We start from the raw sequence: 57,671 nt of genomic DNA on the forward strand, positions 1-57,671 counted from the left end.
GGTGAAAGCATATCAGAAGCTACTATTCTTAATTGGCTGAAGAATGTCGGTGATACGGTATTAGAGGATGAAACCATTCTCGAAGTAGCTACAGATAAAGTAGATTCAGAAGTACCTTCTCCCTGCGATGGTGTGATTGCCGAGATACGTTGTCAGCCTAACGAAGTTATTGAAGTAGGAAAAGTAATTGCTGTAATTCATGCAGATAAAGAGGTGTCAACAAAAAGAACTGAACCTAAAAGTGTTCAATCAGAGATTGTTACTTCTTCTAATGAGGTTAAAGAGACTATCTATAATCAGGAAAGAGTTGTCAAGAAGCTAGTTTCCAATCCCGATGCATTTTTATCTCCCTTAGTAATTAGTATTGCACAAAAGGAAAACCTTACTATAGAAGAAGTACAAAGCATTCCCGGTACAGGAACAGATGGGCGTATTCGCAAGAGTGATGTTATGCTATACCTCAAAAATCGAAAATACCCATTACCAAGTAGGCCTCAACCTCAGGTTTCAAAATCTTCATACAATGCTCCACCAATTTCTTTTGTTGAAGGAAAAGACCGTATTGTAGAGATGGATCGTATGCGTGGGATGATTGCAGATCATATGGTGTACTCTAAACATACTTCTCCACATGTAACGAGTTACATTGAAGTGGATGTTACCAATATTGTAAACTGGCGAAACAAGGTAAAGTACGAGTTTCAGGAGTTGCATGGAGAAAAATTGACCTTTACTCCCATATTTGTTGAGGCAGTTGCTAAAGCAATTAAGGAATATCCTATGATTAATGTTTCGGTTGATGATAAAAAAATTGTGGTGCATAGTGATATTAATGTGGGCATGGCCACAGCATTACCAAGTGGCAACCTTATTGTTCCGGTAGTTAGAAATGCAGATGAAAAGAATCTTTTAGGGTTAGCAAAAAATGTAAACCATTTGGCTAATAGTGCTCGAAATAATGCATTGAAACCGGATGAAATAGGAGGAAGCACTTTCACTATTTCCAATGTGGGAACTTTTGGCAGTTTGATGGGAACACCGATTATTAATCAACCCGAAGTTGCCATTCTGGCTTTAGGAATTATAAAAAAGAGACCCGAAGTAATTACAACAGATAATGGTGATGAAATAGCAGTTAGAAGTATGATGTATCTGTCTTTGTCATTTGATCATCGAGTCGTAGACGGGTTTTTAGGAGGTTCATTTTTACGTAAGGTAGGTGATGAACTCGAAGCTTTTGATATAAATAGAAAAATATAATAAATACCTATGCGCAAGGGATAGAAGTTAGCTACCATGTAGCACGGATAGCCCGACCCGGAGGGATGCGCTCTAAATAACACAAAATGGAACCAGAAATCAAAATTACAAGAACTTCAAATTCAGGATTAAAGGATATTGATTTTTCTAGTATTCCTTTGGGAAGAACTTTTACGGATCATATGTTTATCTGTGAGTATAGAGATGGAGCATGGCAAAACCCCAGGATAGAGCCATTAGAATTAATTCCAACGCACCCAGCTGCTATGGCTTTGCATTATGGACAGGCAATTTTTGAAGGAATGAAAGCCACTGTCGGTCAAGATAAAACTCCATTATTATTTAGACCAGAAGAAAATGCAAAACGTTTTAATCACAGTGCCGCACGAATGGGAATGCCATTGGTGCCCGAAAGCCTTTTTGTAGAAGCGGTAAAACAAATTGTTGGAGTAGAGCATAATTGGATACCACCACAAGATGGAAGTGCTTTATATCTAAGGCCATTTATGTATGCCGATGAACCTTTTATAGGGATGCGTGCTGCAACGAGTTATAAATTTATAGTGATTTGTTCTCCCGCAGGGCCATTTTTTACTAAAAAAATCAGATTATATGCCGAAACTGAATACATAAGAGCGGCAGACGGGGGAACCGGAGAAGCAAAAGCAGCAGGAAATTATGCTGCTGCAATCTTACCTACCGAAAAAGCCAAGGCTAAAGGATATGATCAGGTATTATGGTTGGATGCTAATGAACATAAATATGTTCAGGAAGTGGGTACGATGAATATCTTTTTTAAGGTGGAAGGTAAATTTATTACTCCGAGTACGGGTGGATCAATTTTGAAGGGAATTACGAGAGATAGCGTAATAACATTACTAAAGGATAAAGGTTTTGAGGTTGAAGAACGTCGGATTACTATCGATGAAGTAATTCAATATTCTAAAGAAGGAAAACTTGAAGAAGCTTTTGGAACCGGTACAGCGGTGGCAATTGCTATGGTAGAGGCAATTGGATATAAGGAAGATGTGATCACATTGCCTGATGCAAATCCTGTTAGCCAAGATGTGAAAAATGCATTGGACGAAATTAAAGCCCAAAAACGAGAAGACATTCATGGGTGGATTGTTCCTGTTGATGTTGTAGCGAAAGTTGGGTAGTAAAAATTTTAGAATTACGAATTTGGATTTGCGAATAATGAAGTAACGAAGATTTTATGCAAGGGATAGAAGTGACATCCTTTTTATTTGCCTTACTGAGCTTGTCGAAGTGTGAAATAAATAAAAAGATATAACGGATAGCCTGACCCGTAGGGATGCACCTAAATCAAAAATCAAAAAGAAATGTTAGCTGAAAAAACAATAGCAAAAGAAATATTACAAGAAGCTTTTTTAACGCTTTGTAAGGCCAAATCAATGGCAGAGTTGTATGAAGATAATTTTAAAGTGGTTTCAAAATATGTACATGCAACATCTCGTGGACATGAAGCCATCCAAATCGCCACAGGAATGCAGTTATTACCACAAGATTATGCCTTTCCGTATTATCGTGACGATGCCATGTTATTAGGAATCGGGATGCAACCCTATGACTTGATGTTGCAATTGTTAGCTAAAAAAGATGATCCGTTTTCTGGAGGAAGAACGTATTATAGTCATCCAAGTTTGCGTGATGATGATAAGCCCAAAATTCCACATCAATCTTCGGCAACGGGGATGCAGGCGATTCCTGCAACTGGGGTTGCCCTTGGAATGCAATACAAGGAATTGGTTGGTATTGATCATATTTCAGGAATCAATTCAGGTCAGAGCGAGCTACTGGATGCACCTCTGGTGCTTTGTTCTTTGGGAGATGCATCAGTAACAGAAGGAGAGATTGCAGAAGCGTTCCAGATGGCCGCACTAAAACAGCTACCCATTTTATATCTGGTTCAAGATAATGGATGGGATATTTCGGCTAATGAAGCAGAAACGCGTGCTCAAAGTGCTTTTGAATATGCTGCAGGATTTAATGGACTAGATGCAATTTCTATTGATGGGGCCAATTTTACGGAAAGTTACTTGGCAATTCAGGAAGCGATTAAGACTATCCGTGAAGAGCGCAGGCCTATACTTGTACATGCTAAGGTTCCTTTGCTAAATCATCACACTTCCGGAGTACGTATGGAGTGGTATCGCGATGATCTTGAAGAAGCTCGTTCTCGAGATCCATATCCTGTGTTGCGAAATCAATTATTAGATTCGGGTTTTACCGAAGACGAGGTTATGGTAATTGAAGCAGATGCTAAAGTTGAAGTAGCAAAGGATTTAGAAGAAGCTCTAAAAGCTGAAGATCCTAAACCTGAAGATCTGTTTACTCATGATTTTGCTCCAACATCCATTACAGAAGAAATGGGAGAACGATCGCCAGCAGATAAAGAAGAAGTAGTGATGGTAGATTGTGCCTTGTTTGCTGTTGAAGAATTAATGAAAAAACATAAAGAATGCTTGCTGTATGGTCAAGATGTAGGTGGAAGACTAGGAGGTGTATTTAGAGAGGCCGCTACATTGGCTCAAAAATTTGGTGATGAGCGTGTCTTTAACACACCTATTCAGGAAGCTTTTATTGTGGGGTCCACCGTTGGGATGTCTGCAGTTGGACTAAAACCAATTGTTGAGGTGCAATTTGCGGATTATATATGGCCTGGATTAAACCAATTATTTACTGAAGTAAGTCGATCGTGCTATTTATCGAATGGAAAATGGCCTGTATCTATGATTTTACGTGTGCCAATTGGGGCATATGGTAGTGGTGGACCGTATCATTCATCGTCGGTAGAGTCCGTAGTTACAAATATCCGAGGAATAAAAATTGCGTATCCAAGTAATGGAGCTGACCTCAAAGGGCTAATGAAAGCTGCGTATTATGATCCAAATCCTGTGGTTATTTTAGAACATAAAGGGCTGTATTGGTCAAAAGTAAAAGGAACTGATGCCGCTAGAGCTATTGAACCATCTGAGGATTATATATTACCTTTTGGTAAAGCTAATATCGTGCAACAAATATGGCCACAAGATGAAAAGGAAACGCTTACAATAGTGACCTATGGTATGGGGGTACATTGGGCCTTAAATGCCTCTAAAGGAATGAAAGATGTAGTAGAAATTATTGATTTACGTACTCTATATCCTTTGGATGAAGAAACGATTATGGAATCAGTAAGAAAAACTAAAAAATGCCTTGTTGTTACCGAGGAGCCGAGCAATAATTCTTTCGCCAGGGCATTGGCAGGAAAAATTCAGGAAGAGTGTTTTAGATATTTAGATGCGCCGGTACTAACAATTGGATCTGAAAACATGCCAGCGATTCCTTTAAATAGTACATTAGAGCAAACGATGATTCCATCAACCGACAAAGTGAAAGCTAAGATTGATGAGTTGTTGAAGTATTAGAAAAAAGGCACATAGAAACTATACAGAGTTTCTATGTGCCTTTTGAGTATTTATAATTTCTTATACGTATACTTATTGCGCACAAAACGTTCTGTTGTGTTTTCAAAAAGGACCTCTTTAGTCATTGAGAAATGAGTATTGTCAAAGACGTAAGTAATGAATATGGTTGCTGGTTTATCGTTGTCTTTTCCATCATATTTAGTCACGATTTTTAGTGAGTTATTATCTAGTTTCGATTTTGTAATGATTTCTTCATTGTTAATAAATGTTCCATTTTCTTTAAGTTTTATTACAAATTTCCCATTGGCACTAGGTTCATCTGTATAACCTATTTTGCCTATAAGTTTATCTTTTTTAATTTCTATTTGTAGTGTAGACCGCAGCGTTACTTCGCGATTATCACTATAATTAATATACATTAATTCACCACTCCAATTTCCTTTTAGTAATTCAAGATCTGAGATTTGAACAGTGTTTTGGGCTATGCTAATTGTGGTAAAGAATAAGTAAATACTTACTAAAATTGCTTTCATATTTTTTAATTTATTTTGATAAATGATTTAGATGATTTCTTTAATAGGGGTATTAAAGTAACTGGATTTTTCAATTCTTTTTGTTAGTATGTAATCCAACCCAAAACGACCTGACCCCAATATTAGATTATAGATAGATACCCATAAGAAACCCAAGGCTGGGAGCATTCCCCATAATCCTTGATTCCATTTTTGGAAGAAAATAGCGACCAACATAGTGCATAGAATAAAAAATGATGCGATTCTTGTTTTTAGGCCAAGTGCAAGAAAAATACCACCGATAGCTTCGCTAGCGGCACCCATCCAGGCAAAAAATACCGGAGTGATAGCAAAAATGCCACCATATTCGGCTATATCTTTAGGAAACCATTCTACTACTTCAAAAAGCATTAAGTTTTTATCGGCTGGAGTCCATGGCATTCCGAATTTGCTACTGCCAAAATTAACAGCTAAAAAGAATCCACATAAAATACGTGGAATGGCAAATGATGCATCTGAAATCCATGAAGTTTGGACTGTTGGGGAAATTATTTTTAAGAATATAGTTGTCATCGTAATTGATTTTATGATTCGACATGTCAAAATTGCAAAACCATTACGATTCAATCGCCTCATACTGTACTATGGTGTCTCAAATACGATTTGAGCCGTCTCTTTTTATGTTTAAAAGTGGTATTATTATAGGAGGGTAGGATTAGTCATAGACTTTAAGTATTCAGTTGGTGAGGTTTGGGTAACCTTTTTAAACACACGATTAAAAGTAGCTTTGCTATTAAACCCACATTCATAGGCGATGCCCAACAATGATAATTGTTGATTTTTGCCATTGGTCAACATTTGTTTTACAGCATCTACACGATATTTGTTGATGAAATCATTAAAATTTAACCTAAACCCTTCATTAATTAATTCTGAAAGCTCTGCTCTGGTCATGTTCAATTTTTTTGAAAGTTCAACAAGATTAAGGTCGGGATCTAGATATGGTTTTTCGTTTTCAATAAAATTTTGCAATCGCTCCTTTTTAATTATGAAATCTGAGGATTGGGTTTTTGATTCTATTTTCTTTTCAGCTTGTAATACTTCAGGTTGTAAGATATAATTATGGAAAATAGCATTCATGTTTCCATAATTTAGATTTGTAAGTTTTATGGTTTCTGTAAAATATCCTTTTATTCCAATATATATAATGGCAAGGGCCGAGAAGAATTGTTCCCACCACTTTTGTTTCCAACTAAGTTCTGTAATAGAGAGGTTAATAACAATTTGCAAGACCTCATAAATAAAAAGAAAAGAATAAATGTATAGGAAATTTCGTATCCAATTCAGTTCTAACTTGTAAGTATTTGAAAAGAAATGTTGAATATTACGTCTGTATAAATAATATAATTGAAATGTGAAGGCTAAATACAGAAGCATCTGACATATGGTAAATATGGTAAGGATAGGCTCAATATATTTCCATTGCAAATTGACGACCAAATATCCATTTTGAACTTCATCAAACCCAGGTTGATTAGAATCATAAATGAGTACTACCATCTTAAAAAGGAAATAAAGTAGACCCGGTATGAAATGGTAATATCCTTTCTTTGTAAACTTGAAATCTGAAGTGGTCACTGATTTTACATAAAAATAAAGCAGAGGAGCCATGAAAAGCGCCAAATTCATCAAATAGTAGTTGATTTTTGTATTTCGAAACGTATCATACCATCCCATAAAACCAATCGTATAAGTCGTGCGATGATAACAAGTTATAAGCAATATAATACCTAACAATAAATCGGATATATTTCCTTTTTTATGATACCTCGAAAACAATAACCCAGAAAATAGTAATCCTTGTAATGCCAGGACCAATAATGGAGTACTATAGATGTTAAAATTTGGAAAAGAAAAGTATAGAATACTCATGTCTCAAAGATATAAGTTTTCTGATAATGATCTGTTTTTTTAGTGTCTCCCTTATTTTTTTCTAAAAATACCAAAGAGTTCATTTCCTTGTCTTGGAGGAATAGAATTATAGCATTTTTCAAAGATAACCGTATCAAAACCTCTTTCTAAATACGACAAATAGAGTTTTCTATCCCCGCCAAAAGGGCGTTTTTCCATGTCGCCCGTTAATGGGATATCAAACCATAAGCCTACTAATTTCCCTTTAGGTTTTAAGAGATTTGCCATTTGCGTTACATAGATTGATCTGTTTTCATCTGTTGGAATAAAAGAACAGAAAAATGTTTGTTCGAGAATCAAGTCATAATTTCCTTCAAGCATAAAAAAATCATCTAATAATAGCTGTGATTTTGGAAAGTTAGGAACTCGTTTTGCAAAAGCGTTTAATGGTTCTGGAGAGATGTCTAAAACAAAAACATTGTTAAACCCATGCTGAAACAGGTACTCAGCTTCATAAGCGTTTCCTGCTCCTGGAATAAGGATTTTGATTGTTTTATCATTTAATTGGTCAAAATACTCTTTGAGCGGAGTGGCTACATAACCAATATCCCAGCCGGTACGATTCTCCGCATATCGTTGGGTCCAATATTGACTTTCTTGAGATTGATTTTGATTCATTCCAACAAATTATCGAAAAATTGATAATATCAGACGTAAAGCTATTTATTTTTTGACCAGTTTCAAAAAATCATTAGCGCTTCCATTGAACAGGTCATAGTCTACTTTACCAGCACCTTCAATTTTTTCTCGGTCAGTACGCTGCCAGATGATCCAACTTTTATTGGCCCATGTTTTGGGCGTTTTAGGAGATTCTACTTTAGTGTATTCTGCTACCCAAAGGAAATATTTTGCAAATTCGGGGTGCTTTAAGTACTTATTTGCAAAAGAAGGATTGGTATAAATTATTGGACGAACACCAAGCTTTTCTTCAACAGTTTTTAGCCACATAAGGGTATTTGTTTCATAGCTCTCTATAGTTACTGGTGTTTTTATTCCTAACTCTTCTAAGTCCAAAACAGGTGGAAGATCTCCTGGAATTAGTTCGCCAACGGCCTCAACAAAATTGAGAGCTTGTTTTTGAGGATCTTTGCCAGTTTCATAAAAATGGTATGCTCCTCGATATAAACATTCACTTTTTGTAGCAGCATGATTTTCTTTAAATTTGGGATCTTTGAAATGCGAGCCTTGAGTGGCTTTCATATAGACAAAATTGACTCCGTCTGCCTTGATTTTATCCCATTTGACATTGGTTTGAAAATGAGAAATATCCATTCCTAATATCGTAGGTTCGGTTTCAATTCTTTTTTTCTCAATATCGCATGGATCCTGCTTTTGATTCTGCTCTTGTTTTTTTACGGGCTTTTTTATACTATGATCTTCTTTGCAGGAAATCATTAAAGAGAATGTTAATAGTACGGATAGTAAAATCTTTTTCATGTGATTGTCCGTAGTTAGGTAATAAAAGTATTTTATAAATTACTGGGTTGCGTTTTTTAGATCTTTTTGTAGTTGTTTTGTTTTTTGTGCAGATTAAAGTTAAGTTTTTTTTGTATAAAATTTATATATGCTTCTACGTAATTATTTTGAGAATGCATACAACCTTGGAGCAAGTAGAATAAAAATTTCTATCTTAGTTAAGAAATCAGAAAGCTCAATTTATGGATAATATTTCGACAATTATTTTAGCGTCATCTCTTATTATAATTATGCTCGGAATGGGATTGTCTTTAGTGGTAGATGATTTCAGAAGAATATTTGTATATCCTAAAGCCATACTTGTAGGCTTGGCCAATCAGATAGTACTCTTGCCTCTATTAGGGTTCGCCTTAGCTTCTTTATTTCCGTTACAACCAGATATTTCTGTAGGAATTATGATACTGGCAGCTTGTCCTGGAGGGCCTACATCTAATTTGATATCTCATTTAGCAAAGGGGGATATTGCTCTATCGGTTACATTAACTGCGATAAGTAGCTTTATCACTATTTTGACTATACCATTTATTGTAAATTTTGCACTATTGCATTTTCTTGAAGAAGGGCAGATGATAAAACTGGATGTATTTAATACAATTATTCAGATTTTGGTTATTACTGTTATCCCGGTAAGTATAGGAATGATGATTAGAAAGTACAGAGAATCATTTGCTTTAAAAATGGCAAAACCTGTTCGAATTGCTTCGGGTATTGTTATTGCTTTGGTAATTATAGGAATAACCATTAAAGAAAAGGATAATTTTATTTCCTATTTTCAGCAAGCGGGTATGGTAGCCTTAAGTCTAAATGTGATTACTATGATTATTGGGTATTATTCTGCCAAAGTATTTGGTATTCAAAATAAGAGCGCGATTTCTATTGCCATCGAGTCCGGGATCCAAAATGGTACCCTAGCAATCACAATTGCTGTTGTATTACTTCAAAACACATCATTAGCTATCGCCCCTGCAGTGTATAGCTTATTAATGTTTTTTACTGGTGGGTTTGCTGTCTATTTTGGAATCAAGAAGAGCAAGATTATTAATGCAAATTAGTACTTATATTAGTAATATGAAGCTGAATAAAAAACCAATAGACTTCTGAATCTATTGGTTGTTCTAATCAAATCGGACTCTTGATTTAATTCTTATCTATTCACTAAAAAAGATTTAACCATTTTATAATTGCCCGCAGTGATTTTGTAAAAATACACTCCTTGTTTTAACTGTAGTGTAATAGCATCAATGTTTAGGGTGTGCTCGCCTTTTTCAGCAGATACGTTTGATATTGTTTCAATTGTTTTGCCTGATTGATCATATATTACGATTTCTACGTTACTTGCCTTAGGTAAGGTATATTTGATAGTTGTGGTTGTAGAAAATGGATTAGGGTAATTACTTATATTAAATAAAGGATCTTCCGAATTAGTGTCGCATTTAGGAGTTCTACTGCTGGCAATAGTTATTTTTTTGTTGACCTTCCAGGCCATTCCAACAGTAAAAGTAGCTGCAAACGCATTTTGAACAGTACCAGGTAAAAAGATTACAGGTTGATCACTTGCAGCATCAACACGGTTTGGAATCAATTTGTTTCTTACGCTTTCAGGAATATATGCTGCAGTTTCATTTAAGTTTGAGTATCCAAACGTAGCGGTTAAAGTTCCATCTTCATTCTCTATAATGCAGGATACAAATGGTTCGATCTTATCAAATTGAGTTGGTGGAGTAATATCACGGAAATATAATTGCTCTTGCCCATCATTGGCATTTGATATCAGAATATCCTCGAGGCGATCGCCATTTACATCGGCAATTTCAATATCAAAGCTAATACCATTGTTTTCTGGTAAAAATTCTGAGGAGGCCTCTGTAAATATGCCTGTACCATCATTTAAGTATATAATGTTAGGAGCTGGAGCTAAAGGATGACCACCGCCAACAGGCCCTATCGGATTAGGTATAGAATTAGCAAAAATAATATCAGGGGATCTATCATAATTAAAATCAAACAACTTAACATCACTACTGGTATCATTAAGTAATGGTAAAGCATCAGCAGTATTTTCGGTAAAAAATCCTTTAGAATCGTTAATAAAAATCTGATTTTGTTCGAGGTTACTATTAGCCACTACCAAGTCAAGGTCGTTGTCATTGTCTATATCTGATAAAACTAAAGACCGACTTGCCGTAATTTCTTGAGTAATTCTGGTTTCGGTTTCACTACTAAAAAATCCATTTCCATCATTAATTAATACTTGATTTTGTCCAACATTGGCAACAATTAAATCCTGATCACCATCTCCATCAATATCTCCAAAAGCAAAACTTGCACTTTGATTTTTTATATTTGGTAATCGAATCAATGATTCATCGGCAAAAGTGTTGTTGGCATTTTGGATGTAAAGGAAATTTTGCGCTCCACCTGGTCCAATATCTGGTATTGGAGGAATTTCATTAGTAACAAAAATGTCTAATCTACCATCATTATTTATATCTATAAAACCGATTTCTGTAGAAATATCCTCAAGAATATCTATAGGTGGTGGTGGAAGTAAAGTACTACTTGCATCAGTAAAGACTCCATTTCCATTGTTAAGAAGTAGCTGTGTTGGGCCCAGGTTGGCTACAATAATATCTGTATCTCCATCCTCATCGAAATCTGCAAAATCTGCACTGGTGCTATTTAGTGGAAATGGAGAAAAAGGTAAATTACTTAATGAGGCATCTGTAAAATTACCAAAGCCATCGTTTAATAAAAGGCGATTAGAGCGTCCGGCAATACTGGCAGTTCCTTCTGCAAGGAAAATGTCTAAATCACGATCCCCATCAATATCTATAAGGTCTGCATCTACTGTATCACTTCCGTTAGGTGCAGCTTGTGGAATTTGATTAGAAACATCTTTGAAAATAGTTTGGCCAGACATAGTTGCGCAAGCAAACAAAGTGAAAAACACTAGAAATAATGCTTTTAGAGAGTAAATTTTAAAAGATTTCATGTGGTAAGGTTTTAAGTTCTTACTAAGGTACTTGAAAAGAGAATTTAAACCTTGTTATGAAAATCTACTTTAATAATAATTTAACATAAAAAACTGATATTCAAATAATTATGCATGTTTAAAAATACCCCAAAACTTCTTTAACAGTATCTTTATAATTACGTCCTACAGGAATCTTAACTCCTTTAATATCAATCTCACTAGGAGAAAAGGAATCAATAAAATCCATACCCACAATAAACGATCGGTGTACTCTTAAAAATTTCTTACCAGGTAAGGTTTCTTCAATATTTGAAATACTTTTAAGTGCTACAATTTCTCTATCTATAGTTTTAATTTTTATATAATTTCTAATACTTTCGATATAATGAATTTCCCTTAGAAATACTTTTTGCATCTTTTTTTCAACTTTTAGATATATAAAAGCATCCTGATAAGATGATGCATCCTCATCAAAGTTTACCAAAGGTGCATTAACAGGTGTTAACTCTTTTAAAATTTTATGTATTGATTTTAAAAATCGTGGAAATTCAATAGGTTTTAAAAGATAATCAGAAGCTTCTAAACTAAACGCATCAACTGCATAATTACTATAGGCTGTAGTAAAGATTACTTTTGGGGGATTATTTAATTGTTTTAAAAAATCGGTTCCGGTTATCTCTGGCATCTCAATATCCAAAAAAAGTAGATCTATATTTTTTTTAGCAATCAAATTGAACGCCTCCAAAGCATTAGCGCAACAGGCGATCAGTTGTAGATGATCTACTCTTGATATATAATTAACCAGGATATCTCTGGCCAATGGCTCGTCATCGATCACTAAACACGTTATTTTATCTTTAGTTGTCATTGGTTTCGAGATTTAGTTTTAAAATTGATTCATAAGAAAGCCCTGTATCCTCTGTTTGTAAAGTGTATTTATTCTTATACAACAATTCTAATCGCTTTTTTACATTCGAGAACCCTATTCCTCCTTCAGAATTTTCATTTTGTAATGTATTTGGAGACTTTGCATTTTCAACCTTCATAATTAGATTATTTTTCTTTACAAAAATACTAATGACAATCCATGAACCATCTTGAAGGTTAGATCCATGCTTGAAGGCATTTTCTACAAAAGGAATCAATAGAAAAGGAGAGATTATATACTCTTTATCAGTTTCTGTATTAAAACTGATATCCATTTGATCATCAAACCTTAATTTTTCTAAATCCACATAGTTTTTCAGGTATTCAATTTCTTTCGATATTGGAACTTTGGGCACATTAGCTTCATATAACATATAGCGCATGAGCCCCGAGAGTTTAAGTACGGCAGCCTCAGCATTACTAGATTTCTGGATAATTAAGGAGTATAAGTTGTTTAAAGTATTAAACAAAAAATGAGGATGAACTTGATTGCGAAGTTGATTTAATTCGGCTTCCAGTTTTTCTTTTTCTAAAGTCAGTGTCTTTTGTTGCGAATTGTAATAAAATTTAAAAAATATATAGGCCATAGGCAGTATAGCAGCATTGTTTACATCAAGTGCAGTTTTCATAATTTCATTGATTGCAAAAAAACCTTTGCTGCTCCATCCTGGGAGATAGTTAGGTTCTACATGGTATAGCATTATGGGCCTTTGAACAATAATGGTAGTAAGTACCAAAGTGAGAAAATAAAAAATAGCAAACAGTGTAAATTTTCGGGTAACAAAGAATTTAGGAATTAAGAACAGTAATGTAATGTATACCAAGACAATTTTACCAGGAAGCCCAAAGAACTGAATAAGAAAGGATCTTTGGTAATCATGATCATAAGTACCCCAAGTAATACCAAAAAAAACGACCATACCTATCCAATAAAGGATATGCTTTATTATCTTTTTAGAAAAGAAATTATTTGAGGATACCGTATTTATTATTTGTTCTGACTTCATAGCGATCACTAAAATCTGAAAAATTATTGGTAAAAAACAAAATCAAGGACAAATGACATGCAATCTCTTACAAAATGCTACTTGCACACATTTTTTTCAAACTGAGAGTGATTTTTTCCAAAATTGAAATATTACTTGCTTTTGGTCCTTTAAAAATTGGCATATGTACAATCAATTTGTCGACAAGAGTTATCTATTGTAATTATGGGGAAAACAATACTCATACATGCAAAAAAGAACATTACCTCTGATCATCATTTGTGTCATTTTTTTAGGATTATTTGTAAATGCACAACAGAACAATGCCACAATCCTTAAACACATCGAACCTCCTTTTTGGTGGGTAGGGATGAAAAATTCCAAACTACAATTACTTATTCATGGAGATAAGATTAATGATTTTAAGATTGAGATCAATTATCCGGGAATTAAAATAGAAAGTATACATCAGGTAGAAAATCCTAATTATTTGTTTGTAAACCTTGAGGTTTCTAAAAACACAAAACCAGGTACTGTTTCGATACTTTTTGCTAAGGGAAATAAAAGTATGAAGTACGAATATTCTCTAAAGCCCAGAATAAAAAGAGAAAATGTTGGTCAAGGAATTGATGGTTCTGATGTTATCTATCTTATCACACCAGATCGATTTGCAAATGGAGATCCATCTAATGACTCCACAGATGATACTATAGAAAAAGTAAACAGGAATGATGAAAACGGAAGGCACGGGGGAGATATTAAAGGAATTCTGGATCATTTTGATTATATAAAAGACTACGGAGTGACTACACTGTGGTTAAACCCTTTTCAAGAAAATGATCAACCTGCCTATTCTTATCATGGGTATGGGATTTCAGATTTTTATAAAACTGATTCCAGATTTGGTACTAATGAAGATTTTAAAGCATTGGTTGATAAGAGTCATCAAAATGGAATGAAAGTTATTATGGACCAGGTATTTAATCATTGCGGATCTGGACATTGGTGGATGAATGATTTACCATCAAAAGACTGGTTAAATCAATGGGAAGAGTTTACCTATAGCAATTTTTCAACAATAATAGCATCTGACCCATACGCTTCTAAGAAGGATTTTGATCTATTAACCAAAGGATGGTTTGATACTAATTTACCAGATTTAAACTTAGAAAATAAGTTTTTAGAAGCTTATATGATCCAAAACTCAATTTGGTGGGTAGAATATGCCGATTTAGATGGTATACGAATGGATACGTATCCCTATCCAAATCAAGGAGCTATGTCAAATTGGATGCAGGCCTTAACCAAAGAATATCCAGATTTTTATATGGTAGCAGAAACCTGGGCAAGTAGAGCATCTTATTTATCGTATTGGAATAACGAGAAGACCAACAGAAATGGATATACTTCGTATGTTAATAGTGTAAGCGATTACCCCTTGTATTATGCAATGATTGAAGCATTTGGGAAGGATGGAGACATTTATAAATTATATGAAACCCTTGCAGAAGATTTCATTTATGGAAACGCATCTAACAATAAAGTTTTTAATGGAAACCATGATCAGGGGCGTACCTTAGGGTTATTAGGTGGTAATGTAGATAAATTTAAATTAAGTATGGTATTTACACTTACTACTCGAGGTATTCCACAACTATATTACGGCGACGAAATTTTAATGAAAAAGGATAAGCCCGATGGGCAGTTACGAGAGGATTTCCCCGGCGGATGGAAGGGGGATACTAGAAATGCATTTGTAGCAAGTGGTAGAACAGATCAAGAAAATGAAATGTTCAACTATCTCCAAAAGATACTTAATTGGAGAAAAAAAGCAGAATCAATTCACAAAGGAAAACTAAAACATTATCAACCCGATAATAATGTGTACGTATACTTTAGGTCTACCGAGACCCAAAACACCATGATAATCATCAATAATAGTAACAAAGATATTGCCGCATTTGACTTAAATCGATATCAAGAATCACTTATGGGGTACTCTAATGGGATTGATATCATTTCAGGTAAAAATTATACTACTCTGGATACTATTAAATTGATTAAAAACACAGCACTGATTTTAGATTTGAAAAAGTAGTTTAATCCTAAAAAGAAATAGAAATATGAAACTTAGTTACATCTCGGTCCTCGTTATTTTGATATTCTTTTCATGTACAAATTCGAGTACTAAAGAACCTGATATAAAAACATCTGAAGACAGGGCTATAAAAAAGCAATTACAGCAATATAATATAAGAATCATTGATGCAGCAAAGACAAAATCATTTACCAAGATAAGTGATCTTTATGCGGATGATGTTATGCTAATGGCCGAGTATCATCCTTTAATAAAAAACAAGAAAAACATCAAAAGATACTATGATGAAATTTTTGATAGAGAAACCCTAAAGAAATATTCGAGAGAAATAATAGAGATTACAGTTTTTGAGAAGAGGGTTATCGAAATTGGGTTGTTTACCAAAATACTTGATAATGCAAAAGAGTATCGGGGTAAATATTTAAATGTTTGGAAATTGAGTAATGATACCCAGCTTACACTGAAAGCTCAGGCTTTTGGATATTTACATCCAATAGAAGATCCCAATGCACTAATTGTTGAAGGTATAAATGCAGTTAAATATAATGCAATCGGTATTCCATGGGAAATGGAAGCTTATAGTGCTTTGAATAAAACAAATGTAATGGATAGAATTCCCGAAAGATCTGCAAATGGATATACGAAGGATGCAATGTATCTTCCTTTTGCAGACACAATCAAAACCGGAAAAGCTACTCTAATCAAACATTATAAAGAATATTATAAATATCCTGTCAAAATAGACTCTATACAGGGATGGACCTATGATTATGATGTTGTAGAGGATGGGTACATTCGGTATACAGGTTTTTATGTAGACTGGTCTGTGCCTGAGTTTTCTGGAAATACACAAGGATCAGGGATTTCTTATTGGAGAAGAGTTGAAGATAATTCACTAAGAATACATCGACAGATTGGTACACATATACATAAAAAAGAAGAATAGTAACGGTTTAAAATAGAAAAAATGAATAAAGATAGTCGCAAAGTAAAAGAGTGGGTAGTACAACCTAAACTAATTTTTTCAATATTTATAGGAGCATTTATGGTTGTTTTTCCGAAGCATTGTTTTGCCCAGCATAAGAAACAACTTACGTTTAATGTTGATATAAATTCTCAGGAAGAAGCACTTGATGTTGAGGTACGGGGAGATCTTGCCCCATTGTCCTGGTATGACGGAATAAAACTATCTGATCCTGATAATGATGGTGTGTATTCTACAACTGTTACTTTTGAAACTCCTGAAGGAATCGAGTTTTTAAATTATAAATACACATTAAATGCTGATGAATGGGAAGGTGGTGAGAATAGAAAAATATCATTAAAAAATGAATCAGCTACTTTTAAAGACACATTTAGATATGCTAAAAAACTTGAAAATCCATTTAAAAAATTTATCGGAGAGTGGAAATTAAAAGATGATAATTGGGAGTATACCGATGAAAACCTAAGGAAAAGGTCTATAAAAATACCCGGTCATCATACCATTTGCAAAGAAATAAATACAAATAATAGTGTGCTTTTAATTGTAGATACAGGAGCATCACATGGTAGTGCATTTTGGAATTATGACTCTGACAAAAAGGAAACAAATTCGCTTTCTAGTTTTTCGGGTAACCGAACAAGTGCAGGACGGGGTACAATTAATGCTAATGGAGATATAAAAAGTAAAGTTAGGTTTCAGGGAGTAGATGATGGTCGGTATAGAATATATACATACAATTGGGTTTCAAAGGATGAGTATATTTTAAAGTCTGTAGAGTATGACAAAAATGATAAACCTACTGGAAGTTATTATAGGGCAACTTTTGTAAGGATTAATAAATGAAAAAAGTGTTTAATATAGGTGGAGTTTCTTATAATTCGGTTATACATCTAGATCAATTTCCAAAACCTGTACCTACCACAATTCATCATTGTAATTTTAAAGAGACTGTAGGTAATACCGGTGCGGGAAAAGCCGTAACGCTTTCAAAACTGGATTTTGATGTCACTTTCCACTCCATGATAGGAAATGATGTTTACGGAGAAAAGATCCGAACATATCTCAACAAACCTAATCTGAAATTTATTCATGATATCGATCCACAAGGTACCGAACGACATCTAAACCTTATGAATAGCGGAGGAGAACGCATTTCTATATTTATGAACCCTATAACAGATGAACCTAATATCGATTATAACAGATTCAATAAAGAAATTAGGAAATCCGATTTTGTTGTTGTGAATATTTCTAACTATTGCAGAAATATACTTCCGTTATGTAAAGCCAATAAAATAGAAGTATGGACAGATCTTCATGATTATGACGGAAAAAGTAGCTATCATCAAGATTTTATTGATTCATCTGATTACGTTTTTCTGAGCTCAGATAACCTCAAAGACTATAAGCCTTTTATGGAAAAGATGATAGATCAAGGCAAAAAGTTAGTTGTTTGTACGCATGGGAAAGCAGGAGCCTGTGCTTTAACTAAAGAAGGATGGGTAGAGGTTGAAGCTATAACTGAATATAGAATCAAGGACACCAATGGAGCAGGAGATGCCTTTTTTTCTGGGTTTCTTTATGGTTTTTCAAAAGAATATTCAATAAAGAAGTGTATGCAGTTTGGAACCATTGCAGGTGGATTATGTATTCAGTCTGAGCTCATAACCAACCAAGATTTATCTGCAGAACTTTTAGAAAAAGAACATTTGAGATATTATTGAAAAAGAAAGAATCCAATTAAAAGAACTTATTTTTTGATAATATAAGCCAAAACTGCTTGAAAGTAATTTTTGAGCAGTTTTTTGTGAATATAATTTGACCCCCATTCCTATTATCACTTTGGTTTTAATTTTTCGACCATAAATCTATATAGCAAATATGGGCGTGAGCGATATCAAATCGATATAAATAAAAAAAATAATTGATAATAATCATGGTTTAGATTGATAAATTCGGGAGCATAAAAAAGAGCTAGTATTTACTTTTGATATGTCATTAACCATATACAAGCCCAAGCTCGTGAAATCAAAAACTACCGAAAATTTATTACCCATTCCCATACTTTCATATCTCATTATTAAATATTAGCACAAAGTGGTTTTGCTAATAAAAAGTCTATTTAAACACTAAAAAACGTTCAAAATACAGTAAATAAAATGGCAACCTGATATAAATCAAAAGAATGATTGACAAATGTCAAGATTTAAATTGATAGATATCATGATCTATGCGTGCAAGAGCGATGATTTTTACAATTTTTAAATCCCATTTACCTGGTAATCAGTTTTTTGCATATTTTTTTAATAATGATAATGATTAATTAGGGGATGATAATGTTTTTATACGTCTTAAATAATAGACAGTCTGTAATCTTAATATGTAACCAAATTATAAATATGCAAACTCACAAAACCTAAAACCAATAAATACCAAGAATTACATTTCTCTGACCCCAATGTCACTTTCATTTTAGACATAAAAGATTTTTCTTAAAATCTTAGACTCATTTTTTTAAACACAAAATCTTAATCCTTAAAACTCAATTTATGAAATCAAGGAAGAACATATTCCTTCTAGTTCTTTTTTTGTTGTTTTCGATATTCGTGAACGCACAAAACAGTACCGACAGAGAGAATATAAAAAGACAAACCAACCAACAAGCTCTCCAAAAGATCATAGACAGATCTAATCAATTAGAAAAAGCCAATAAAACTAAGACGAATAGGCAAAAAATTCCGTTAACAAAAACTACTAAAGATGGCCGATTAGGAGTTATTTTTGGATTTGATGAAAAAGGAGAGCCAGTTTATGCTTATGATGATAATACTGCAGCTGCCGCAACGGGACGTACAGACAAAATCTGGCAAGGAGGGTCAACAGGATTAGATCTAACAGGCGCCGGAATCGAAATTGCTGTTTGGGAAAGCGGTTATGCGAGACCTACACATGTAGAATTTGGTGGTCGAGCTTCTAATGGCGGTGATGGAGGATCTGTTACCAGCCATGGAACCCATACAGGAGGTACTTTAATTGCAACGGGTATTGACGCCGCTGCCAGAGGTATGGCTTCTGGAGCAACCATAAAAAATTATACTGCTACAAATATGGTTTCTGAAACAGCTGTATTCGCCGCAGCAGGAGGAATTTTGGCGAATAATTCAAATACACCTTCAGGTACATCAGGAAATTATAATGCAGTTGCAAGAGATATGGATGATGTGCTATACAACGCCCCATTTTATTTGCAATGTAAATCAGCAGGAAATGATGGAAATACATATGGAGTGATTAGAAGTACTCAACTTTCCAAGAATCTTTTGGTGGTAGGAAATACAGTAGATGTCCCAAATTATACTGGACCATCTTCTGTAAGTATGTGGACTACTAGCTCTTATGGTCCTACCAACGATTGGAGAATTAAGCCGGATATATCAAATAATGGTAGATCTGTATATTCTTCGGATAATGCTAATGATACAGATTACGGTACAAAGACAGGTACTTCAATGTCTACTCCTGCAACCACAGGAACCTTAGCATTATTACAACAGCATTATAAGAATTTAAATGGTGTGTATATGAGAGCAGCTACTGCAAAAGCACTATTAATTAATACAGCTGATGAGGTAGGAGCTAATGATGGTCCTGATTTTGCCAGTGGGTGGGGATTGGTTAATGCGGAAAGAGCTGCCCAAGTGATAAGTAATAATGGAACTTCATCTATTATGGATGAGTTGACACTAAATAACGGAGGAACATATACTAGAACTATTGTTTCTGATGGTTCTACTCCTTTATCATTGAATATTGTATGGAATGATCCGGGAGGAGCAACAGGCACCGGAACCGCACCTATATTAATAAATGATCTGGATGTTCGTGTAACGGGTAATGGAAATACCTATTCTCCATGGGTAATGGTTCCTAACGGAAGTTTTAATAACTATACAGATCCTGCCCAAAGAGGTGATAATTTTAGAGATAACGTTGAGAAGATTGATGCAGTTTTAGCTCCTGGGACATATACGGTTACAGTAACCCATAAAGGTACATTAACAAATGGGTCACAAGATTTTTCTTTGATTATTACTGGAGTGAATGTTAATGTAGTCCCAGATAATGAAACTCCAAGTATTCCAACAAATTTGACCGCCTCTAATACAACATCAAGTAGTACAGACCTGTCTTGGGCAGCTTCTACAGATAATATTGGAGTTACGGTATACGAAGTATTCCAAGGGAATACAAGTATTGGTTCATCGACTACTACAAGTTTTAATGTTACCGGTCTTACGGCTTCAACATCATATAGTTTTACAGTACAAGCCAAAGATGCTGCAGGTAACACATCAGGAAGTAGTACTGCCGTAAATGTAACTACAACTGCTCCGCCTCCATGCTCGGGGATTGCTAATTTCCCCTATAGTGAAAGCTTCGAGTCTGGTGTTGGAGTTTGGGTACAAGAAAGTACCGATGATTTAGACTGGGTTGTAGATAGTGCGGGAATTCCTTCTAATAATACAGGTCCTACAGCTGCTAATGATGGTACAAACTATATCTACACAGAAGCTACTGGAAATGGTACAGGTTTCCCTAATAAAGTTGCTTTATTAACGAGTCCTTGTATTGATCTTTCAAATCAGCTAAATGCAAAACTAAGTTTTGATTACCATATGTTTGGAGCTGCTATGGGTGTTTTAGAGATGAGAGCTTCTACCGATGATGGTTCTACCTGGACAACGATATGGAGTTTGAGTGGTGATCAAGGTAATAGTTGGAATTCACAAACAGTAAGCCTAGCCGCCTATAGCGGAAGCGTGATAAAACTACAAATCAAAGGAACTACGGGTAGTGATTTTACCAGTGATATGACTATTGATAACCTCAGTATCATTTCTTCAGTTCCTGATAATGAAGCGCCTAGTGTACCAACAAACCTGACAGCTTCTAATACATCTTCCAACAGTACAGATCTATCCTGGACGGCTTCTACAGATAATATTGGAGTTACTGGTTATGAAATATTCCAGGACGGAACCAGTATTGGAACTTCAACGACAACAAACTATAATGTATCAGGACTCTCTGCCGAGACTTCATATAGTTTTACAGTACAAGCCAAAGACGCTGGAGGTAATACATCAGGAAGTAGTACTGCCGTAAATGTAACGACGACAAGTACTCCCGCCCAATTATTTACAGTAGGGATTACAACCGTTGGTACTAGTACATCTACTCATGCTGATAGAAGGGCAATGTCATACACTATGCCCGAAAATGGAACATTGCAAAGCATTGCAATTCATATTACAGGAGGTTCTGGAGATATGCAACTAGGCGTTTATGCTGATAATAATGGAGTGCCTAGTAACAAACTAGGACAGACTACTGTGGCATCTGCTAACGCAACCACCGGTTGGCAAACCATTGCTTTAGAAAACCCAATTATTATTGGTAATGGTGATACTATATGGCTAGCCTGGATGCTTTCAACGAATCCAGGAGTTGCTTATGTATCCGGAAACCCAGGAAGATATAGTGCTTCAGGAACAACCTGGTCCACAAGTGGAAACAATATGCCTTCAAGTTATGGTAGTGGAAGCCAGGCAGATTTTAGATATTCTATATATGCTAATTATACACAATTCGTGGATACCCAAGCGCCGTCAGTACCCACTAATTTAACTGCTTCTAATATCAGAAATACATCTGTGGATCTCAACTGGACCGCTTCTACCGATGATATTGGTGTAGTAGGGTATGATGTATATCAAGGAACTACAGTTATTGGTTCATCAACGACTACGGATTATGGTGTTAGTGGACTTACTGCCAACACTTCGTATAGCTTTAGCGTAAGAGCAAAAGATGCCGCAGGAAATATATCTGCTAATAGTATCGCTACTACTGTTACTACAACTAATGTTGTTCAATATGCATTGACAACTAATACAGTTGGTCAAGGAACCGTAAGTGGAGGTGGTACCTATAACTCGGGAGAAGTTGCTTCTGTTACTGCAACTCCGGCTTCGGGTTGGGAATTTGGTGGATGGACCGGTGATCTATCAGGGAATGCGAATCCAGGATCACTTACCATGGATGCTGATAAAACGGTTACTGCTACATTTACTGAAGTGATTAGTGTAAGTACATCTACAGAGAAATATCGTTTAACCTGGAGAGAAAATCCATCTACCACCATGGTAATAGGGTGGAATCAAGTACGCGGAACCAATCCTGTAGTGCATTATGGACCTAAAGATTTTGGACTTAACTATAGTTCTTATCCTTTAAGTAAAACAGTTGATAGAACCGTTTCTAGTAAAGGGATGGATAATCGTTATGCACGGTTAACTGGGCTTCAACCCAATACAGCTTATTATTTTGTAATTAAGGATAGCGAAGGAGTTTCTGAAAGATACTGGTTTAAGACGGCTCCTAATGACCCAACGATAAGATTATCGATTGTTGCTGGTGGAGATTCGAGAAACAATCGTACCCCAAGACAAAATGCCAATAGATTGGTTGCCAAGATTAGACCACACGCTGTATTGTTTGGAGGGGATATGACCAGTTCATCTTCTAGTTCTCAATGGCAAAACTGGTTTAACGACTGGCAATTAACAATTGGGTCAGATGGAAGAATGATTCCAGTTGTGGCTGCGAGAGGAAACCATGAGAGTTCTAATGATATTAGAGACCTGTTTGATATTCCTACCGCTGCAGGCGGAGAGTTTTATGCCCTTAGTTTTGGTGGAAACCTTATGAGAACCTATACGTTAAATACCGAGGTAACTCCAGCAGGTACACAAGGAAGTTGGTTAGCTAATGATTTAGCTGCTAATTCTGCAAGTCATACCTGGGCGGTGGCTCAGTATCATAGATCAACCAGACCTCACGAACCTGGGAAATCAGAACAAAATGATCAATATGAGGCTTGGTCAAAGCCATTTTATACTCATGCAGTGCAGTTGGTAATGGAGAGTGACTCTCATGTAGTGAAGCGTACCTGGCCAATCAAGCCGTCTACAGGAACCGGTAGTGATGAAGGGTTTATTAGAGTTGATAACGATCCTAAAAGAGCAGTTTATGTTGGAGAAGGATGTTGGGGTGCTCCGCTAAGGAATGCATCTGATACTAAAAACTGGACCAGAGCTGCAGGATCGTTTAATCAGTTTAAATGGTTATGGGTGGATCAAAATCAAATCATCATGAGAACGATCAAAGTTGACAATGCCACTAGTGTTGGACAAGTAAATGATAACGACTTATTTTCTCTACCTGCAAATATAGATGTATGGAATCCATCAGGCGGTAGCGTTGTTACTATTAATAATCCACATAACCTGGCAGTACGTAGTGCTATAACTACAAATAATAGTACTACTAAAAGTTCTGAATTTGATTTGAGCGCTTATCCTAATCCAATAGAATCAGGATTGTTACATATCGTATACCCCAACTATGCCAAGGTTCAAGAACCAAAAGCAATAATTAGAGATATGTTTGGAAAAGTAGTTCATGAAATTAATATTAAATCAAAAACTGAAATGTATAATATTGATAAGCTGAATGCGGGTGTTTATTTTATTAGTATTAAAGTAGGAAACCGTAAAATTAGTACAAAGTTCGTTAAGAAGTAGAACTTTTGCTTTTAGTTTGTTTTGAACTGCCTGAAAGAAATTTCAGGCAGTTTTTTATATTTAATAGAATTTGTCTAGGTGCCTTTAAGCCCAATAATTATATAAATACGAATCTAGACGGTTTGTGTTCCTTTCCAAAAAGGGATACCTTTTAAAAATCGCATATCGGGACGATCTGCAACTAGCACGAATAAAGGAATAAGCGCATGTGGCAATCTAATTAACATTTCCCAAGTCCATTGGCTAAATGAATTCCATAAAAACTCAATATGAAAATGCCCTACTAATCGAGCTGTAGCCGTAAGTCCTCCCCAGATAAAAGCATATACTAAAGCGGCATAGGATATTCTGGGAATAAAAATAGCAATAGCCACTACAAAGTCTAGAATTCCCGCAATCTTCAACATGACATGCGCGCTAGGTTCACTAATTGGTAATGTGTTTAGTGTCATGTCAATAAAAGTTCCTGGTCTGGGATAATATCCAACAGCATACAAACCGTGGCAGCTAAAAGTTAATGCGATGGCAATTAACGCAATTAGACGTATTTTTTTAAATTCAAGACTAGTAAACAACATCATATAAAGTAATACAGGAGTCATGAATTGAATCATATATTCAAAAAATTGTCCAACGTGTAAGAATTTTTCCTTACAATATAAAATTGCAAGTATGAAAAGTCCAATACTTCCCCCTAGTAAAAAGAATTTACCCAGTTTTTTCATGTTGGGTTTTATTAGTAATGTAACGATAGCGCAAAGAAGATAGAAAACACCAATAGTTTTTATAGAAAAAGAAATGGTATTGGCAGCAGAAAGGCTGGTTACATAGTCATTCCATGTTACTCCAAAAGTATTTTCAACAACCCCTTTTAGGATAGCTTCATCCCATAAAAAAGTTCTATAAGGAGCATCCCAAACGATATGTTGATAGGCTCTACCTAAAAAAATCAGGAAAGTGGAAAGCTTTAAAATAGAGATTAATTTGTCCCGTAGGTCTGATGACTGTGTCATGGGTTGAGGTATAAAGTTAGTAAGTTAAAAATAAATAAAATACCTTTAAAAGTATCTGGAAAATGAGCCAAAATCAAATATAACTTCTTGAGAAACTATAAAATCAGACATATATCAATACCAGTATTGATATATGTCAATTATTTCATCTTAAGTATTAATATTCAAAGTTTTATAAAGACATGATTATTTTGAAATTATTCATAAAAAACCTGAAAATGAAAAGGAATTTTTAAGTTTAACTTGTTATATATATGCACACAAGTCTTAACCAAATAGTATTCTATGATTAATACTCTTTTCCCCTGTAGGCGGTATTCTTTTGCAAATGATACCATTTTAGAAGACCTTTCGAAGAATACAATTTCTTTAATTGAAGAAAAGAAAATTTCTATAAAATTAAAGAAAAAAGAGGTTTTGTTTTACGAAGGAACCATCCCAACCGGCGTATATATATTAAAATCTGGTAAAGTAAAAAAATACTCTACTGGATTGAATGGGAAAGAACATATTTTCTACCTGGCTAAAGAAAACGGAATTTTAGGCTATCATTGTTTGCTAAGCAAAGAAACATATGCTCATACTACAGCTTGTTTGACAGATTGCGAATTTGATCTGATTCCAAAAGAAGTATTTCTTTCTATGATTGAAAATGATTATGAAATGTTGTATCGCCTCCTAAAGAGTATAAGTCATGAATTTGGGGTATTTACAAATAATACTAGAATTTTAGCTCAACACAGCGTTAGAGAGAGAACAGCATTGTCTATTATAAAATTAGAACGTTTTTTTGATAATAATGGTTGTATCAAGCTATCAAGAAAAGATCATAGTAGTCTTGTTGGTACATCTATCGAATCATTGGTTAGAACCTTGCATGATTTTAAAGAAGAAGGTGCTATTGAACTTAGAGAAAGCATGATTATAACTAAAGATATGGAGAAATTGGTTAAAGCTTCTAATTTCATGTAAACTCAATTGATTTCTATTTAAATAAATAGTTTAATTCTATTCTCAAGATTTAAATTAAGAAAAGAGGCTGTCTGAAAAGACTCAAAAATTGTCATTACGAAAAATTTTAATTTTAAAGTAATCTGTTTTTCAGTAACTTAAATTTGACAGATTCCTTCGCTATGCTCGGAATGACGACTTTTTAGACTGGTTTTTTTAATACATATTATCATTAGTCAATACAGTCCTTGATAAATATCAATACTTGTATTGACTAATGCTTCACTCTAAATCATAATAAGCAAATACATTTGGTTTATTCGTAACAATAAACTCAACGTATTATGAAAACAAACATTTTAAAGTATGCATTAGTGTTCGGTTTACTCTCAATTTTTACTTCTTGTGAAAATCAACAAATCGATACTCAAGATCAAAATCAAGAGGTTTTAAAATATGATGAAACCAGTCTTTCTGATGCTTATTTTGGTCGTAAATCCTCATCGGGTTGCCATTTTGAATATGAAGGATCATCAGGCCCAGAATTCTGGGCAGATCTTTGCGGAGATGATTGGAAGGATTGTGGAGGTAATTCGCAGTCTCCGATCAATATCATAACAGATGCTGTTCTTGAAGATGAAAGTATTAACAATATCAATACTAATTATACTATTAGTAGCACAAATATTTTTAATAATGGTCATACTATCCAATTTAATTATGATGCAGGTAGTTCGGCTTCACTAAATAATATCGATTATAACCTTTTACAGTTTCATTTTCACACAGGAAGTGAACACACCGTAGATGGAGTTCGATATCCTATGGAGATGCATTTAGTACATCAAGATCCCATAACAAAATTACTTGCTGTAGTGGGTGTGTTTTTTAAAGAGGGTAATAGAAACCTACTTCTTAACCAATTTATGAATAATCTTCCAGAATATGAAGATGATCACTACACAAGCAGTCAGAAATATCATATTAAAGATATTTTACCTGGAGATATGGACTTTTATACTTACAGCGGGTCTTTAACAACACCTGCTTGTTCAGAAATAGTTACCTGGTATATAATTAAAGAAACCATAGAAGCATCACATGAACAATTAGAGAGGTTTGAACATATAATGCATAAAAACTTTAGACCGATACAAACGCTTAGCGGTAGAATTGTAAGTACTAATGATTAATAGACGATTAACTAGACACAAACTTGAAAAAGCTGCCTTATTTAACTAATGAGGCAGTTTTTTGGTTTTATAAACTAGATGAATACATCATTTCCTACTTTTAACTCGTCCTGTTTTTTTTCAGAATTCCTTCGCTTTAATTTAGGAGATATGAGTAAATAAATCTGATATTTATTCGTTATTAGTTTAGTAATAAGTATTTTAGATATTCCATAGAGTAAATTCATATTACACTAAATAACCATCGTTATGATTAATACCCTATTCCCCCATAAGAGGTATTCGTTTATAAATGAATCCGTGATGGAAAGTCTTCCAAAAAATATCTTAGATCAGATTGAAGAAAATAAAACTGTTTTGAACCTTAAAAAAGGGCAAGTGTTATTCCATGAAGGTACAATCCCTATGGGGGTTTATATTCTAAAAACAGGTAAAGTAAAAAAATACACTCAAGGAATAAATGGTAAAGAACATATTTTTTATTTAATAAAAGAAAATGAAATCTTTGGATACCATAGTTTATTAAGTGAAGAAACATATTCACATTCTGCGGGATGTCTAACAGATTGTACCTTTGAGCTTATACCTAAAAAGACTTTTTATTGGGTTATTGAAAACGATAGTAAAATGCTCCATCGTCTGTTAAAAAGCATGAGCCACGAATTTGGAGTGTTTATTACTAATTCGAAGATACTCGCTCAACACAATGTTAGAGAAAGAACGGCATTATCCCTAATAAAGTTGGAACAATTCTTTAATGATCACTGTATCAAATTATCAAGGAGAGACCTTAGTAATATTGTTGGCACATCCATTGAGTCTTTAGTAAGAGTATTACATGATTTTAAAGAAGAAGAGGCAATTGATATTAAAGAGAGCACGATTACAGTTAGAGACATGAAAAAATTAATTGATACCACTAATTTTATATAGGTATTTTATTATCTAAAATATTGTCCAAAAAGTAAATGGATAAAATAAAGGCAATAGACGGAATCATCTATTAACAACGAATCTTTGATTTTTCTGTTTTTTTATCAGTAATGGTTTTATAGGTTTAGGTTTTTGACATAGACGCTACCTGAGCCCTAAGCGCAGATGCAGAATCTACATAAGTATTATCTTGATCTTCGTTTATAATTCTTGCCTTTACGGTGTCATCCAGTTGCAATTGTATCATTCTTCTTAATTTAAAATAAACATCGTTATCTAATACAGGAATCATTACTTCAATTCTATGATCCAGGTTACGTGTCATCCAATCTGCAGAACCGATATACATTTTTTCGTTACCTCCGTTGGCAAAAACATATACTCGTCCATGTTCAAGAAAACGATCTACTATACTTGTAATATGAATATGCTCACTTTGACCTTCGATACCGGGGACTAAACAGCAAATACCTCTAACCACAGCTCTTATAGTAACACCTGCATTATTTGCTTGATACAACAAATCAATCATTTTATTATCTTGAAGACTATTCAATTTTAGGATAATATAGGCTTCTTTTCCTGCGATTGCATTTTCGATTTCTGTTTGTATGAATTTTTCGAAGGTACTTCTTGTGGTAAACGGAGAAACCAATAATTTTTTGGTTTTAGGAATAATAATATTTCCTTCTAAGAGTTGAAAAACCTGTTTCAATTCTGAAGTTATTTCAATATTGGCGGTCATCAACCCAAAATCGGTATATATTTTAGCAGTTTTTTCATTAAAATTTCCTGTACTAATATAACCATATTGCATAGGTTTATTATCTTCTATTCGTTCTATTAGCAATATTTTAGAATGCACTTTTATTCCGGGATAACTATACATTACCTTTGCTCCATGTTCTTCCAATATTTTACCCCATCGTATATTGTTCTCTTCATCAAACCGAGCTTTGGTTTCGATAAAAACAAAAACATCTTTTCCGTTTTTTGCCGCATTTAATAATGCATCTGCTAGCCCGGATTGTTTGGCAATACGATAAAGTGTTATTTTAATTTTAGATACATTTTTATCCTCAGAAGCTTGTTTTGCAAGACGAAGCACATCATCAAAAGACTCGTATGGATAACATAGTAATCGGTCTTTTTTTGCGATCGCCTCAAACATATTCGAAAATTTTTGAAGTTCTGGATCCTGAATAGGAGTCAGAGTTTCTTCAGAAAGTTTCTTTTGGGTTGGGTTAGGAAAACCAAAGAAATCTTTAAAATTATGATATCTTCCCCCTTGCATAACATCCGTTTCATTAGCATCTAATATTTGTTTTACATGATGTAACAGGATCGTTGGCATTGCAGTATCGATTAACAATCTTGTAACTTGTCCTGTCTCTCGATTGCCTAAAGAGTTTTTAATCTTGGTTAGCAAATCACCCGAATATTCATTTTGAATATATAGTTCTGCATCTCTAGAAATTTTTATTGAATAAAATTTAGAAGATTGTTTTTGAGCATAAAATTTTGCAAGGTTATGCTTTAAAATGTCATCAACAAAAGTAATGTAGTGTGTGTTGTTTTCTGAAGGGAAAGTAACAAATCGAGGAGTGTTTGATGGAATTTTTACAAAAATAAGTTGTTCATCATTAAGTAAAGCAGTTAAATAAAGTTGCTCATTTTCAATAAAAATAGTCCCATCATTTTGCTCTACATTAATATTGATTGTGAGTTTGTTTTTTAATTTTTCTTGATAATACTGTTCGGCAAATTCTTTTTGCGAATCTGAAAAATCTTCACATGAGATTAGCTGAATACCTTCTTTTTTAAGCTCTGGAATAATTTGGTTAACAAAAAGGTCTCCAAATTCTTGTTGTTGTAAAAGCACTTGCTTTTTGATTTTTTTTAAAAGCTTATTGGGTTTTGTAATTAGTTTTTTTCTTAAAGGTTTATCCAGGTTTTTAATTTTCCTGATATCAGACACCCGTACTTTAAAAAACTCATCCAGATTAGATGAAAAAATGGCAAGAAATTTAATTCGTTCATATAAAGGATTATTTTTATCTGAAGCCTCTTGTAAAACCCTATGATTAAAACGTAACCAGGAGAGATCTCTGTTATAGTATTTCTTTGAAATTAATGCCATTCTTTATTAAAATTTGAATTTTGAAATGTAAACATAATCTTGCTAGTAATTGTAGAATCATAAATTAGATTAAGGTTGTTTTTAGGTAAATAAGGTAAACCTTTATCCATATATTTTTTTTACCAATGCACCAATGCTTAATCCTTGTACAATAATAGAAAATAGAACTACCACATAGGTTATGTATAGAATAATTTCTGAAGAAGAGGTGTCAGCAAGACTTAATGCTAATGCTATAGAAATTCCTCCACGCAAGCCACCCCATGTCAGAACAATTACTGTTTTTAATGGACTGCTTTCTGAATGTTTTAATAAGGAATATGGTAAAAATACAGAAATAAACCTTGATATCAATACTATTATAATTGCAATAATCCCAAGAATAAGATAATTGAAATCAAATTTTAAAAGATGAATTGCAAGGCCTATCAGCACGAATAAAATACCATTAAAAACTTCATCAAGTATTTCCCAGATCTCATTAAGCATTTTTCTTGTTGGCCCTTTGTTGGCCTTAATATTTAGTTTATTTCCTATAATTATTCCAGCCACCACCATTGCCAACGGCCCGGATACGTGGATTAGAGAAGCTAGCGAATATCCTCCCATAACAATAGCGAGGCTAATCATGACCGACAACTGAGGGTTTTCTTTTACAGATTTTATACATTGAAACCCCAAAAAACCGAGGATCGTTCCATATATGATGCCTCCAACGGCCTCTTCTAGAAATAATTTCCCAATTTCCGAACCTACTGAACCCTCAATATGATGTTCACCCATTCCAGTAAGGATTAAAATCCCCGAAAAAACTACTACTCCAATACCATCATTAAATAATGACTCTCCTTCAATTTTAACGCCAAGACTTTTTGCAATATTAGCCTTTTTAAGAATAGCCATAACTGCGATAGGATCTGTAGGAGAAATCAAAGCGCCAAATAATAAAGCATCCAGAAAAGGTAAGTTAATACCTATTATTTTGGCAATTCCGAAAGTTAAACCGCCAACCAGAAATGTTGAAATAAGTACGCCTAAAGTTGCGAATAGAATGATTGACCACTTTTCTTTAGATAGATCTTCAATATTTACGTGTAGTGCCCCAGCAAAAAGAAGAAAGCTTAAGATACCATCTAAAAGCAATGTTTTGAAATCTGAATTCGTTATGATATCACAAAAAAACATGTAGAACCCAGGAATAATACTCTTACTTACTGTAATAAGTACTATAGTTGCCAAACTCATTAACATCAACCCAATAGTAGTAGGAAGTTTCAACCATTTGTAGTTGATATAGCTATAAAAAGAAGCTATTGCAAAAATAATACTGAAGGATTGAAGCATAATTACAAAAGTTTTATATTAAACCAACATCAGTAACAACCTCAAGAAGGGCTGGTCCATTATGATCGCGAACCTTTTCCATAGCCGGTATTAGATCATCAGGGTTTTCTACTCGTATTCCAAGTGCACCACAGTTTTTTGCAAACTGGGCAAAACTTGGATTTTTAAGAGATGTTTGCCATACATCAAGTTCTGCAGCTCGTTGTTCTTTAGAAATTTTACCTAACTCAGAGTTGTTGAGGACAATATGTTTAATATTCATATTATATTTTACCAGTGTGGTAATTTCTGCCAAATATTGCCCTAAACCACCATCTCCAGATACTGACCATATAGGTCGTTCATGCCCTTGTGCAGCCCAGGCACCCATTGCTGCAGGTAATGCAAACCCTATCGACCCTAGATATCCAGACATTAGAATGGATTGATTTTTTGGTTCAAAATATCTTCCAAAGGAATATGTGTTATTTCCTACGTCAACAGCGATCACGGCATTGTCTGGAGTTACCTTATTCATGGCGTTAAAGACTGCAATAGAACTTAATCCTTTACTGCTCGAATCTTTAAGGCGACTTAGTTTTTCTTCTTTCCAAAGCTTCCAGCGTTCTTCAATTTCGGTTCGTTGATCCATAGTATTAGTTTTATCATAAGTTTTTTGTTTCAGAACTTCCAAAGTTTCTGAAATCTCTCCCCATAACGCAGCATCCACTTTGTGAAATTTACTTAATGCCATAGGGTCAAAATCTACCTGGATTAATGGCTTTTTGGGAGTGATACCTGTATGATTAGAAAAAGAAGCTCCAAAAACAATAAGAAGATCACTCTCATTCATAAACCATGAAGCGATAGGAGTACCGCTTCGACCTAAAACCCCGCATCCTAATTCATGATCATCTGCAATCAATCCTTTTCCTTTAAATGTAGTAATAACAGGGCAGTTTAGCTTTTTTGCATAGGTGATAATACTATCCATATTAAAACGGGCACCATGTCCTACTATGATAACAGGTCTTTTGGATGATAAAATCATCGAAGTAGCCTTTTCTATCATTTCCTTTGGTGGAGAAATATTGAAAGGTGTAATGCGATTTTCAGGAGTTTGAGGTTTTGCGTTTTTGCGTTTTTTAGTGAATGCTACTTCGTCTGGAAATGTTAAATGTGAAACATCTCTTTTGATAAGTGCATGTTTTATGGCTAAGGACATTAATTCGCTGTGATTAGAGTTGAGATGCACCGCATGATTAAATTCTGCTACGGTGTTAAATGCTTTAACCAAATCTACCTCTTGAAAAGCTCCGGTACCAACCACTTGTGTATTTACTTGCCCAGAAATAGCTATAAGTGGAGCACGATCTACCTTAGCATCCCACATACCAGTATACATATTGGTTGCACCCGGGCCTGCAATACCAAAGCAAACGGCTGGCTTACCGGTAAGTTTTGCATATCCAGATGCAGCAAAAGCAGCAGCACCTTCATGGCGAACCCCAAAATACTTTAGTTCTCCTTGTATTTCTTGTCTTCGCATTGCATCAGCAACCCCCAGGTTACTATGTCCTACCATACCAAATGCAGTATCTACTCCCCAATTTATCATAGTTTGTATCATCAAATCGGAGATAGTTTCTTCATGCTCTGATTCTTCAGGGATTCCTACATAAATAGCATCGTTCTCTTCTTTTACTTCAAAAGTAGTTATACCATCATCATAACCTCCCGGCGGTAGCCCGGTACAAGGGTGAAAATCCCACCCATGCCAAGGGCAGCGAAGCATTCCATTTTCTATAGAACCCTCACCAAGTGGTCCTCCCTGGTGTGGACATCGATTATCTAATGCAGAGAATTTTCCTTCAAAATGAGTTAGGCAAATACCTTGATGACCTGCGGTAACAGTTTGTACTCTACCTTCAGGGAGTTTGTTTTTATTGCTAAGTACCTTATGCCAAGTGACGTTTTTTTGAGAAGCCATGTGTTGTATGATTATGTTGCTAAAGCGTATTTTGAAATTGATCTTGCCGTATTTTTACAGCTTTAAAAGAGTATATTATAAGTGCTATTAAACCTAGCAAAGCGAATATTATGCCTGTTATTGTTATATAAATTGATGAATTAAATTTAGCTCCAGTACTTATAAATAAGCCAGAAACAAGCCCAGAAATCACAAAACAAGCTACAGAAATATATAAGAATACCATTGCATTATTGAGTAATTTTAACTGCTTTAATTTACGTTCTATCAATTGTTCAGAATTTGTATCTGCAATAAGTGATTTAATTTCGGTACTCAATGCCACTAATAGGTTAGAGGTTGATAATATTAACAACCCAATTCCAGGAACAATAGTTATAGGTACATACCAATTTTCCATAGAAGTTAATTTGTATAGGCAATAAGTGCCTCGTTAAAAAAAGTAACAGCATCAGTTTTATTTATTCCTGAAATAGGCAATACAGCGCCTTTAAAGCCATCGTTGTACCATTTCCCTTTTATTAAAGACTTAAACGTATTGGTATCTAGGCCATCGTGCCCTCTGTAACCACTGATATAGAAATAATAGTCTTTACACATAGAATCTGGAATTGCTAAACCTAATCCAATAGAAACCCCTGAACTAGTATCTACTGTTGTAAATGCTCCTGTATCAAAGTGATGTGGCCATATTCTGATTTCAGAATCGAATCTATTGGTTTTTAAAAATTCTTGTATGGCTAATTGTGCTAGTTTTCTATATTCAATCAGTTTTTTCAACCTACTTGCATCTTGTAGTTTAAATACATAATCATCGGTTATTTGGTATGGCAACTCATAATGAAGATCATAGGAATAAGCTTTTTCAAAGCCACTATCTATTACCATACTGTTTATCCATTGCATAACCTGGGCATGCGAGGTACCATCAAGTTGTAATCTTTTTGTCGCATTATTACCAATCCATTCTAAAGTAAATAGAGCATAGCTGAGAGAAAGTATAACTCCATCAGCATTTAGTGGTCTGGTAAATAAACTTTCTGATTCTATAGAAAAACCAAGATTGGTATGGCTGTCATCCTGTTTTTTTTCTATAAAACTTATTCCTGCGGCCGCTAGATACTGTGCCGCCAAGTGCATTTGAGTTGTCATATGTTGTTTGTTTTTATTCTATATTATCTCTATTTGAACGTTTAATGTTTTTCTTCAGGCTTTGATAGCTGTATAATAACACCAACGGTTACAAACTCATCGTTAAGTTTTCCGGCTACTCCTTTAAATTCGCCAAAAACAAAACATTTTCCTAAGCCGTAATGGACTCCTAATCCATAATTCAAACCAAATTCTTCTTCTTTAGTATTAGATTGATCAATTAAACGTTCTTTTTCTAAAGAGTAATTGATCCCACTAAGAGGATATACCCCGAAAGAGTGTGTTAATTCAAAAACGTAGTGTGCATTAAGATTTAACTCTGTAATTGACAATTCATACTCTTCGTCAATTTCCTGATATGGAAAAAAAGTTATTTCAGGACCAAAACAAAAATGATTATTCGGCCCATAATATATTCTAGTATTGATTCCAAAGATGTTCTCATTCAATTCCAATGAAGGACCAATACCTGCCATCCATCCTTGTTGTGTATAGACGCTTGATGATACAAGAAAGAGGAAAGAGCATATAAAAAATGTATTCGATTTAAATAACTCCGGCATAATTGATTCCTGTTAGGCGATGCATATCATAATTAAAAGTTGAAAGGTCATCATGATTAAATTTTGTAATATCATCATGCCCACAGGCCCTGGCAATAACCTTTATGAGGTTATTGGTTGCATCAAAATAATTATATAATTGTTTTGCAGAAGATTCTATAATCAATCTACTTCTCAACGATTCTTTTTGTGTAGCGATCCCTACAGGGCAATTGTTGCTGCCACAAGCACGCATTCCTAAGCAACCAATAGCTTGAATTGCAGCATTAGATACTGCTACAGCATCGGCGCCAAGCATCATTGCTTTTGCATAATCTTCAGCAATACGAAGCCCTCCAGTAATAATTAGGGTAATGTCTTTGGCTCCTACTTTGTCCAAGTATTTTCGAGCTCTTGCTAATGCCGGAATTGTTGGGACATTAATATTATCTCTTAAAATGGTAGGTGCAGAACCGGTACCTCCACCACGACCATCCAAAATAATATAGTCCACACCTACATCAAGAGCAAATTGAATATCTTTTTCTATATGACTGGCAGCAATTTTAAAACCAATGGGTATACCTCCGGTACGTTTTCTTACTTCTTGAGCAAAATCTTTAAAATCTGTCACACCATGAAAATCTGGAAAAGTAGCCGGTGAAATGGCGGTTTGCCCTTCTTTTAATCCTCTGACTTCAGCAATTTCTTTACTCACCTTATTACCGGGTAGGTGCCCTCCGGTTCCTGTTTTAGCACCTTGTCCTCCTTTGAAATGAAATGCTTGCACTTTATCTAACTTATCCCAAGAAAACCCAAATTGTGCAGAGGCCAATTCATAAAAATATTTGTTGTTATTTTCTTGCTCTTGTGGAAGCATTCCACCTTCTCCAGAGCAAATACCTGTTCCTGCCATTTCTGCTCCTCTGGATAAAGCTATTTTTGCTTCTCGCGAAAGGGCTCCAAAACTCATATCGCTTACAAATAAGGGAATATCAATTATCAAGGGTTTCTCTGCTTTAGGTCCAATGATAACCTTGGTAGCAACTTCTTCATGATCCAATAAAGGTCTGTTAGCTAATTGTGCGGGCAAGAATTGGATATCGTTCCATTTTGGTAAGGTATTTCGATCTACTCCCATCGATGCAGAAAATCCATGATGGCCAAGGTTTTTTAAGCCATTCTTTGCCAGCTCTTTGATGTGTCCTGTATAAGGTTCTGTATCTTCTGGATGAGTATCGGCATAGGCTCCGAGATACTCATCTCGATTAAAAGGTTGAGGGTAATCTTTAAGATACGAATTGATTTCAATTTCATCTACATAAAGATTTCCATTTTCAATTTTTGAAGAGAATTTATATAAAACCTCATTGTTGTTATACTCAGATACTCCGGTGTCATAGCGATAATCCCAACCATGAACACCGCAAATAAGATTATGTCCATCTATGTGCCCATCAGCCATTAAGGCTCCTCGATGAAGGCATCTTCCATACAAAACTGAAATCTCTTCACCATATTTTACAATAACCAAATCCAAATTATTTACCAGAGCATGAGTTGGTTTCTTATTTTCTAGATCTGCAATTTTAGCAATTTTGATAGGTTGTTTCATATGTATTACTGTTGTTTTTAATTTTAAAATGAAAATCCAAGGACAAAGACAATTCTACCTCCATCTGAGCTAGAGAAGTAGCCAACATTTCCAGTGAAAGTATCCAATCCACTTACCCAAAAGGATCCTCCTAAACTATTAGTCCATTTATCTGAGTCATCATTTTCTACCCAAACTCGTCCGTAATCAAACCCTCCGGTAACTCCATATTTGAGAGGGACAAAACTTGTTTTAAATTTTCCTATTTGATATCTAAGATCTATATTCTGGTATGCCGAGTATTTTCCTGTAAATCGTTCATTTCTGTATCCTCTCAAGCTAGATACTCCTCCGAGTTGTGCAGCATGATAAAATTCGAAATCATCTCCTAAAATGGCTTCTCCTCCGATTTTTGTTGCAAGTACAAGTTTTCCATTTTTGGATATTTTGTGATCTATTGCGAGATGAGGTTGTATATAAGCAAAGCGATTTTCATTTTCTGTATCATCAATATTGGTTTTATAGCCAGCGGTTATTCCAACATCTAATCCCAAGGTAGGAAAAGCAAGGTCATTCATATTTTTGAAAGCATAATTAACTTCAGCCCCGGCATAAGTTTGTTGGTTAAAAACAGTGCTATTTTCTTGTAGTGTATTGACAAACCTACCGATGGTATTTTCAACATCAAATGATTCTACTAATGGTTTGAAGTAAAAAGACCCTCCGTCTCTTCCTCTCCAGATTAAAGAAATAGCGGCATTCCATTTTCTAATTCGTACCCTATTGAAGTCCAAATCCATTTCATCCCTATCATATGCCGTTTCATTACCAAACCCGAAAAAGTTTTGAGCAAAATTTGGACTAGTATATAATCCTTCTACACCAAAGTTCCAGTTATGAAAAATATTAGAAAACTCTCCAGAATAAGAAATATCAAACCCAGAAGATCCAGTATAAAATGATGCTCCAAAAGAATGTTCGTGTGTGAATGGATTTCTTTGCAATCCATATTTAGTATAGTGATTTAATACTCCAACTCTAAGTCCGTCGTCAGGGTTAAATGCCAATAACGGAAGGAGTTGATACACAAAGTATTCTCTTTTTTTGTAATCATAATTATTGATGTCATACGAATCAACCAACCATTTTCTAGACTTTTTATTGATGATTGTATTTTTTTTAGACTTGTAATCGTATGCCTTTACTTTTTTGGTGTTTTTAAAATCGTATGTGTCATTTTTTCTACCTCCAATAACACGAACCATTATTGGATGGTCACCTTCACCTTCTACAACAAAAGAATCTTTACCATCGAGGCCATATAACCATATTTCTTTAGTTATGTCATGAGTAAAGGTTCGATTAAATATGCCAAGATCTTTTCTATGAATATCGATAGAAGTTTTTCCTCCAGGAAGTCGTGTAATATTAAATTCATCATTTTTTTGAGTTCCGGCAATGACTTCAAATTTATTAATGTACAGATAATATTCTCTGGCAATATTTAGTATGTTTTTTCGTCTTCCTTTGAGTTTGGTTTTAATTTCATCGATAGTTTCTCCTTTGACTTCATTCGGAATCTCTTCAAAAGCTTGTTCAATGATTTCGTCGGTTAAATTGTTCTGAATATATTTTACTTGTTTCTCCCATTCTGTCCAATCTGACTGATTCAGAAATGTGAGATCTAGTGGATAAGGCTCAAAATTAAACCATTTTGTATTTGGCAATTCTTCATCATAAGATTGCATCATTCTGATAAAAGGTACTGCGCATCTTAGAAAGGAAATGATACTTCCATCAAATACCGAAAACGCCTGATCACGATCTCTAGGAATGGGTTTACAGATTTCGGTACCATCTTCTTTTTCAAAACGAGCCCATCGCCATTGATCTTCATGACGATCCCAGTCTCCAATAAGCATATCAAATAACCTTGCTCGTATGTATGACGGCTCATCTACAATAGATTTTCCTGTCTTTCTAATTTCATGAAGCACATCATCTGTGCTTAGAATGTCTTTTGGTTTTCCAAAACTTTCTAAATCACTATGGTTGGATTCCACTCGCTCTTCGATCATATATAATTCATCACCATATTCATCATTATATATCCCTAAGGCTTCTTGTTTCGGAACATAATAAAGTTTTGGATTGGTATGGTAAACATTAACAGCATTTGCTAGTGTACCTATAGCAAAAGGAGTATAAGGATGCGCTGTGGTGTAAAAATCTAAAAGAAAGCGATCGGCAAAACTATTTTCAAGATCTTCTTCTACATATTTATCTTGAAAAGCAGTGGATTGTAAAAATTTGATGGCACTTTTCCTTAATGCACGCATTACATATTGTTTTCCATTTTTATTAACAAGACGCAATGATTTAGACTGGTGCCCACCACCGCGTCGTATTGGTTCTAACCCACCCATTAATGTATCCAGAAAAACAATAGGAGCATCCACAGATTTGCTATAATATTTTCGATAATGATCTCCCCATAATCCTTTATAAAGTTTTCCTTTTGTAGTCTCTTCAACAGAGTATACTGAGGCAGTTTTAGATGTTCCGAAACTACTTTTTGGAGTAAAAGTGTAATCTAATTTTGGGCTTTCTCCTTTAAAAACCTTTGAAGAATGAATTTTAGATACATTCTCATTTTTAACACCAAAATAATCCGCGATAACCTTTCCGTTTTTAAAAATCTTAAGGGCAGTAAAACCATTTTCTGATGAGCCATAATCACTTTCTTGAGAAGGTTTTACTCCTTTTGTTTCACCTACAGCACCACTTATTATCTGAGGGATACCGTATTTAGAAATGTATTGTAAATTATTACCTTGTCCTGAAACAAAAATTACATTCTCTTTTTGCCTTGCTAGAGTAATTAATTTGTTTCTTAACATACGGTATTGTTTGTTTTGAAAATCCTGTATAGATATCCCACCGGTTCTCGATATTATTCCAGATTTGGTATTTGTGAACATGGGATGGTGTATTGCCACTATCATTATTTGATTTTGTGATTTTTTTAGAACGCTTTCAAATTCCAGAAAAAATTGTGTTCTATTTTTGATGTCACAATCATCATTGATATAGGTGTTTTTATTCCAGTCTTCTAAAAACCATTGTGAATCTATAGCAATTAATACTACATTTTCAGAAATTTCTTTTTTCTTTATTGGACATCCATTATCTGGATAATATTTGGCACTACTGTTTTGCTGGATAAATTTTTCTAGACCTTTTACATTCTTATATCCTTTGGCTTTCCATTCGTTATAACCGGGAACAAAAACAATTTTTCCATTAAAATCAGAAATTACATCCAATTGTTTTCCTACTGTTGTTTTTACTGAACTTTCTTTAATGCTAATAGGATCAGCCATATTACCAACGATTAATAAGGTAGCATCCTTGGTTTGTGAAGATGCTGATACAATATTTTGTAAAATATTTTGGTCAATATCCTCGCTAGTATTTGCAGTAATAAATATAGAAGCTTCAATATCACTTTCTTGCCCCTGAATTGGGAGTGTTAGAAGGGATATGAAAAAAGATAAGATGATTTGTGATTGCGTGAGTTTCATAATGTATTAGTGAATTCTTATAAACTGATTTAAGTAGGAAGTAATTTTTTCTGCATTGATATGAATTGGGAATTATAATTAATAATTCCATTTTTTCTTAAAGCACTCATAACATTGCTAACTGTTTGTCTTGAGGTATTCGTAAGATGTGAAATATCTTTATGAGACAATAGATTTTTGGCGACGACTGTATCATCCTTATTTTCGCCAAACTCTTGAATATAGTCTTTAATGAATTCTGTGATCCTAGAATTACTGTCTTTATACAATAAATCCTTAAGTCTTCTTTCTAATTTTTTAATGCGTAGGCCATATACTTTTAGTACACCATTTTTTAAAGATTTATGTTTTTCCATAATCTTTTCCATACGATCAGCTTCTATATAGCATACGATGCAATCTTCTAGGGCTATTGCTTGTTCTTCTGCTGCAGCTTGGGCATCGTATAATGATAATTCTCCAAAAATATGTCCCTTCTTTACAATATATTTTGCAGCATTATTAGACGTGTCTACAATTTTAATAGTTCCTTTTTTAAGAAAAAAGATGCTTTTTTTATCCTTGTTTAGTAATTGAATTGTGCCTCCTTTATCAATGTTTTCCATTTCAAGAATCTCACACATACGCATCATTGTAATTCTGCCAAGTTTATTAAAAAGATTAAATCCTTCCAGAAACCAATATTTGGTATATGTATTCAAAGAGAGTTGGTTTATAAGTTAGTATAGTTAAAAGTAGTGAATTTTGATAAGACCTTAGTAGTATTAATTTGTGGAAACTTACTGTAGGCGACAATTACTAAAAATTTGCAAGTCAATTCCTTATGTTCTTGAATAGTAAAAAAACCCCTGGATTAGGGGTTTTTGATTGTTAGAATTGTAAAAAAGCTTTCTATTTATTTCCTAGCATTAATAGTTCATTACAAACTATTTCGGTAATGTATCTTTTTTGGCCTTCACTATCTTCGTAACTTCTAGAGGTCAGTTTACCTTCAACGGCAATTTCTTGCCCTTTGTTTACATATTTTTCGATGATATCTGCAGTTTTACCCCAAGCTACAATATTATGCCATTGCGTATCTGTTATTTTATCACCTTGTTTGTTGTAATAATAATCATTTGTAGCGATTGAGAATTTGGCTAATTTTTTACCAGATTCTAGAGTAATAATTTCTGGTTCTTGTCCTAAGTTTCCAATCAACTGTACTTTGTTTTTTAGCGTGTTCATAATTTTAGTTTTACGTGTTAAACAATTGATACTATCGAGTTCTGATGTTTCGACAATGCAAACATAGAAGAGTCTGTTTTAGAGATTCGGTTAGGAAGTGTTTAATTTCGTTTGTAATTATTTGTAACCGTTTGTAAATAATTATTTGATTATAAAGCAGAGATTTATGAGTTTTTTAAAATGTTATATTTTTGAATTAAAATAAGTGTTTTAATGGGGGATTCAAATATTCTATTGCGACAACTAAAGCTTTCTGATGTTAGCCAATTGACCATACTGGCTAATAATAAAAAGGTATGGGATAATGTAAGAGATTATTTTCCTTATCCGTACACCGAAAAAGATGCCGAGGTTTTTATAAATCTAACTAAAGAGCAAAATCCTAGGCAAAGTTTTGGCATCGAATTCAATGGTGAACTCTGTGGAGTAATTAGTCTTATACCACAAAAAGATGTATATAAAAAATCCGCAGAAATAGGATATTGGATTGGTGAACCTTATTGGGGAAAAGGAATCATGACTAAAGCTGTAGGATTAATTACCAGATATGGATTTGACGAATTAAACGTAATCAGAATATTTGCAGGCATTTTTGAGTATAATGTAGCTTCTATGAAGATTTTGGAAAATAATGGTTATAAAAAGGAGGCAATATCTGAAAAAGCTGTATTTAAAAATGGCAAGATATGGGATGAACATCGCTACTATATTCTAAACAAAGACTATAGTATGAAATAACTCAATCCCTCTTCAATTATCTCACAAATACTTATATGAAAACTAGTAGCCTAATTAAGTATTTTTAGTGATCAATCAGGCGTATGCCTGTTTGATTATCAAAAGGGCATAAATCACATAAAATAACATTTATGCTCACAACAGCCCAAGCGAATCTGTATTAGGCTTATTATATCTATTCAAAGAATTTATAAAAGGCGTTAGAGGATTTAAAATCACTCACGTTGTAACATTTTTTAAAATAAATTGGAATTAGGGGGGTAGGGTATATAATAACTAGCTCGTTTTATTAGTGTAAACAAATAAATAATCTGTAAAATATTATAGGGTTTGAGGGACAAACGAATGCTATACTATGTAGATTTTTTAAATTTTAAGATGGAAAGAGAAATCTTTCCATCTTTTTGTATCACTATAAAAAGACATTGTCATTCTGATATCCAAGTGTGGGATTAATGCCGTACTTTGTTAATAAAAGATCAGAATTCATAAAAGAGTTGAGTTTGTATTATGAATCCTGAACCTTTGGGGTTCAGGATGGCAATTTTGATATAAAAGATAGGAGCTTTTATGATGCTTTCAAGGTAATACTTCTTCAAACTTAAGTTGGTTGTCGATTATAGTATTGTTGTATTTTAGGGTCCAACCTAACGAATTAGTGAGTATATATATCTTCTGTAGTTCACTAATGAGTCGATTTTCAGAATTCGTTACTAGAGACGACTTTTTTACCTTCTTGTTAAGTTGTTGCACTACTTTTTGTCTGATTAAATTATGATCTTTTGGGTTAAACTGATTTAAAATACCATACTCAAGACTGTGATATTTTATATCGGGATTGATGTTAATTTCAGGTTCAGGAATTTTAGTAATCACTACGGTTTTAATATCCTTATTAAGGATATACTCAATCTGACTAAGATCATAAGATACTTCCACTTTTGCGTTGACAACCACCAATGCAGTTTTTATTGTAGGAATAAAAGAATACACTTTTTTGTTCTCTTTATAATTGATCACTTCAGAGAAATGGCCTTCTGTAACTACAAGTTTACCAACATTTTTTATTTGATTAAGGATAAGATCTGATGATTGAAGCTCAGTTTTTCTAGCCGTAGATTGATCGATAAAATACTTTATTCCGAATACCAAAAGGGCAGTTATAAGTGCACCAAGTAAAAAATTACGCATAGGGTATACTTTCATGTTTCGTATAAATGTACATAAAAAAATATAGCCCTTCTATAAAAAGAAAGGCTATACCCATGTAAAGAAATATTGGTCTTATTTTATTTGTGGCGGGTATTTTTCGAGGATTGCACCCACAATTTTATTCATTTTTTCTTGTTTTTTTTCTACTCTTTCTGTTAAGGCGGCTGTTCCCATTCCTTGCCATATCAATTCTTTTTTAGAAGCGTCAATAAGATCTATATATAAAGTGCCTTCAGTCACACGAGAAACGGTATTGTAATTGGGACCCCAGAACCAAGGATTCCATCCCCAGCCATAACCCCAACCTGGACCCCAGCCCCAGCCCCAGTTATTTTGATAGAGATTTACATTTTCTCGGGTTTTTGTGAAAATACTAACAAGCATATCGGGATTTTCTGATTTAATAAATCCTTTAGAGGTCATATCTGCTTCGATAGCTCTTAGAATACGTTTTTTGTCTAGATCACTAATTTCTGCTTTATCAATTCCTGGTTTATAAAAAGCAAAACTTTTATATGTATTGAAATTTGCCTGCTTATCATAATCTGAAGCTACACGTACCGTAGAGCAGGAACTAAGCATTATGATAAGGATTAATGATACAAGTGATAAAAATTTCATAATCCTATATTTTTTAGAGATTTAACAATAGCTTTTACGATTATTGCTCACAATAATCATACCATGGCATAGATCTTGTTTCTATTTTTTTGAGTAGCTATTCGTTTTTTTGTCATAGCCATATGGGCAATGCCTGCAGCCACTCTCACAGCAATACCCCCTTCTAAGGTGATATTGTTCTGTAAAACATCGATACCCTTCTGGGGTAATATAATAATCTCCTTCTTTTGGAGTTAATATTTTTTTAGGGTTACTCATCTAATACAAAAATAGTATCTTGTAATTATATGCGCATTGTTGTTAACAAATATTTGATAGGACGCCACTTTGTTGGGTTAGCTCTTTGGCCATTTATTGTAGTCAAAGATTCATTCCTTAAAGATGATGAAGCCTTTATTAATCACGAAAAAATTCATATCAGACAACAAGCAGAGTTGTTGGTATTGCCATTCTATATTCTTTATTTTGCAGAATATATTATTAGGGTGTTTCAATATCGAAACTTACAATTAGCGTATCGTAATATTTCTTTTGAGAGAGAAGCTTACTACAATGAAGATGATCTTAATTATCTAAAAAAGAGAAAACCCTGGAGTTTTATTAAATATTTTTAAATGCATATTTTTTCTTCGGAAACTGTACTTTCAGAAAATCAAAAGATTAATCATCCGATTCTGGATAATGCACAAGTTTCACTTTATATCAAGAGAGAAGATCAGATTGATAAAGATGTTTCCGGGAATAAATTCAGAAAATTAAAGTACAATCTTACAGAAGCTAAGCGATTAAAACATCATACAGTTTTGACGTTTGGAGGAGCCTATAGTAATCACATCACAGCAACCGCTGCAGCAGCAAAGATGGTAGGACTAGACAGTATTGGTGTTATCAGGGGTGATGAATTAGGTAAAAATATCGATAAAACCTTGTCAGAAAACGACACTTTACGTTTTGCCAATACTAATGGGATGCGTCTTAGGTTTGTTACCAGAGAAGACTACCGAGAAAAAACTTCTGAAGCTTTTTTAGAGAAATTGGCTAAAGAGTTCGGTTCTTTTTTTTTAATTCCTGAAGGCGGAACAAACGAGTTGGCGGTTAAAGGATGCGAAGAAATACTTACAAAACAAGATGAAAGTTTTGATTTTATTTGCACTGCCGTAGGTACAGGGGGTACTATCTCGGGTATTATTAATAGTAGTAATACTAGTCAAACTATATTAGGGTTTCCAGCTTTGAAGGGTGATTTTTTATCCGAAGAGATTTCAAAATTTACGTCCAGGACAAATTGGAAATTGGTAACCGATTATCATTTTGGAGGATACGGTAAAATAAATAAAGAAGGTGTAGAGTTTATAAATGATTTTTATAGACAACACAATGTTTTATTAGATCCAATCTACACGGGTAAGATGCTCTATGGAATTTTTGACATGGTGCATAAAGGTGTTTTTCCAAAAAATACTCGTATTTTAGCCGTGCATACCGGAGGGTTACAAGGTATAGCAGGGATGAACGAAAAATTAAAGAAAAAGAAGCTACCCCTTATTACAACTTAATATAGAAAATGAGGAAATTTATTTCACTATTATGTGTCGCTGTTTTTTTGATTTCTTGCGGAGGAAGTAAAAAAACAGTTATTTCACGAACAGAAACAACAGTACCCAAACGAACAACTAAGATAGAACGTAAGGCGCAAGCAATTAAATCAGAAAAATTACCTGATGTTACTCCTCGCAAAAAAGCTCCGGCTTCAATTCCTTACAAAGAAAGAGTACAACGCTATATCTATGAATTTTCTGAAATAGCGATGAGTGAAATGAAGACTTATGGTATACCTGCCAGTATTACTCTGGCGCAAGGAATTCTGGAATCGGGAGCAGGATATGGAGAGTTGACTCAAAGAGCAAAAAATCACTTTGGAATTAAATGCCATAATTGGAAAGGTGATCGCGTATATCATGATGATGATCTTTCTCAAGAGTGCTTCAGAAAATATGACAATGCCAGCGAATCTTTTAGAGATCATTCTTTGTTTTTAAAGAATAGAAAACGATATTCAAGACTTTTTACGTTCAATAAAAAAGATTATAAATCTTGGGCAAGAGGACTAAGAGAAGCAGGATATGCTACCGATAAAAAGTATCCAGAAAAACTTATAGGTATTATCGAAAGATATCAATTGTATACTTTTGACGATCAGGTACTGGGTCGTAGCAATAAGAATAGGGTTCGTAAAGAAATCAAAAAAGAAGTCAAAAAAGATATTGCCACAGTAGTAACATCACCTATTCGTACTCAGGATGGAGGTCATGTGGTACAACAAGGAGATACCTTATATTCTATCTCAAGAAGGTATAAAATCTCTGTACAAGAACTTAGATCATATAATAACCTCGCAGACAATACAATACATGTCGGGCAAGTACTTAAAGTAGCTGCCGAAGATGAGGAAGAAGAAGATTTCAACTAATCATGATATACCAAAGAAGCAGTGCATTATTTGCAGCAGCACAAAAAGTAATTCCAGGAGGAGTTAACTCACCAGTTAGAGCATTTAAAGCCGTAGGAGGAGACCCCATATTTGTTAAAGAAGCCAAAGGAGCATATTTATATGATGAGGATGGTAATCGATTGATTGATTATATCAATTCTTGGGGACCAATGATTTTGGGGCATGCACACCCTCCTGTAGTTGATGCAGTGGTCGAAAAAACTAAAAAAGGAACTAGCTTTGGGATGCCTACAGAAATCGAGACCCAGATTGCAGAGTTAGCGGTTTCTATGGTGCCTAATATTGATAAAATACGCTTTGTCAACTCAGGAACAGAAGCTTGTATGAGTGCTGTGCGCTTGGCTAGAGGGTATACCGGTAAAGATAAAATAATCAAATTTGCAGGTTGTTATCATGGGCATAGCGATTCTTTTCTAATCCAAGCGGGTAGTGGCGCTGTTACTTTTGGAAGCCCCAATAGTCCAGGTGTTACTAAAGGTACTGCTCAAGATACGCTTTTAGCAAGGTATAACGATCTAGATCAAGTTGAAGAGATTATCGAATCTAATAAAAACGAAATTGCCTGCATTATTATTGAACCTGTAGCGGGCAACATGGGCTGTATCCCACCAATAAAAGGATTTCTTCAGGGGTTGAGAGCTTTATGTGATACGCATGGTATACTTTTAATTTTTGATGAGGTGATGACTGGCTTTAGACTTGCCAAAGGAGGAGCGCAAGAGTTATTAGGAGTAGATGCCGATATCGTTACTTTTGGTAAAGTAATCGGAGGAGGATTGCCGGTAGGGGCATTTGCAGCACGAGAGGAAATTATGAATCACCTAGCACCTTTAGGTCCAGTATATCAAGCCGGTACTTTGAGTGGTAATCCATTGGCTATGGCAGCAGGATTAGCTATGCTTAATGAGCTTAATAACACTCCAGAAATCTTTAAGAGCTTAGCAGAAAAAACCGAATATTTACATGAAGGGATCGAAAAAGCCTTGTTGCATCATAATGTCACCCATACAATCAATAGAGTGGGGTCTATGATTTCTGTACACTTTGCTAAAGACGAGGTAGTAGATTTTGATACAGCAGCCAATGGAAATAACGATACTTTTAAAAAATTCTTTCATGGTATGTTGGATCATGGGATCTATATAGCCCCAAGTGCTTTTGAAACCTGGTTTATAACAGATGCACTTACTTATGAAGATTTAGATGAAACTATAGCCGCAGTGAATACAGTGTCAAGTACTTTGTTTTAGCCACTTTTATCTATTGAAGTGAACTCGGGATGCTAAACTTACATTAAAGGTCAATCTTTTTTTAAATAAAAACTTAATTCCTGTCTATGGTGAAAGGGTCGATATAGGTTTTCTAATGCATTGGAAAAATCTTTTTATTTGATGCCTTTTGTTATACTAATTCTTTGCATCATTCCAGCCTTGTGTTTAGGTTTGGAGTTTCATTATTTTTTATGGTAAATAGTGAATAACTTCATTTTTTGACTTCAGAGCTTTGTTTACATAGAATATTTCAAAAATTTAGGGTAACACTTTTAATTGTTTTCACATTAAAGAGGGTAATTGTGCTACAACTATCTGTAAAAAGGGTTAAAATAAAGTTTTTGACAAGTTTTAAATTATTTGCAGTGATAAGTTTGCATGATTTTTAAAGTAAAGGAAAATAAACATAAAAATTAAAAGAAATGAAAACCCCAAAATTATTTTTAAATCAATTAAGTGTATTAGCATTGAGCTTTTTTATATGTGTTTCTTGTAGCAGCGATGATGATGTTGCTATTACAGGAGGTGATGTGCCAACAACAGTAACCGAAAGTGATGCAAAACAAATAACAGCATTTTCATTATTGGCAGTCGATAATGAAGGATTGTCTGCAGATATTACAGCTACGATTGATCAAGATGCTAAAACGATTAGTGCAGAGTTGCCTATTGGTTCTTCGGCAGCTTCATTAACTCCAACCTTAACTATTTCTGATGCTGCTACAGTGAGCCCAGGTAATAAGACTGAAGTTGATTTTACCCAACCTGTATCCTATACAGTAACTGCAGAAGATGGTTCTACAGCAGTATATACAGTAACTATTACAGTATTAAAATCTGATGCCAAAGACATAACTTCTTTTACAATGTTAGCAGCAGATAATCCTGGATATTGCTGTGGTGATGTAACAAATTTTACCATAGATGAAGACACCAATATAATTACCTTAGAAATGGCAGATGGTTCAGACTTTACTGCATTAAAGCCTACCATTGTAATATCTGATAAAGCTACAGTAAACCCAGGTAATAAAATTGCCAATGACTTTAGTGTAAGTGGTGGTGCAAAATATATAGTAACTGCCGAGGATGGTTCTGAAAAAGAATACACAATTAATATTATAACCAGACGCTAATCTATAACTGCATAATAAATAAATGTATATAAACCCCTTTCTGTTAAATAGATAGAAGGGGTTTTATTTACGATTCAAACCACTTACTAAGTGCTATTTCTTTTCCATTGGGATATTTTACATCATAGGCCTGTGCCGTAAAATCGTTTTCTTTGATGTATGCATGTTTCTTGAGATATTCTGCCCCGCCGTAGTCACTAAAATCTTCTCGTATCGGTAAAACAGCAATATCTTCGGGCTTTTTTATGGTTGCAGCCAATCGCAGTACCCAATCGCACCATTTATCCTGAACTGCTGTCTCTGTAGCCAAAAAAATAAATTTACTATTTTCTCGTATTTGCTGTTGCAACTGTTTTGTAGTAGCATCACTTTTATCTTTAGGAATACTCTTATCAAGCCAATCTGCATGTAGTAGAACTCCAAAACCTTTTAGAAAGTTAATGGCACTATCCAGTTCTTCTAGTTCATCAGGATGATGAGAAATAAATAGCGTTACTTTAAGGTTTTTGGTTTCTTTTTTAAAGAGTTGTAGGCTTTCAGTAACATCTTTGGTATATATTCTCGCAGAGTTTCTTAATTGTAGTAACCCATACTGTGGTAGTATACTCATTAATAGTTTGACTTGGTTTATAAGAAAATATATAACGTTGTATTCTTAGATTTTGTTGTTTTTAATTTTATAAAATATTTATAATACATACGTTTTATGTAAGGGAGGTAATTGTCAGGTTTTTAAACTTTTGAAGCGCTAAAAGAATAACGTAAATATTTGTAAAAGAAAGTAGATTGTTTATACGTCGAACATGGATACTCAAATTTTAGAATAGTGATATCCAAAAAATATTAAAATTAAGACCATAATTATTTTAAATATATAACCGACAAGAGCATTTTTTTTAAGTTGTTTTGGGGTGTAAAATGAATTAAAATCTTTTTTACCTAAGTGGCATAAATATCTAATAATCGCACCAAACCATTCTGAAGAGTTTAGTGAGTTATCAGCTGCGTTTTGCGAATTTATATCTTCTTTTTTATTAGGATTTGAACTCATATTACACTTTACTATTTGACAAGAATTGATCAAATTTGTTACAATAATCGTTGCAAGAGGTAGAATATCTATTTGAAGGAGGCTCTACACCCTTTTCAATAGGTTTATTAGTTATGATTAGGTGGTTGTTTATAGATTCGAGATAGTTTAATATCCTTTTTAATGAGTGTCTAGCTCATGCTGGGGTAGTTGATTGCTCATTCGAATGGGTTGTATACTATTTCGAAGGGGTATTTTGCTCATTATAATAGGTTGGTGTACCGGTTTGAGACGGTTCGTAACCCATTCCAATAGGTTAAGAACCTGTTATAACCGGTCTATAACCTGCTCTAAGCACCTATACAACCTATTCGAAAGGGTGTAGAACCGCTTCGAAGGACTTTGGTAGATGTAATAAGGGGTTCAGGACCGATTCGAACCGGTCTATAACCGGGTTAGGGGTGGTTCAGAACCACCCCTTAGGGGGTAGCGAATGGGGTAGGTTAAAGAGTTGTTTACCTACGATATGTTTTAGAAGTAAAGGATTTATGAATTATTTTCCATTCTTCCTTTATTTTTAGCAGTAATAGGTAATCTATGGCTACTCGGTCTCTATCAGGTATGAGTACTTGTATCTTTGCAAGACCAGCATCATCTTCATAATCTATAGATAGTACTTTTCCAATTCGATTAAATGTTTTGCCTTGGGTGAAGTTGGTTATGTATTTCTTTCCTGGGATAATACCCAGTGTATCTTTTTTTATATAATACAAATTAAAGTCTTTATGAAACGCTTTGTTTAGTCTCTCGGGTTTGCTATTGGCTGTACCTTCTATATAGTGTAGTAAGGTGGTATTGATCTTGTCGATCTCTAGTGTGTTTTTAGCCTGTAAATCTGCAACGTTTTCAAAAGTATTAAGGTTGATGATTTTATGAAGGATTTTCCATGTTCCTTGTATTTTTAATAGTAGCAGGTAGTCGGTTGCTACTCTATTTCTGTCAGGAAAATATACTTCGATCTTTGCTGATGCAGCATCGTTTTCATAATCAATAGTAATTACTTTTCCGATTCGGTTATATTTTCTCCCTTTTTCTACACGTTTGATATAGCCCTTTCCATCTATAACTTTTAGGGTATCGCTATCCACAATAAATAGTTTGAAATCTTTGTGAAATGCTTTTTTTAATCGTTCGGGTTCTCCGTTGGCAGTACCTTCTATATAATGTTGTAATGTAGTGTTGATCAGCTCAATTTCGGTTTGTGCGTTTACTCCCAAATTCGAGATAAAGATAAATACTAAGGGTAGTATAAGGTTTTTTTTCATGGTGAGTTTTCTGATTTGTTTATGATGATTGATGATAAACGTATTATGATCTGTAACCAAGATAACAAATACATAAGCGTCATGATAGATAATTATATTACAATTAACTATAGTTATGATGGAGAAGCAGCTTTATCTCACTGGCCATGGCAAACTTTTATTTGCGGTGTACTAACTCCAATATTGTTTTGTACAGATCAGTTCTATATGCTTTCGCTTTTAACCAGGCATAAAAACTCATTTCAAAAATATCTTCCTGCTCAGGATCTGGAGTGGTTAGCGTATTCTGGATTTTTTCTTTAAAGGAAGCTGTAGTAATGATCTCGGGGTTTCGATAATATTCGAGGACAAGTTTTAAAAATTCAAGTGCTCTGGTTTCACCATTATTTTTGAGATAGCTGCTATGCTTTTTTCTAAAGCTGTTTACTCGAGATTCTACCAGGTCTAGATTATCGAGTTCAATATGCAATAAAATCTCGACCAGATTCTTTTTAATAACCCAAAGGATTCCGGTTTTTTCGGTATACCATGTGTCGCTATGATAAAAACCAGATATTATACCTAATGCATCTTTGAAGCGGGATTGCATAAAGTAAAATACAATCAGGCTTAGCTTTAGGTCTAAAATGTAAGAAGTCTGTTCTTTATGATGGTTGTCATCAAAAGTTTCGAGGGTGGCAATGGCTTGATCGGCATGCCCCGTATAATTAAGGTTTAGGGTGTGTAATAAGGTATATTGAGGAAAAAACCGACGGTAATACTTATTTTGGCTTTTATGCATCTGGTTCGTCATCAATACCAGATAATGTTTCGATGTTTTAAAATCCTTATTCCTAAAATAAGCATTGGCTACATAATACAAAATCTGTATATGGTAGAATAGATGCTTATCAATGAGATCTTCTTTAGTGTTGATTTGGGTGTAGGCTTCTTCTACAAAAGGAAGAATGGTATAATAGTCTCTAGAGGCCTGTGCGGCTTTGTTGGTGATTTCTAAAATCTTAAATAAAGACCTAAAGGTAAGGTCTTGTGTGGTCGAGATCCCAAACTTGAATAAAGCATCTTGTATTACGACAACAAAATCCTGATGATGTTGGATAAGTTTGTTCTGTACCGTTGCATAAAAGAGATTAAGGTTTTCTTCTTGTTGTATTGATGCTTTATTGTTTTTAAAATTATGAATAAGCGATTCTAGTGATAGTGATGTGTTAAGATGAGCATATTGAATTTTGGTGTAGTAAATCTCATTTAAAATGCTGTAAAGATCATATATTTTTGCTTTTTGCTCGGCTTTATTCAAAGTTTTAAACGCTATCCTGTACTGTTTTTGTTCAAAAAAGATTCTACTCGCTAATAATAATTTAAGAATCTCCATTTCTTCAGAAGTTTCTCCTTCTAAACTTTTCGAGGCAACAAAATCGATTAGACTATCATGTAACCTTTTGCTTAACGCATGAAAAGCTCCTTTAGATTGTTTTCCGTAGATTTTTATGTCTAGGTTTTTGACTTCCTCAGCAGTGTCTAAAAGCTTAAATAATTGTATGTTTTTAGTATCATTTCTTTTGTTTTTTTGTTTCAAAAGCGCAATAAAACTTCTCTTCTCTTCATCAGATAAAGTGCGAATTATAGATGAAATGATGTTCATTATATCGTAATTAGCTGTGGTTCAAATATACTATAAATACTATATTTTTATTATATAAATATAAATTATATCGTAAGTTTTTTGAAAAAATAGAATTTGCCCAGAGATAAAACCACTGCACATTTGTACCATAAATTAATCATCAAAAACAAAATTATCATGGATTACAAATTTAGTAACGACGTATCTCAGGATACGGTAACAGAAAAAAAGGAAAAGAAAAAAAACAAAACATATGATCAAAAGCCAACACCGGCTTTTATATCAGCATCATGGTCTGCATTGTTTATTGGTATGATATCGTATTGTACTGGTTTATGGAATGCAGATATGTTGCTTAATGAAAAAGGGTACTACTTCACGATCCTCTTATTTGGATTGTTCTCTGCAGTATCTGTACAAAAAAGTGTTAGGGATAGGTTAGAAGGCATCCCGGTAACCGAAATTTATTATGGGATTAGTTGGTTTACAACACTTACTTCTATTTTATTATTAATTATCGGTTTATGGAATGCCGATCTGGAGTTAAGTGAAAAAGGGTTCTATGGGATGTCTTTTGCCCTAAGTTTATTTGCTGCAATTGCAGTACAGAAAAATACCAGGGATAAAAAGTTTATAGAAAATCAAGAAGAAAAGTAAGAAATCAAAAGAAGAGGCCGTGTTTATTTAATTGTGCAAATGGTTACATGAACATCCGGGGGGAGGCCTCTTGTTTTGATGATTTGAAAAGACGGCTGTGTGGCTGCAGTCGTCTTTTTATTAACTTTATAACTAAACAATAGTATAACATGGGTTCAAAGTTTAACAAAGAACTGCAAACATTGGTAAAAGATAAGGTGATCTCGCCAGAGCTTGCAGATAAAATAGAGCAGTATTATGCTACCAGAGATATCGGGAAACCGAATAAATTATTTACGGTTTTCGGGATTTTTGGTGCATTATTGATTGGGTCGGGTGTTATTTTAATGTTGGCTCATAATTGGGATGAATTCTCAAGAACCATAAAAACAATCTTAGCATTTTTGCCATTGCTAGTAGGGCAATTTTTAACAGGTTTTTCTATACTCAAAGAAAAAAGTAAAACATGGAAAGAAGCATCTGCTACATTCCTTTTCTTTTCGGTAGGCGCATGTATCGCTTTGATAAGTCAAATCTATAATATTCCAGGAGATTTAGGAGTGTATTTGCTCACTTGGGTTGCTCTTTGTTTGCCCTTGATTTATCTGTTGCGATCTAATGCTGTGGCATTATTATCAATATTATTAAGTACCTATTATGCACTAGAAATTGGTCTGTGGAGATTTAGAGATAATACGACTCCATGGCTGTATATAGTACTATTTTTGACCATACTCCCTCAGTATTGGAGGTTAATTAAAACGAAAATAAACAGCAACACACTAACTATCTTTAACTGGGCAATACCCATAAGTATAACAATTGCTTTGGCTGCTTTTATTGGAACTAGTGATACTCTTGGATTTGTAATGTACATCACACTTTTTGGAGTATTGTATAACATAGGAAGACTTCCAGTATTTAGAGATTTGAAGGTCTTTAGAAATGGTTCTTTAATTATAGGGTCACTAGGAACAGTAATTTGCATGCTAATCTTTACGTTTAAATGGATATGGAGTGAGTTTCCGGATAACCCCAATTACAATACCCACGAATGGTATATGACCCTAGTTCTACTTGCAATAGCGCTTTTGGTTTTAGGATACTCAATCTGGAAAAAAGGATGGAGAGCAACAAATTTATTTCAGGTAACTTTTGTAGTATTCTGGATCGTATATTTTTTGTTCTCGACCTTTGGGGCGCTACCCGTAATACTTATGAATATACTTGTGTTTGCTTTAGGGATTTCGGCAATTAAAATTGGTGCAGACAAGTTTGATTTTAAAATTCTTAATTATGGATTACTTATTATCTCAATACTTATAGCGTGTAGGTTTTTTGATACTGGAATGGGATTTATAGTAAAAGGAATTTTATTTGTTTTAGCGGGAACAGGATTCTTTTTAACGAACTATTTTATGTTGAAGCGACAGCAGAAAATTTCAAAACAATTAAAAGATTTACAATTATGAAGATAATTCACGTATTTATAGGGTTTGTAATAGTAGCATTGATACAGATTTTTGTTCCATTACAAATGATCTGGCAACAGGAAGATGTATTGAGTTCAGGAGAAGTATATAAGTTCAAAACCAGACCAATAGACCCAACAGATCCTTTTAGAGGGAAATATATAACGTTACAGTACGAGATGAATTCTTTTACTATGGCAGATACAACATATATTCAAGGAGATAAGATATTTGTGTATATAGAAAATGATGATGCAGGTTATGCCAAGGTACATTCGTTAAGTAAAACTGATCTTAGATTGGATAAAGACTATGTTATTGCCAAAGTAACAGGGAATCATAAAGATGTTATAAATTTTAAACTGCCTTTCGATAGATTTTATATGGAAGAAACCAAGGCTTATGATGCGGAAAAAGCATATAGAGAGAATAATCGAAACAATACACAAAACGATGTATATGCATTGGTACATATTAAAGAAGGAAAATCAGTGCTTAAAGATGTGATCATTAATGGAATTTCAATACAAAAATTTGTAGAGAAATAGTTTCAAATTAAACCTTTATCAAATACTGAAGTCTTATATCATATAGAAAACAAAAAAACTAGAGATATGAAGACAATATTGAAATTACTTATTCCGATTATATTACTTTCTTTTTTTACTACATCTTGTGCTACAACAGTTAGGGTGCGACCTGCTCGTGGAGTTGTGGTTACAAAGTTACATCATCCAAAGATTGTTGTGCATAATAATGTAAGATACTATAGAAGTAATGGAACCTGGTATGTTAAACAAAATAGAGGATATAGAACTATTGCCGCTCCGGTAGGTGTACGAGTTACGACTTTGCCAAGAGGATATCGTGTTGTAAAAGTAAGAGGAGTAAAATATTATACCTATAGAGGGGTATATTACAAAAGATCAGGAAGAAAATACATTGTGGTTAATGTGTAGTTGATAGTTAGTTTGTGATGAGTGGGTAGTTTCTAGAAGTTCGTGATTTCTATACTACCCACTTATTATTTTTAAACGATTACCAGGCTTCTTCGATTTTTATTCGTTTTCCATTTTGATAAGATCCGATAAACGCATTTCTAAAACCAAGTTTCACCAACTCTCTACGAAAACGTTTGGCTTCTGCGAGGGTTTCAAAATTTCCTAAAGCATATTTATTATATCCTTCACTTTTGATTTCTTTAAAATTGACAAAGTTATCCGAGTACATCGATAGATTTTTTTCTTCGAAAGCTCCTATTTGTACTGCATATACCAATTCGCCTTCAATAGAACCAGCAGACTCTCCGGTATCAGCATCTAATTCTTGATTCATCGATACATTTTGAAGTGTAACTTCCAGTTCAGCAATTTTATTCTCAAGGATTTCTAATTCTGATTTATGATCTTTTTCAGAAATCATGCCTGTTGTACCAAAGTTCATGAAATATACTGTTCCGGCAATTCCTAATACTGCCAGGATCCCTAGGATAATTGTTGCAATCTTAAACTTCCTGGAGTTCTCCTTTTCATCTTTAACTGCTTTTTCGCTAAGATATTTAGCGCTTTGTGTAGCTTCTTCGGCTTTATATATTTGATCCTTAAGGTCTTGTAGTTCTTCGTCTGTGATAAATGCCATGGTTGTTAGTTTTTTTGAACACTCAAATATAGGAGATTCTTATAAAACTTCAAGAGTTTGGTGCACTTAGCATATAATTAGTATACATAATACTAAAAATTGATTAGCAATTAGATAGGGATATTTGAAATACTTAAAGTTTATTTAATTGACAGGTAACATTGGTATAGCTGTACAGGAATATCTTTGATATAGACAATCTGAAACCGCAGTAAATATAACTTCGGTAGTATTAGAATTTATTTTTTAGGGGAAAAACGCAACCGGTAGGGTTGCGTTTTATTTTTGTGTCTTTGTCCTATAGATTTAGTCTGTGATTTCTACAATTAGGTTGTCTTCGGTTTTGGTAACTTTGGTTAACCCTAATTTAGAAAGGCCTTTCATACCTTTGTCCCATGCTTTATTGCTTAAACCAGCTGCATTTTTGAGATCGGTAAGCGTTATGCTTTTTTCTTTTTTAAGAATTTCGAAAATTGCTTTTTCGTTGTCTTTAAGTTCAACCTGTTTTTTTTCTGGTCGCATTTGCGGGAAAAACAATACTTCTT

General features: G+C 34.1%; 50 protein-coding genes (2 of these 50 running past the window's edge). 22 read left to right on the top strand and 28 right to left on the bottom strand.

Annotated features, from left to right (window positions below; genetic code table 11):
* The 3 genes from JJQ60_RS02775 to JJQ60_RS02785 form a co-directional block, all read left to right on the top strand.
* On the top strand, positions 1 to 1,260 hold the 3' portion of the coding sequence (locus tag JJQ60_RS02775) for a dihydrolipoamide acetyltransferase family protein (RefSeq protein WP_201916407.1). It extends 33 nt beyond the left edge of the window; only the last 1,260 of its 1,293 coding nucleotides appear in the window; its start codon lies beyond the left edge, outside the window; it ends in the stop codon at positions 1,258 to 1,260.
* An 86-nt stretch (positions 1,261 to 1,346) separates the two neighbouring features.
* Positions 1,347 to 2,420, top strand: a complete 1,074-nt coding sequence (locus JJQ60_RS02780; protein ID WP_201916409.1) for a branched-chain amino acid aminotransferase — start codon at positions 1,347 to 1,349, stop codon at positions 2,418 to 2,420.
* A 183-nt stretch (positions 2,421 to 2,603) separates the two neighbouring features.
* Complete coding sequence (locus tag JJQ60_RS02785) at positions 2,604 to 4,691, top strand: alpha-ketoacid dehydrogenase subunit alpha/beta (protein ID WP_201916411.1); 2,088 nt, start codon at positions 2,604 to 2,606, stop codon at positions 4,689 to 4,691.
* Positions 4,692 to 4,741: 50 nt separating this feature from the next.
* On the opposite strand, the gene JJQ60_RS02790 is transcribed toward JJQ60_RS02785, so the two are convergent.
* The 5 genes from JJQ60_RS02790 to JJQ60_RS02810 form a co-directional block, all read right to left on the bottom strand.
* Positions 4,742 to 5,224, bottom strand: coding sequence for a hypothetical protein (locus JJQ60_RS02790; RefSeq protein WP_201916413.1), 483 nt, complete (start codon positions 5,222 to 5,224; stop codon positions 4,742 to 4,744).
* A 27-nt stretch (positions 5,225 to 5,251) separates the two neighbouring features.
* Positions 5,252 to 5,776 carry a DoxX family protein gene (locus JJQ60_RS02795; RefSeq protein WP_201916415.1) on the bottom strand — a complete coding sequence of 175 codons (525 nt, stop codon included), beginning with the start codon at positions 5,774 to 5,776 and terminating at the stop codon, positions 5,252 to 5,254.
* A gap of 126 nt (positions 5,777 to 5,902) precedes the next feature.
* On the bottom strand, positions 5,903 to 7,135 hold the full coding sequence (locus JJQ60_RS02800; RefSeq protein WP_201916417.1) for a helix-turn-helix domain-containing protein: 1,233 nt from the start codon (positions 7,133 to 7,135) through the stop codon (positions 5,903 to 5,905).
* Positions 7,136 to 7,186: 51 nt separating this feature from the next.
* Positions 7,187 to 7,792 carry a methyltransferase domain-containing protein gene (locus JJQ60_RS02805; protein WP_201916419.1) on the bottom strand — a complete coding sequence of 202 codons (606 nt, stop codon included), beginning with the start codon at positions 7,790 to 7,792 and terminating at the stop codon, positions 7,187 to 7,189.
* 45 nt (positions 7,793 to 7,837) lie between these two features.
* Complete coding sequence (locus JJQ60_RS02810) at positions 7,838 to 8,611, bottom strand: glycoside hydrolase family 25 protein (RefSeq protein WP_201916421.1); 774 nt, start codon at positions 8,609 to 8,611, stop codon at positions 7,838 to 7,840.
* 221 nt (positions 8,612 to 8,832) lie between these two features.
* Here JJQ60_RS02810 and JJQ60_RS02815 point away from each other — a divergent pair, with 221 nt between their 5' ends.
* Complete coding sequence (locus tag JJQ60_RS02815) at positions 8,833 to 9,702, top strand: bile acid:sodium symporter family protein (protein WP_201916423.1); 870 nt, start codon at positions 8,833 to 8,835, stop codon at positions 9,700 to 9,702.
* 92 nt (positions 9,703 to 9,794) lie between these two features.
* On the opposite strand, the gene JJQ60_RS02820 is transcribed toward JJQ60_RS02815, so the two are convergent.
* The 3 genes from JJQ60_RS02820 to JJQ60_RS02830 form a co-directional block, all read right to left on the bottom strand.
* Positions 9,795 to 11,642: a T9SS type A sorting domain-containing protein gene (locus JJQ60_RS02820; protein WP_201916425.1), complete on the bottom strand. Its 1,848-nt coding sequence runs from the start codon at positions 11,640 to 11,642 to the stop codon at positions 9,795 to 9,797.
* A 118-nt stretch (positions 11,643 to 11,760) separates the two neighbouring features.
* The gene (locus JJQ60_RS02825) at positions 11,761 to 12,492 is read right to left on the bottom strand and encodes a LytR/AlgR family response regulator transcription factor (RefSeq protein WP_201916427.1); all 732 of its coding nucleotides are present in this window, start codon (positions 12,490 to 12,492) and stop codon (positions 11,761 to 11,763) included.
* Positions 12,482 to 13,558 (bottom strand): sensor histidine kinase, encoded by a 1,077-nt coding sequence (locus JJQ60_RS02830; protein ID WP_201916429.1) that lies wholly within the window; start codon positions 13,556 to 13,558, stop codon positions 12,482 to 12,484. Before JJQ60_RS02830 ends, JJQ60_RS02825 begins: the two co-directional genes overlap by 11 nt.
* A 226-nt stretch (positions 13,559 to 13,784) precedes the next feature.
* Between JJQ60_RS02830 and JJQ60_RS02835 the strand changes: the two genes are divergently transcribed.
* The 5 genes from JJQ60_RS02835 (at position 13,785) to JJQ60_RS21960 (ending at position 24,266) form a co-directional block, all read left to right on the top strand.
* Positions 13,785 to 15,635 carry a glycoside hydrolase family 13 protein gene (locus tag JJQ60_RS02835; protein WP_201916431.1) on the top strand — a complete coding sequence of 617 codons (1,851 nt, stop codon included), beginning with the start codon at positions 13,785 to 13,787 and terminating at the stop codon, positions 15,633 to 15,635.
* Positions 15,636 to 15,660: 25 nt separating this feature from the next.
* Entirely contained in the window at positions 15,661 to 16,581 is a 921-nt protein-coding gene (locus JJQ60_RS02840; RefSeq protein ID WP_201916433.1) for a YybH family protein, read from the top strand.
* 21 nt (positions 16,582 to 16,602) lie between these two features.
* Entirely contained in the window at positions 16,603 to 17,463 is an 861-nt protein-coding gene (locus JJQ60_RS02845) for a CBM20 domain-containing protein (RefSeq protein ID WP_201916435.1), read from the top strand.
* Positions 17,460 to 18,344, top strand: coding sequence for a carbohydrate kinase family protein (locus JJQ60_RS02850; protein WP_201916437.1), 885 nt, complete (start codon positions 17,460 to 17,462; stop codon positions 18,342 to 18,344). Before JJQ60_RS02845 ends, JJQ60_RS02850 begins: the two co-directional genes overlap by 4 nt.
* 882 nt (positions 18,345 to 19,226) lie before the next feature.
* Positions 19,227 to 24,266 carry a fibronectin type III domain-containing protein gene (locus tag JJQ60_RS21960; RefSeq protein ID WP_317193983.1) on the top strand — a complete coding sequence of 1,680 codons (5,040 nt, stop codon included), beginning with the start codon at positions 19,227 to 19,229 and terminating at the stop codon, positions 24,264 to 24,266.
* A 113-nt stretch (positions 24,267 to 24,379) separates the two neighbouring features.
* Here the strand turns inward: JJQ60_RS21960 and JJQ60_RS02885 are convergent, their stop codons facing one another.
* Positions 24,380 to 25,279, bottom strand: a complete 900-nt coding sequence (locus tag JJQ60_RS02885; RefSeq protein WP_201916439.1) for a hypothetical protein — start codon at positions 25,277 to 25,279, stop codon at positions 24,380 to 24,382.
* Between the two features lie 285 nt (positions 25,280 to 25,564).
* Here JJQ60_RS02885 and JJQ60_RS02890 point away from each other — a divergent pair, with 285 nt between their 5' ends.
* The 3 genes from JJQ60_RS02890 to JJQ60_RS02900 all read left to right on the top strand — a co-directional run bounded on the left by JJQ60_RS02890 (position 25,565) and on the right by JJQ60_RS02900 (position 28,356).
* Entirely contained in the window at positions 25,565 to 26,251 is a 687-nt protein-coding gene (locus JJQ60_RS02890) for a Crp/Fnr family transcriptional regulator (protein ID WP_201916441.1), read from the top strand.
* Between the two features lie 323 nt (positions 26,252 to 26,574).
* Positions 26,575 to 27,423, top strand: coding sequence for a carbonic anhydrase (locus tag JJQ60_RS02895; RefSeq protein WP_201916443.1), 849 nt, complete (start codon positions 26,575 to 26,577; stop codon positions 27,421 to 27,423).
* A 303-nt stretch (positions 27,424 to 27,726) separates the two neighbouring features.
* Complete coding sequence (locus JJQ60_RS02900) at positions 27,727 to 28,356, top strand: Crp/Fnr family transcriptional regulator (protein WP_201916445.1); 630 nt, start codon at positions 27,727 to 27,729, stop codon at positions 28,354 to 28,356.
* A 124-nt stretch (positions 28,357 to 28,480) separates the two neighbouring features.
* On the opposite strand, the gene ppk1 is transcribed toward JJQ60_RS02900, so the two are convergent.
* The 10 genes from ppk1 to JJQ60_RS02950 all read right to left on the bottom strand — a co-directional run bounded on the left by ppk1 (position 28,481) and on the right by JJQ60_RS02950 (position 41,908).
* A complete protein-coding gene (gene ppk1, locus JJQ60_RS02905; RefSeq protein ID WP_201916447.1) occupies positions 28,481 to 30,496 on the bottom strand; it encodes a polyphosphate kinase 1 in 2,016 nt (671 codons plus the stop codon).
* A gap of 102 nt (positions 30,497 to 30,598) precedes the next feature.
* On the bottom strand, positions 30,599 to 31,840 hold the full coding sequence (locus tag JJQ60_RS02910; RefSeq protein WP_201916449.1) for a cation:proton antiporter: 1,242 nt from the start codon (positions 31,838 to 31,840) through the stop codon (positions 30,599 to 30,601).
* A gap of 13 nt (positions 31,841 to 31,853) precedes the next feature.
* A complete protein-coding gene (locus tag JJQ60_RS02915; protein ID WP_201916451.1) occupies positions 31,854 to 33,809 on the bottom strand; it encodes a thiamine pyrophosphate-binding protein in 1,956 nt (651 codons plus the stop codon).
* 19 nt (positions 33,810 to 33,828) lie between these two features.
* Positions 33,829 to 34,209: a DUF2721 domain-containing protein gene (locus tag JJQ60_RS02920; protein WP_201916453.1), complete on the bottom strand. Its 381-nt coding sequence runs from the start codon at positions 34,207 to 34,209 to the stop codon at positions 33,829 to 33,831.
* Positions 34,210 to 34,214: 5 nt separating this feature from the next.
* Positions 34,215 to 34,961, bottom strand: coding sequence for a hypothetical protein (locus JJQ60_RS02925; protein WP_201916455.1), 747 nt, complete (start codon positions 34,959 to 34,961; stop codon positions 34,215 to 34,217).
* A 41-nt stretch (positions 34,962 to 35,002) separates the two neighbouring features.
* Positions 35,003 to 35,524, bottom strand: coding sequence for an outer membrane beta-barrel protein (locus JJQ60_RS02930; protein WP_201916457.1), 522 nt, complete (start codon positions 35,522 to 35,524; stop codon positions 35,003 to 35,005).
* Complete coding sequence (locus tag JJQ60_RS02935; protein WP_201916459.1) at positions 35,508 to 37,118, bottom strand: glutamate synthase-related protein; 1,611 nt, start codon at positions 37,116 to 37,118, stop codon at positions 35,508 to 35,510. The genes JJQ60_RS02930 and JJQ60_RS02935 overlap by 17 nt, the downstream gene beginning before the upstream one ends.
* A gap of 23 nt (positions 37,119 to 37,141) precedes the next feature.
* Entirely contained in the window at positions 37,142 to 40,681 is a 3,540-nt protein-coding gene (locus JJQ60_RS02940; protein WP_201916461.1) for a metallophosphatase, read from the bottom strand.
* A 29-nt stretch (positions 40,682 to 40,710) separates the two neighbouring features.
* Positions 40,711 to 41,382 carry a Crp/Fnr family transcriptional regulator gene (locus tag JJQ60_RS02945; RefSeq protein WP_201916463.1) on the bottom strand — a complete coding sequence of 224 codons (672 nt, stop codon included), beginning with the start codon at positions 41,380 to 41,382 and terminating at the stop codon, positions 40,711 to 40,713.
* A 190-nt stretch (positions 41,383 to 41,572) separates the two neighbouring features.
* Positions 41,573 to 41,908, bottom strand: coding sequence for a single-stranded DNA-binding protein (locus tag JJQ60_RS02950; RefSeq protein WP_201916465.1), 336 nt, complete (start codon positions 41,906 to 41,908; stop codon positions 41,573 to 41,575).
* A 213-nt stretch (positions 41,909 to 42,121) separates the two neighbouring features.
* Here JJQ60_RS02950 and JJQ60_RS02955 point away from each other — a divergent pair, with 213 nt between their 5' ends.
* Positions 42,122 to 42,646 carry a GNAT family N-acetyltransferase gene (locus JJQ60_RS02955; RefSeq protein ID WP_201916467.1) on the top strand — a complete coding sequence of 175 codons (525 nt, stop codon included), beginning with the start codon at positions 42,122 to 42,124 and terminating at the stop codon, positions 42,644 to 42,646.
* Positions 42,647 to 43,225: 579 nt separating this feature from the next.
* On the opposite strand, the gene JJQ60_RS02960 is transcribed toward JJQ60_RS02955, so the two are convergent.
* The 3 genes from JJQ60_RS02960 to JJQ60_RS02970 all read right to left on the bottom strand — a co-directional run bounded on the left by JJQ60_RS02960 (position 43,226) and on the right by JJQ60_RS02970 (position 44,737).
* A complete protein-coding gene (locus JJQ60_RS02960) occupies positions 43,226 to 43,837 on the bottom strand; it encodes a DUF4230 domain-containing protein (protein WP_201916469.1) in 612 nt (203 codons plus the stop codon).
* A gap of 93 nt (positions 43,838 to 43,930) precedes the next feature.
* Positions 43,931 to 44,479 carry a DUF4136 domain-containing protein gene (locus JJQ60_RS02965; protein WP_201916471.1) on the bottom strand — a complete coding sequence of 183 codons (549 nt, stop codon included), beginning with the start codon at positions 44,477 to 44,479 and terminating at the stop codon, positions 43,931 to 43,933.
* Positions 44,480 to 44,560: 81 nt separating this feature from the next.
* Positions 44,561 to 44,737 carry a DUF5522 domain-containing protein gene (locus JJQ60_RS02970; protein ID WP_201916473.1) on the bottom strand — a complete coding sequence of 59 codons (177 nt, stop codon included), beginning with the start codon at positions 44,735 to 44,737 and terminating at the stop codon, positions 44,561 to 44,563.
* Positions 44,738 to 44,766: 29 nt separating this feature from the next.
* Between JJQ60_RS02970 and JJQ60_RS02975 the strand changes: the two genes are divergently transcribed.
* From JJQ60_RS02975 to JJQ60_RS02995, 5 genes are all read left to right on the top strand, one after another.
* A complete protein-coding gene (locus JJQ60_RS02975; protein ID WP_201916475.1) occupies positions 44,767 to 45,093 on the top strand; it encodes a hypothetical protein in 327 nt (108 codons plus the stop codon).
* Positions 45,094 to 46,035 (top strand): 1-aminocyclopropane-1-carboxylate deaminase/D-cysteine desulfhydrase, encoded by a 942-nt coding sequence (locus tag JJQ60_RS02980; RefSeq protein WP_201916477.1) that lies wholly within the window; start codon positions 45,094 to 45,096, stop codon positions 46,033 to 46,035.
* 8 nt (positions 46,036 to 46,043) lie between these two features.
* Positions 46,044 to 46,949 carry a glucosaminidase domain-containing protein gene (locus JJQ60_RS02985; RefSeq protein ID WP_201916479.1) on the top strand — a complete coding sequence of 302 codons (906 nt, stop codon included), beginning with the start codon at positions 46,044 to 46,046 and terminating at the stop codon, positions 46,947 to 46,949.
* 2 nt (positions 46,950 to 46,951) lie between these two features.
* Positions 46,952 to 48,241 (top strand): glutamate-1-semialdehyde 2,1-aminomutase, encoded by a 1,290-nt coding sequence (hemL, locus tag JJQ60_RS02990; RefSeq protein WP_201916481.1) that lies wholly within the window; start codon positions 46,952 to 46,954, stop codon positions 48,239 to 48,241.
* A 443-nt stretch (positions 48,242 to 48,684) separates the two neighbouring features.
* Complete coding sequence (locus JJQ60_RS02995; RefSeq protein WP_201916483.1) at positions 48,685 to 49,398, top strand: DUF5018 domain-containing protein; 714 nt, start codon at positions 48,685 to 48,687, stop codon at positions 49,396 to 49,398.
* 67 nt (positions 49,399 to 49,465) lie between these two features.
* On the opposite strand, the gene JJQ60_RS03000 is transcribed toward JJQ60_RS02995, so the two are convergent.
* The 4 genes from JJQ60_RS03000 to JJQ60_RS03020 all read right to left on the bottom strand — a co-directional run bounded on the left by JJQ60_RS03000 (position 49,466) and on the right by JJQ60_RS03020 (position 53,398).
* Positions 49,466 to 50,008, bottom strand: coding sequence for a TIR domain-containing protein (locus JJQ60_RS03000; RefSeq protein ID WP_201916485.1), 543 nt, complete (start codon positions 50,006 to 50,008; stop codon positions 49,466 to 49,468).
* 201 nt (positions 50,009 to 50,209) lie between these two features.
* Positions 50,210 to 50,449 carry a hypothetical protein gene (locus JJQ60_RS03005; protein WP_201916487.1) on the bottom strand — a complete coding sequence of 80 codons (240 nt, stop codon included), beginning with the start codon at positions 50,447 to 50,449 and terminating at the stop codon, positions 50,210 to 50,212.
* Between the two features lie 494 nt (positions 50,450 to 50,943).
* Positions 50,944 to 51,753 (bottom strand): nuclear transport factor 2 family protein, encoded by an 810-nt coding sequence (locus JJQ60_RS21965; RefSeq protein WP_236669024.1) that lies wholly within the window; start codon positions 51,751 to 51,753, stop codon positions 50,944 to 50,946.
* Between the two features lie 157 nt (positions 51,754 to 51,910).
* Positions 51,911 to 53,398 carry a hypothetical protein gene (locus JJQ60_RS03020; RefSeq protein WP_201916489.1) on the bottom strand — a complete coding sequence of 496 codons (1,488 nt, stop codon included), beginning with the start codon at positions 53,396 to 53,398 and terminating at the stop codon, positions 51,911 to 51,913.
* A gap of 159 nt (positions 53,399 to 53,557) precedes the next feature.
* Here JJQ60_RS03020 and yiaA point away from each other — a divergent pair, with 159 nt between their 5' ends.
* The 4 genes from yiaA (at position 53,558) to JJQ60_RS03040 (ending at position 56,447) form a co-directional block, all read left to right on the top strand.
* Complete coding sequence (gene yiaA, locus JJQ60_RS03025; protein ID WP_201916491.1) at positions 53,558 to 54,037, top strand: inner membrane protein YiaA; 480 nt, start codon at positions 53,558 to 53,560, stop codon at positions 54,035 to 54,037.
* 149 nt (positions 54,038 to 54,186) lie between these two features.
* Positions 54,187 to 55,488, top strand: coding sequence for a DUF2157 domain-containing protein (locus JJQ60_RS03030; protein WP_201916493.1), 1,302 nt, complete (start codon positions 54,187 to 54,189; stop codon positions 55,486 to 55,488).
* Positions 55,485 to 56,036: a GDYXXLXY domain-containing protein gene (locus JJQ60_RS03035; RefSeq protein WP_201916495.1), complete on the top strand. Its 552-nt coding sequence runs from the start codon at positions 55,485 to 55,487 to the stop codon at positions 56,034 to 56,036. Before JJQ60_RS03030 ends, JJQ60_RS03035 begins: the two co-directional genes overlap by 4 nt.
* 66 nt (positions 56,037 to 56,102) lie before the next feature.
* Positions 56,103 to 56,447, top strand: a complete 345-nt coding sequence (locus JJQ60_RS03040) for a DUF6515 family protein (RefSeq protein ID WP_201916497.1) — start codon at positions 56,103 to 56,105, stop codon at positions 56,445 to 56,447.
* A 79-nt stretch (positions 56,448 to 56,526) separates the two neighbouring features.
* On the opposite strand, the gene JJQ60_RS03045 is transcribed toward JJQ60_RS03040, so the two are convergent.
* Both JJQ60_RS03045 and lysS read right to left on the bottom strand, forming a co-directional pair.
* Entirely contained in the window at positions 56,527 to 57,126 is a 600-nt protein-coding gene (locus tag JJQ60_RS03045) for an SPOR domain-containing protein (protein ID WP_201916499.1), read from the bottom strand.
* A gap of 306 nt (positions 57,127 to 57,432) precedes the next feature.
* Positions 57,433 to 57,671: the final stretch of a lysine--tRNA ligase gene (gene lysS / locus JJQ60_RS03050; protein WP_201916501.1), read on the bottom strand. The gene runs 1,453 nt beyond the window's last position; 239 of the gene's 1,692 nt are visible here — the last part of the coding sequence; its start codon lies beyond the right edge, outside the window; its stop codon occupies positions 57,433 to 57,435.

Origin of the sequence: Aquimarina mytili, assembly GCF_016735115.1 — a bacterium.
Taxonomy (GTDB): domain Bacteria; phylum Bacteroidota; class Bacteroidia; order Flavobacteriales; family Flavobacteriaceae; genus Aquimarina; species Aquimarina mytili.

What these genes read in the sequence shown, in the direction of transcription:
- JJQ60_RS02780 (WP_201916409.1), top strand. Translation starts at nt 1,347, where the DNA reads ATGGAACCAGAAATCAAAATTACAAGAACTTCAAATTCAGGATTAAAG.
- JJQ60_RS02785 (WP_201916411.1), top strand. Translation starts at nt 2,604, where the DNA reads ATGTTAGCTGAAAAAACAATAGCAAAAGAAATATTACAAGAAGCTTTT.
- JJQ60_RS02790 (WP_201916413.1), bottom strand. Translation starts at nt 5,224, where the DNA reads ATGAAAGCAATTTTAGTAAGTATTTACTTATTCTTTACCACAATTAGC.
- JJQ60_RS02795 (WP_201916415.1), bottom strand. Translation starts at nt 5,776, where the DNA reads ATGACAACTATATTCTTAAAAATAATTTCCCCAACAGTCCAAACTTCA.
- JJQ60_RS02800 (WP_201916417.1), bottom strand. Translation starts at nt 7,135, where the DNA reads ATGAGTATTCTATACTTTTCTTTTCCAAATTTTAACATCTATAGTACT.
- JJQ60_RS02805 (WP_201916419.1), bottom strand. Translation starts at nt 7,792, where the DNA reads ATGAATCAAAATCAATCTCAAGAAAGTCAATATTGGACCCAACGATAT.
- JJQ60_RS02810 (WP_201916421.1), bottom strand. Translation starts at nt 8,611, where the DNA reads ATGAAAAAGATTTTACTATCCGTACTATTAACATTCTCTTTAATGATT.
- JJQ60_RS02815 (WP_201916423.1), top strand. Translation starts at nt 8,833, where the DNA reads ATGGATAATATTTCGACAATTATTTTAGCGTCATCTCTTATTATAATT.
- JJQ60_RS02820 (WP_201916425.1), bottom strand. Translation starts at nt 11,642, where the DNA reads ATGAAATCTTTTAAAATTTACTCTCTAAAAGCATTATTTCTAGTGTTT.
- JJQ60_RS02825 (WP_201916427.1), bottom strand. Translation starts at nt 12,492, where the DNA reads ATGACAACTAAAGATAAAATAACGTGTTTAGTGATCGATGACGAGCCA.
- JJQ60_RS02830 (WP_201916429.1), bottom strand. Translation starts at nt 13,558, where the DNA reads ATGAAGTCAGAACAAATAATAAATACGGTATCCTCAAATAATTTCTTT.
- JJQ60_RS02835 (WP_201916431.1), top strand. Translation starts at nt 13,785, where the DNA reads ATGCAAAAAAGAACATTACCTCTGATCATCATTTGTGTCATTTTTTTA.
- JJQ60_RS02840 (WP_201916433.1), top strand. Translation starts at nt 15,661, where the DNA reads ATGAAACTTAGTTACATCTCGGTCCTCGTTATTTTGATATTCTTTTCA.
- JJQ60_RS02845 (WP_201916435.1), top strand. Translation starts at nt 16,603, where the DNA reads ATGAATAAAGATAGTCGCAAAGTAAAAGAGTGGGTAGTACAACCTAAA.
- JJQ60_RS02850 (WP_201916437.1), top strand. Translation starts at nt 17,460, where the DNA reads ATGAAAAAAGTGTTTAATATAGGTGGAGTTTCTTATAATTCGGTTATA.
- JJQ60_RS02885 (WP_201916439.1), bottom strand. Translation starts at nt 25,279, where the DNA reads ATGACACAGTCATCAGACCTACGGGACAAATTAATCTCTATTTTAAAG.
- JJQ60_RS02890 (WP_201916441.1), top strand. Translation starts at nt 25,565, where the DNA reads ATGATTAATACTCTTTTCCCCTGTAGGCGGTATTCTTTTGCAAATGAT.
- JJQ60_RS02895 (WP_201916443.1), top strand. Translation starts at nt 26,575, where the DNA reads ATGAAAACAAACATTTTAAAGTATGCATTAGTGTTCGGTTTACTCTCA.
- JJQ60_RS02900 (WP_201916445.1), top strand. Translation starts at nt 27,727, where the DNA reads ATGGAAAGTCTTCCAAAAAATATCTTAGATCAGATTGAAGAAAATAAA.
- ppk1 (WP_201916447.1), bottom strand. Translation starts at nt 30,496, where the DNA reads ATGGCATTAATTTCAAAGAAATACTATAACAGAGATCTCTCCTGGTTA.
- JJQ60_RS02910 (WP_201916449.1), bottom strand. Translation starts at nt 31,840, where the DNA reads ATGCTTCAATCCTTCAGTATTATTTTTGCAATAGCTTCTTTTTATAGC.
- JJQ60_RS02915 (WP_201916451.1), bottom strand. Translation starts at nt 33,809, where the DNA reads ATGGCTTCTCAAAAAAACGTCACTTGGCATAAGGTACTTAGCAATAAA.
- JJQ60_RS02920 (WP_201916453.1), bottom strand. Translation starts at nt 34,209, where the DNA reads ATGGAAAATTGGTATGTACCTATAACTATTGTTCCTGGAATTGGGTTG.
- JJQ60_RS02925 (WP_201916455.1), bottom strand. Translation starts at nt 34,961, where the DNA reads ATGACAACTCAAATGCACTTGGCGGCACAGTATCTAGCGGCCGCAGGA.
- JJQ60_RS02930 (WP_201916457.1), bottom strand. Translation starts at nt 35,524, where the DNA reads ATGCCGGAGTTATTTAAATCGAATACATTTTTTATATGCTCTTTCCTC.
- JJQ60_RS02935 (WP_201916459.1), bottom strand. Translation starts at nt 37,118, where the DNA reads ATGAAACAACCTATCAAAATTGCTAAAATTGCAGATCTAGAAAATAAG.
- JJQ60_RS02940 (WP_201916461.1), bottom strand. Translation starts at nt 40,681, where the DNA reads ATGAAACTCACGCAATCACAAATCATCTTATCTTTTTTCATATCCCTT.
- JJQ60_RS02950 (WP_201916465.1), bottom strand. Translation starts at nt 41,908, where the DNA reads ATGAACACGCTAAAAAACAAAGTACAGTTGATTGGAAACTTAGGACAA.
- JJQ60_RS02955 (WP_201916467.1), top strand. Translation starts at nt 42,122, where the DNA reads ATGGGGGATTCAAATATTCTATTGCGACAACTAAAGCTTTCTGATGTT.
- JJQ60_RS02960 (WP_201916469.1), bottom strand. Translation starts at nt 43,837, where the DNA reads ATGCGTAATTTTTTACTTGGTGCACTTATAACTGCCCTTTTGGTATTC.
- JJQ60_RS02965 (WP_201916471.1), bottom strand. Translation starts at nt 44,479, where the DNA reads ATGAAATTTTTATCACTTGTATCATTAATCCTTATCATAATGCTTAGT.
- JJQ60_RS02970 (WP_201916473.1), bottom strand. Translation starts at nt 44,737, where the DNA reads ATGAGTAACCCTAAAAAAATATTAACTCCAAAAGAAGGAGATTATTAT.
- JJQ60_RS02975 (WP_201916475.1), top strand. Translation starts at nt 44,767, where the DNA reads ATGCGCATTGTTGTTAACAAATATTTGATAGGACGCCACTTTGTTGGG.
- JJQ60_RS02980 (WP_201916477.1), top strand. Translation starts at nt 45,094, where the DNA reads ATGCATATTTTTTCTTCGGAAACTGTACTTTCAGAAAATCAAAAGATT.
- JJQ60_RS02985 (WP_201916479.1), top strand. Translation starts at nt 46,044, where the DNA reads ATGAGGAAATTTATTTCACTATTATGTGTCGCTGTTTTTTTGATTTCT.
- hemL (WP_201916481.1), top strand. Translation starts at nt 46,952, where the DNA reads ATGATATACCAAAGAAGCAGTGCATTATTTGCAGCAGCACAAAAAGTA.
- JJQ60_RS02995 (WP_201916483.1), top strand. Translation starts at nt 48,685, where the DNA reads ATGAAAACCCCAAAATTATTTTTAAATCAATTAAGTGTATTAGCATTG.
- JJQ60_RS03000 (WP_201916485.1), bottom strand. Translation starts at nt 50,008, where the DNA reads ATGAGTATACTACCACAGTATGGGTTACTACAATTAAGAAACTCTGCG.
- JJQ60_RS03005 (WP_201916487.1), bottom strand. Translation starts at nt 50,449, where the DNA reads ATGAGTTCAAATCCTAATAAAAAAGAAGATATAAATTCGCAAAACGCA.
- JJQ60_RS21965 (WP_236669024.1), bottom strand. Translation starts at nt 51,753, where the DNA reads ATGAAAAAAAACCTTATACTACCCTTAGTATTTATCTTTATCTCGAAT.
- JJQ60_RS03020 (WP_201916489.1), bottom strand. Translation starts at nt 53,398, where the DNA reads ATGAACATCATTTCATCTATAATTCGCACTTTATCTGATGAAGAGAAG.
- yiaA (WP_201916491.1), top strand. Translation starts at nt 53,558, where the DNA reads ATGGATTACAAATTTAGTAACGACGTATCTCAGGATACGGTAACAGAA.
- JJQ60_RS03030 (WP_201916493.1), top strand. Translation starts at nt 54,187, where the DNA reads ATGGGTTCAAAGTTTAACAAAGAACTGCAAACATTGGTAAAAGATAAG.
- JJQ60_RS03035 (WP_201916495.1), top strand. Translation starts at nt 55,485, where the DNA reads ATGAAGATAATTCACGTATTTATAGGGTTTGTAATAGTAGCATTGATA.
- JJQ60_RS03040 (WP_201916497.1), top strand. Translation starts at nt 56,103, where the DNA reads ATGAAGACAATATTGAAATTACTTATTCCGATTATATTACTTTCTTTT.
- JJQ60_RS03045 (WP_201916499.1), bottom strand. Translation starts at nt 57,126, where the DNA reads ATGGCATTTATCACAGACGAAGAACTACAAGACCTTAAGGATCAAATA.